The 55,807-nt window shown below is 60.3% G+C and carries 60 protein-coding genes (1 of these 60 running past the window's edge); 34 read left to right on the top strand and 26 right to left on the bottom strand.

Translation table 11 applies throughout. From position 1 onward, the window contains the following. Positions 1-39 precede the first annotated feature (39 nt). Positions 40-675, bottom strand: a complete 636-nt coding sequence (locus tag ACLB1Z_RS00590; protein WP_409561576.1) for a 2-hydroxychromene-2-carboxylate isomerase — start codon at positions 673-675, stop codon at positions 40-42. Positions 676-803: 128 nt separating this feature from the next. Here ACLB1Z_RS00590 and ACLB1Z_RS00585 point away from each other — a divergent pair, with 128 nt between their 5' ends. The 18 genes from ACLB1Z_RS00585 to leuB all read left to right on the top strand — a co-directional run bounded on the left by ACLB1Z_RS00585 (position 804) and on the right by leuB (position 16,295). Next, positions 804-2,039, top strand: coding sequence for an argininosuccinate synthase (locus ACLB1Z_RS00585; protein ID WP_409561575.1), 1,236 nt, complete (start codon positions 804-806; stop codon positions 2,037-2,039). A 29-nt stretch (positions 2,040-2,068) separates the two neighbouring features. Beyond that, on the top strand, positions 2,069-2,287 hold the full coding sequence (locus tag ACLB1Z_RS00580; RefSeq protein ID WP_409561574.1) for a hypothetical protein: 219 nt from the start codon (positions 2,069-2,071) through the stop codon (positions 2,285-2,287). Positions 2,288-2,441: 154 nt separating this feature from the next. Continuing rightward, positions 2,442-3,467, top strand: coding sequence for an agmatine deiminase family protein (locus ACLB1Z_RS00575; RefSeq protein WP_409561573.1), 1,026 nt, complete (start codon positions 2,442-2,444; stop codon positions 3,465-3,467). Continuing rightward, on the top strand, positions 3,468-4,328 hold the full coding sequence (gene aguB / locus ACLB1Z_RS00570) for an N-carbamoylputrescine amidase (RefSeq protein ID WP_409561572.1): 861 nt from the start codon (positions 3,468-3,470) through the stop codon (positions 4,326-4,328). A gap of 26 nt (positions 4,329-4,354) precedes the next feature. Then, a complete protein-coding gene (locus ACLB1Z_RS00565; RefSeq protein WP_409561571.1) occupies positions 4,355-4,561 on the top strand; it encodes a molybdopterin-binding protein in 207 nt (68 codons plus the stop codon). Position 4,562: 1 nt separating this feature from the next. Further along, on the top strand, positions 4,563-5,087 hold the full coding sequence (locus ACLB1Z_RS00560) for a hypothetical protein (protein WP_409561570.1): 525 nt from the start codon (positions 4,563-4,565) through the stop codon (positions 5,085-5,087). Between the two features lie 53 nt (positions 5,088-5,140). After that, positions 5,141-5,869: a site-2 protease family protein gene (locus ACLB1Z_RS00555; RefSeq protein ID WP_409561569.1), complete on the top strand. Its 729-nt coding sequence runs from the start codon at positions 5,141-5,143 to the stop codon at positions 5,867-5,869. Between the two features lie 74 nt (positions 5,870-5,943). Further along, on the top strand, positions 5,944-6,723 hold the full coding sequence (locus ACLB1Z_RS00550; RefSeq protein WP_409561568.1) for a hypothetical protein: 780 nt from the start codon (positions 5,944-5,946) through the stop codon (positions 6,721-6,723). Between the two features lie 198 nt (positions 6,724-6,921). Continuing rightward, positions 6,922-8,751, top strand: coding sequence for a translational GTPase TypA (gene typA, locus ACLB1Z_RS00545; RefSeq protein ID WP_409561567.1), 1,830 nt, complete (start codon positions 6,922-6,924; stop codon positions 8,749-8,751). Between the two features lie 116 nt (positions 8,752-8,867). Next, positions 8,868-9,122: a hypothetical protein gene (locus tag ACLB1Z_RS00540; protein ID WP_409561566.1), complete on the top strand. Its 255-nt coding sequence runs from the start codon at positions 8,868-8,870 to the stop codon at positions 9,120-9,122. A gap of 218 nt (positions 9,123-9,340) precedes the next feature. Next, complete coding sequence (locus tag ACLB1Z_RS00535) at positions 9,341-10,639, top strand: ATP-dependent RecD-like DNA helicase (RefSeq protein WP_013950238.1); 1,299 nt, start codon at positions 9,341-9,343, stop codon at positions 10,637-10,639. 273 nt (positions 10,640-10,912) lie between these two features. Beyond that, positions 10,913-11,389, top strand: coding sequence for a phasin family protein (locus ACLB1Z_RS00530; protein ID WP_013950237.1), 477 nt, complete (start codon positions 10,913-10,915; stop codon positions 11,387-11,389). A gap of 162 nt (positions 11,390-11,551) precedes the next feature. Continuing rightward, the gene (locus ACLB1Z_RS00525) at positions 11,552-12,058 is read left to right on the top strand and encodes an N-acetyltransferase family protein (RefSeq protein ID WP_409561565.1); all 507 of its coding nucleotides are present in this window, start codon (positions 11,552-11,554) and stop codon (positions 12,056-12,058) included. Positions 12,059-12,204: 146 nt separating this feature from the next. Continuing rightward, positions 12,205-12,738, top strand: coding sequence for an inorganic diphosphatase (ppa, locus tag ACLB1Z_RS00520; protein ID WP_409561564.1), 534 nt, complete (start codon positions 12,205-12,207; stop codon positions 12,736-12,738). 136 nt (positions 12,739-12,874) lie between these two features. After that, entirely contained in the window at positions 12,875-13,678 is an 804-nt protein-coding gene (dapB, locus tag ACLB1Z_RS00515) for a 4-hydroxy-tetrahydrodipicolinate reductase (RefSeq protein WP_409561563.1), read from the top strand. Between the two features lie 42 nt (positions 13,679-13,720). Further along, positions 13,721-14,395 (top strand): 2,3-bisphosphoglycerate-dependent phosphoglycerate mutase, encoded by a 675-nt coding sequence (locus ACLB1Z_RS00510; protein ID WP_013950233.1) that lies wholly within the window; start codon positions 13,721-13,723, stop codon positions 14,393-14,395. 30 nt (positions 14,396-14,425) lie between these two features. Then, complete coding sequence (locus ACLB1Z_RS00505) at positions 14,426-15,019, top strand: DUF4337 domain-containing protein (protein ID WP_409561562.1); 594 nt, start codon at positions 14,426-14,428, stop codon at positions 15,017-15,019. Between the two features lie 160 nt (positions 15,020-15,179). Continuing rightward, positions 15,180-16,295, top strand: a complete 1,116-nt coding sequence (leuB, locus tag ACLB1Z_RS00500) for a 3-isopropylmalate dehydrogenase (protein WP_409561561.1) — start codon at positions 15,180-15,182, stop codon at positions 16,293-16,295. A 101-nt stretch (positions 16,296-16,396) separates the two neighbouring features. Here leuB and ACLB1Z_RS00495 read toward each other — a convergent pair whose 3' ends face one another. Next, the gene (locus ACLB1Z_RS00495) at positions 16,397-16,849 is read right to left on the bottom strand and encodes a hypothetical protein (RefSeq protein ID WP_409561560.1); all 453 of its coding nucleotides are present in this window, start codon (positions 16,847-16,849) and stop codon (positions 16,397-16,399) included. Between the two features lie 123 nt (positions 16,850-16,972). On the opposite strand from ACLB1Z_RS00495, the gene ACLB1Z_RS00490 reads away from it, so the two are divergent. Then, complete coding sequence (locus tag ACLB1Z_RS00490; protein ID WP_409561559.1) at positions 16,973-17,437, top strand: DUF4174 domain-containing protein; 465 nt, start codon at positions 16,973-16,975, stop codon at positions 17,435-17,437. A gap of 138 nt (positions 17,438-17,575) precedes the next feature. Further along, positions 17,576-18,607: an aspartate-semialdehyde dehydrogenase gene (locus tag ACLB1Z_RS00485; protein WP_409563320.1), complete on the top strand. Its 1,032-nt coding sequence runs from the start codon at positions 17,576-17,578 to the stop codon at positions 18,605-18,607. 41 nt (positions 18,608-18,648) lie between these two features. On the opposite strand, the gene ACLB1Z_RS00480 is transcribed toward ACLB1Z_RS00485, so the two are convergent. The 6 genes from ACLB1Z_RS00480 to dapF all read right to left on the bottom strand — a co-directional run bounded on the left by ACLB1Z_RS00480 (position 18,649) and on the right by dapF (position 23,930). Continuing rightward, positions 18,649-19,119: a MarR family winged helix-turn-helix transcriptional regulator gene (locus ACLB1Z_RS00480; RefSeq protein ID WP_024275004.1), complete on the bottom strand. Its 471-nt coding sequence runs from the start codon at positions 19,117-19,119 to the stop codon at positions 18,649-18,651. Between the two features lie 194 nt (positions 19,120-19,313). Further along, positions 19,314-19,937, bottom strand: a complete 624-nt coding sequence (locus tag ACLB1Z_RS00475; protein ID WP_409561558.1) for a septation protein A — start codon at positions 19,935-19,937, stop codon at positions 19,314-19,316. 11 nt (positions 19,938-19,948) lie between these two features. Further along, entirely contained in the window at positions 19,949-20,611 is a 663-nt protein-coding gene (locus ACLB1Z_RS00470; protein WP_024275002.1) for an inner membrane-spanning protein YciB, read from the bottom strand. Positions 20,612-20,635: 24 nt separating this feature from the next. Then, a complete protein-coding gene (gene ftsY, locus ACLB1Z_RS00465; RefSeq protein ID WP_409561557.1) occupies positions 20,636-21,745 on the bottom strand; it encodes a signal recognition particle-docking protein FtsY in 1,110 nt (369 codons plus the stop codon). Then, positions 21,742-23,004, bottom strand: a complete 1,263-nt coding sequence (mtaB, locus tag ACLB1Z_RS00460) for a tRNA (N(6)-L-threonylcarbamoyladenosine(37)-C(2))-methylthiotransferase MtaB (protein WP_409561556.1) — start codon at positions 23,002-23,004, stop codon at positions 21,742-21,744. Before mtaB ends, ftsY begins: the two co-directional genes overlap by 4 nt. A gap of 56 nt (positions 23,005-23,060) precedes the next feature. Further along, positions 23,061-23,930, bottom strand: a complete 870-nt coding sequence (dapF, locus tag ACLB1Z_RS00455) for a diaminopimelate epimerase (protein ID WP_409561555.1) — start codon at positions 23,928-23,930, stop codon at positions 23,061-23,063. 506 nt (positions 23,931-24,436) lie between these two features. On the opposite strand from dapF, the gene ACLB1Z_RS00450 reads away from it, so the two are divergent. Beyond that, positions 24,437-25,000: an acyloxyacyl hydrolase gene (locus ACLB1Z_RS00450; RefSeq protein ID WP_013950220.1), complete on the top strand. Its 564-nt coding sequence runs from the start codon at positions 24,437-24,439 to the stop codon at positions 24,998-25,000. Positions 25,001-25,024: 24 nt separating this feature from the next. Here the strand turns inward: ACLB1Z_RS00450 and ACLB1Z_RS00445 are convergent, their stop codons facing one another. Beyond that, positions 25,025-26,308: a DUF2130 domain-containing protein gene (locus ACLB1Z_RS00445; RefSeq protein WP_013950219.1), complete on the bottom strand. Its 1,284-nt coding sequence runs from the start codon at positions 26,306-26,308 to the stop codon at positions 25,025-25,027. Positions 26,309-26,818: 510 nt separating this feature from the next. Between ACLB1Z_RS00445 and ffh the strand changes: the two genes are divergently transcribed. From ffh to rimM, 4 genes are all read left to right on the top strand, one after another. Next, positions 26,819-28,417, top strand: a complete 1,599-nt coding sequence (gene ffh / locus ACLB1Z_RS00440) for a signal recognition particle protein (RefSeq protein WP_409561554.1) — start codon at positions 26,819-26,821, stop codon at positions 28,415-28,417. A gap of 45 nt (positions 28,418-28,462) precedes the next feature. Further along, positions 28,463-28,837, top strand: coding sequence for a 30S ribosomal protein S16 (gene rpsP, locus ACLB1Z_RS00435; RefSeq protein ID WP_013950217.1), 375 nt, complete (start codon positions 28,463-28,465; stop codon positions 28,835-28,837). A gap of 130 nt (positions 28,838-28,967) precedes the next feature. Continuing rightward, entirely contained in the window at positions 28,968-29,330 is a 363-nt protein-coding gene (locus ACLB1Z_RS00430; protein ID WP_013950216.1) for a hypothetical protein, read from the top strand. Positions 29,331-29,354: 24 nt separating this feature from the next. Then, a complete protein-coding gene (gene rimM, locus ACLB1Z_RS00425; protein WP_409561553.1) occupies positions 29,355-29,945 on the top strand; it encodes a ribosome maturation factor RimM in 591 nt (196 codons plus the stop codon). Here rimM and ACLB1Z_RS00420 read toward each other — a convergent pair. Next, positions 29,942-31,174 (bottom strand): FAD-dependent monooxygenase, encoded by a 1,233-nt coding sequence (locus tag ACLB1Z_RS00420; protein ID WP_409561552.1) that lies wholly within the window; start codon positions 31,172-31,174, stop codon positions 29,942-29,944. The genes rimM and ACLB1Z_RS00420 overlap by 4 nt on opposite strands. Positions 31,175-31,288: 114 nt before the next feature. Between ACLB1Z_RS00420 and tesB the strand changes: the two genes are divergently transcribed. The 3 genes from tesB to ACLB1Z_RS00405 all read left to right on the top strand — a co-directional run bounded on the left by tesB (position 31,289) and on the right by ACLB1Z_RS00405 (position 34,267). Further along, positions 31,289-32,182 (top strand): acyl-CoA thioesterase II, encoded by an 894-nt coding sequence (tesB, locus tag ACLB1Z_RS00415; protein WP_409561551.1) that lies wholly within the window; start codon positions 31,289-31,291, stop codon positions 32,180-32,182. Positions 32,183-32,401: 219 nt separating this feature from the next. Beyond that, the gene (locus ACLB1Z_RS00410; RefSeq protein ID WP_013950212.1) at positions 32,402-32,740 is read left to right on the top strand and encodes a P-II family nitrogen regulator; all 339 of its coding nucleotides are present in this window, start codon (positions 32,402-32,404) and stop codon (positions 32,738-32,740) included. A 48-nt stretch (positions 32,741-32,788) separates the two neighbouring features. Then, positions 32,789-34,267 carry an ammonium transporter gene (locus tag ACLB1Z_RS00405; protein ID WP_409561550.1) on the top strand — a complete coding sequence of 493 codons (1,479 nt, stop codon included), beginning with the start codon at positions 32,789-32,791 and terminating at the stop codon, positions 34,265-34,267. Positions 34,268-34,385: 118 nt separating this feature from the next. Here the strand turns inward: ACLB1Z_RS00405 and ACLB1Z_RS00400 are convergent, their stop codons facing one another. Next, positions 34,386-34,925 (bottom strand): L,D-transpeptidase, encoded by a 540-nt coding sequence (locus ACLB1Z_RS00400; RefSeq protein ID WP_409561549.1) that lies wholly within the window; start codon positions 34,923-34,925, stop codon positions 34,386-34,388. A gap of 121 nt (positions 34,926-35,046) precedes the next feature. On the opposite strand from ACLB1Z_RS00400, the gene ACLB1Z_RS00395 reads away from it, so the two are divergent. Both ACLB1Z_RS00395 and ACLB1Z_RS00390 read left to right on the top strand, forming a co-directional pair. Further along, entirely contained in the window at positions 35,047-35,733 is a 687-nt protein-coding gene (locus ACLB1Z_RS00395) for a response regulator transcription factor (RefSeq protein WP_013950209.1), read from the top strand. A 238-nt stretch (positions 35,734-35,971) separates the two neighbouring features. Then, a complete protein-coding gene (locus ACLB1Z_RS00390; protein ID WP_409561548.1) occupies positions 35,972-36,496 on the top strand; it encodes a cyclic nucleotide-binding domain-containing protein in 525 nt (174 codons plus the stop codon). A 354-nt stretch (positions 36,497-36,850) separates the two neighbouring features. Here ACLB1Z_RS00390 and ACLB1Z_RS00385 read toward each other — a convergent pair whose 3' ends face one another. The 4 genes from ACLB1Z_RS00385 to ACLB1Z_RS00370 all read right to left on the bottom strand — a co-directional run bounded on the left by ACLB1Z_RS00385 (position 36,851) and on the right by ACLB1Z_RS00370 (position 42,655). After that, positions 36,851-37,594, bottom strand: a complete 744-nt coding sequence (locus ACLB1Z_RS00385; RefSeq protein WP_409561547.1) for a LolA family protein — start codon at positions 37,592-37,594, stop codon at positions 36,851-36,853. 230 nt (positions 37,595-37,824) lie between these two features. Continuing rightward, positions 37,825-40,545, bottom strand: coding sequence for a DNA translocase FtsK (locus ACLB1Z_RS00380; protein WP_409561546.1), 2,721 nt, complete (start codon positions 40,543-40,545; stop codon positions 37,825-37,827). A 17-nt stretch (positions 40,546-40,562) separates the two neighbouring features. Beyond that, positions 40,563-41,789, bottom strand: a complete 1,227-nt coding sequence (locus ACLB1Z_RS00375; RefSeq protein ID WP_409561545.1) for an aminotransferase class I/II-fold pyridoxal phosphate-dependent enzyme — start codon at positions 41,787-41,789, stop codon at positions 40,563-40,565. Positions 41,790-41,854: 65 nt separating this feature from the next. Continuing rightward, positions 41,855-42,655: a helix-turn-helix transcriptional regulator gene (locus ACLB1Z_RS00370; protein WP_409561544.1), complete on the bottom strand. Its 801-nt coding sequence runs from the start codon at positions 42,653-42,655 to the stop codon at positions 41,855-41,857. 57 nt (positions 42,656-42,712) lie between these two features. On the opposite strand from ACLB1Z_RS00370, the gene ACLB1Z_RS00365 reads away from it, so the two are divergent. Next, positions 42,713-43,729, top strand: a complete 1,017-nt coding sequence (locus ACLB1Z_RS00365; RefSeq protein WP_409561543.1) for an MBL fold metallo-hydrolase — start codon at positions 42,713-42,715, stop codon at positions 43,727-43,729. Between the two features lie 14 nt (positions 43,730-43,743). On the opposite strand, the gene ACLB1Z_RS00360 is transcribed toward ACLB1Z_RS00365, so the two are convergent. The 10 genes from ACLB1Z_RS00360 to ACLB1Z_RS00315 form a co-directional block, all read right to left on the bottom strand. Continuing rightward, the gene (locus ACLB1Z_RS00360) at positions 43,744-44,136 is read right to left on the bottom strand and encodes a VOC family protein (protein ID WP_409561542.1); all 393 of its coding nucleotides are present in this window, start codon (positions 44,134-44,136) and stop codon (positions 43,744-43,746) included. 37 nt (positions 44,137-44,173) lie between these two features. Next, positions 44,174-44,953, bottom strand: a complete 780-nt coding sequence (locus tag ACLB1Z_RS00355; protein WP_409561541.1) for a succinate dehydrogenase iron-sulfur subunit — start codon at positions 44,951-44,953, stop codon at positions 44,174-44,176. A 106-nt stretch (positions 44,954-45,059) separates the two neighbouring features. Then, positions 45,060-45,659 (bottom strand): hypothetical protein, encoded by a 600-nt coding sequence (locus ACLB1Z_RS00350; RefSeq protein WP_409561540.1) that lies wholly within the window; start codon positions 45,657-45,659, stop codon positions 45,060-45,062. Positions 45,660-45,802: 143 nt separating this feature from the next. Further along, positions 45,803-47,650, bottom strand: coding sequence for a succinate dehydrogenase flavoprotein subunit (sdhA, locus tag ACLB1Z_RS00345; protein WP_409561539.1), 1,848 nt, complete (start codon positions 47,648-47,650; stop codon positions 45,803-45,805). A 5-nt stretch (positions 47,651-47,655) separates the two neighbouring features. Continuing rightward, a complete protein-coding gene (gene sdhD / locus ACLB1Z_RS00340) occupies positions 47,656-48,039 on the bottom strand; it encodes a succinate dehydrogenase, hydrophobic membrane anchor protein (RefSeq protein ID WP_409561538.1) in 384 nt (127 codons plus the stop codon). Beyond that, entirely contained in the window at positions 48,039-48,449 is a 411-nt protein-coding gene (gene sdhC, locus ACLB1Z_RS00335) for a succinate dehydrogenase, cytochrome b556 subunit (protein ID WP_013950197.1), read from the bottom strand. The genes sdhD and sdhC overlap by 1 nt, the downstream gene beginning before the upstream one ends. 91 nt (positions 48,450-48,540) lie before the next feature. Next, the gene (locus tag ACLB1Z_RS00330; RefSeq protein ID WP_409561537.1) at positions 48,541-49,515 is read right to left on the bottom strand and encodes an NAD(P)/FAD-dependent oxidoreductase; all 975 of its coding nucleotides are present in this window, start codon (positions 49,513-49,515) and stop codon (positions 48,541-48,543) included. A 154-nt stretch (positions 49,516-49,669) separates the two neighbouring features. Continuing rightward, a complete protein-coding gene (locus tag ACLB1Z_RS00325; RefSeq protein ID WP_409561536.1) occupies positions 49,670-50,218 on the bottom strand; it encodes a superoxide dismutase family protein in 549 nt (182 codons plus the stop codon). A gap of 83 nt (positions 50,219-50,301) precedes the next feature. Beyond that, positions 50,302-51,360: a MaoC family dehydratase gene (locus ACLB1Z_RS00320; RefSeq protein ID WP_409561535.1), complete on the bottom strand. Its 1,059-nt coding sequence runs from the start codon at positions 51,358-51,360 to the stop codon at positions 50,302-50,304. A 147-nt stretch (positions 51,361-51,507) separates the two neighbouring features. Beyond that, positions 51,508-52,407, bottom strand: a complete 900-nt coding sequence (locus tag ACLB1Z_RS00315) for an HpcH/HpaI aldolase/citrate lyase family protein (RefSeq protein WP_013950193.1) — start codon at positions 52,405-52,407, stop codon at positions 51,508-51,510. A gap of 159 nt (positions 52,408-52,566) precedes the next feature. Here ACLB1Z_RS00315 and ACLB1Z_RS00310 point away from each other — a divergent pair, with 159 nt between their 5' ends. The 3 genes from ACLB1Z_RS00310 to ACLB1Z_RS00300 all read left to right on the top strand — a co-directional run bounded on the left by ACLB1Z_RS00310 (position 52,567) and on the right by ACLB1Z_RS00300 (position 55,310). Continuing rightward, positions 52,567-53,388 (top strand): PfkB family carbohydrate kinase, encoded by an 822-nt coding sequence (locus ACLB1Z_RS00310; protein ID WP_409561534.1) that lies wholly within the window; start codon positions 52,567-52,569, stop codon positions 53,386-53,388. 96 nt (positions 53,389-53,484) lie between these two features. Next, the gene (gene nhaA, locus ACLB1Z_RS00305; protein WP_409561533.1) at positions 53,485-54,672 is read left to right on the top strand and encodes a Na+/H+ antiporter NhaA; all 1,188 of its coding nucleotides are present in this window, start codon (positions 53,485-53,487) and stop codon (positions 54,670-54,672) included. Then, positions 54,672-55,310 (top strand): carbonic anhydrase, encoded by a 639-nt coding sequence (locus ACLB1Z_RS00300; RefSeq protein WP_409561532.1) that lies wholly within the window; start codon positions 54,672-54,674, stop codon positions 55,308-55,310. The genes nhaA and ACLB1Z_RS00300 overlap by 1 nt, the downstream gene beginning before the upstream one ends. 31 nt (positions 55,311-55,341) lie before the next feature. Here ACLB1Z_RS00300 and ACLB1Z_RS00295 read toward each other — a convergent pair whose 3' ends face one another. Then, positions 55,342-55,807 carry the 3' portion of a DsbE family thiol:disulfide interchange protein gene (locus ACLB1Z_RS00295; protein WP_409561531.1) on the bottom strand. The gene runs 143 nt beyond the window's last position, so the window shows 466 of its 609 coding nt (coding positions 144-609); its start codon lies off the right edge, out of view; its stop codon occupies positions 55,342-55,344.

Raw genomic sequence — 55,807 nt, 5'->3', positions numbered from 1 at the left:
AGGTCTTCATCGCGCTGCTGTAACACCGCGTAAAAAGCCTCACGTTTTTGTCCCAGTTTTCGCTTTTGCCCACGCCAGAGCCTGATCCAGCCGATCGTCCCCCCAGAACAGTTCGCCGTCGCCGGTTGTGAAACTCGGCGCCCCGAATATGCCCAGCGCCTGCGCCTCGTCCGTGTTGGCGCGCAAGGCCGCTTTGACCGCAGGGTCGGCGGCCAGCACGCGCGTCGCTTCCGGATCGAGGCCTGCGGACAAAAGGCAATCCGTCAAGACAGCGTCATCGAAGATGTCCAAACCCTTGCCGAACGATGCTGCATAGACGGCACGGGTGAAGCTGCCGATCTCCCCCTGCGCTTTAGCAGCGATGGCGAGACGGGCAGCCTTCAGGCCGTTGCCGGGGAACGTCGCAGGCATCTGGAAGGTGAGCCCGCGCGCCGCGGCCGTGCGCGCGATATCGCGCACCATGTACCGGCCCTTGGCCGGATAGAGATTGAACGGAGACGTGTTCCAGCCTTGCGATTTGAAGACCGGGCCGAGCAGAAACGGCCGCCATTCGACCTCGACCTCAGCCCGCTCAGCCGCCTCCGCGATCCGCATTGCGCTGAGATACGAATACGTCGACGCGAATTCGTACCAAAAGATAATCGTCGGCCCCACGGTGCTCTCCATCTTCGCCATACGCCGACTTTCGTTGCGACAAGTCGGTTTCCCCCGTCTACTCCACTTGCGGGTAGCGCCGCCGACCCTATAGTGCCGCGCGTTTCCCGCCCAATTCCATCTCAAGAGCCAAAAGAGCCATACCGTCCATGAGCGCCGCGACCAAATCCGTGAAAAAAGTTGTCCTCGCCTATTCGGGCGGCCTCGACACCTCCATCATCCTGAAATGGCTGCAAGAGACCTACGGCGCCGAAGTCGTGACGTTTACGGCCGATCTCGGCCAGGGCGAAGAGCTGGAGCCCGCGCGCCAGAAGGCGCTGATGCTCGGCATCAAGCCGGACAACATTTTTGTCGAAGATCTGCGCGAGGAATTCGTCCGCGACTACGTCTTCCCGATGTTCCGCGCCAACACGGTTTACGAAGGCATCTATCTGCTGGGCACCTCGATCGCGCGCCCGCTGATCGCCAAGAAGCAGATCGAAATCGCGCGCAAGGTCGGCGCTGATGCCGTCTGCCATGGCGCCACCGGCAAGGGCAACGATCAGGTCCGCTTCGAGCTTGGCTATTATTCGCTTGAGCCCGGCATCAAGATCATCGCGCCGTGGCGCGAGTGGACGTTCAAAGGCCGCGAAGAGCTTCTGAAGTTCGCGCGCGAGCATCAGATTCCGGTCGCCAAGGACAAGGAAGGGGAATCGCCGTTCTCGGTCGACGCCAATCTTCTGCACTCCTCGTCCGAAGGCAAAGTGCTCGAAGATCCCGCCAAGAAGCCGCCGGAAGTTGTCTATCAGCGCACGATCTCGCCGATGGACGCGCCCGACAAAGTCACGACCATCAAGATCGGCTTTGAGAAGGGCGACGCGGTTTCGCTCAACGGCCAGAAGCTGTCGCCCGCAACGCTGCTGAAAGCCCTGAACGATCTCGGCCGCGACAACGGTATCGGCCGCATCGACCTCGTCGAAAACCGTTTCGTCGGCATGAAGTCGCGCGGTGTTTACGAGACACCCGGCGGTACGATCTTGCTCGCCGCCCATCGCGCTATCGAAAGCCTGACGCTCGACCGCGGCGCAGCCCACCTCAAAGACGAGATCATGCCGCGCTACGCCGAGCTGATCTATAACGGCTTCTGGTTCTCGCCCGAGCGCGAGATGCTTCAGGCGCTGATCGACAAGAGCCAGGAAAACGTCGAAGGCGAAGTGACGCTCGAACTCTACAAGGGCAACGTCATCCCCGTCGGCCGCGAAAGCGCCAAGTCGCTCTATTCGCCGACGCTCGTCACCTTCGAGGACGACAAGGGCGCCTATGACCAGAAAGACGCCGAAGGCTTTATCAAGCTCAACGCGCTCCGCTTGCGCACGCTCGGAAAGCGGAACCAGGACCATAGCTGATCGGTACCACGCCTAGGTTGGAGGCACGCATGATCGTCATCACCAGAAACGGCGAAACGACCGTGCTGACCGGGTGGCGGGAGTGGCTTTTCAAGCTCGTCGTCTTCCTGGCGGCAATCTTGCTGTTCGGCGTCATCGCCTTCGTGATGTTCGGTGTGGCGGTGACCATCGGCGCCATCGCCTTGGTCGTCATTCCGGCCGCTATCATCGTCGGACTGCTCGGGATGGTCTTCAGCAGGGGCGTTTGACGCGCCAAAACATAGCCATTGGTAAACAATTCGCCGCCAAGGCCGCAATTTTGGGTCCTGCCGCATCTCCACCCTTGACGCGGCGGACCCCATCCCCGACATGGCCTGCTTCTGAGAGCATGTCGCTCTCAACGTGATTGACGAGGACCGAAATATGACAGTCGCGGCCGACGGCCTGCCGGTGGTGACACCTGCCGAATGGGCGCCCCAGAAAGCGATCTGGACTGCGTGGCCCGCCGATCCCGATGAGTGGAACGGCGATCTTGAAACGCCGCGCCGCGACGTGGCTGCCCTCGTTCGCGCCCTGAGCCTCGCCGGCAACAAGGTCCGGCTGCTCGTCAACGGCGAGGAAGCCAAGGCGTCGGCGGAAGCCGCGCTTCGTGATGCCGCCGAACTGATCCCGGCGAAGTACGGCGATATCTGGCTACGCGACACCGGCCCGATCTTCGCTCAACTCGGCAACGACCGCGTGGCGCTGCGCTTCAAGACGAACAGCTGGGGCGGCAAATACGATCTGCCCGACGATGCGACCGTCGGCGATGACGTGGCGCGCTTGTCAGACGTTCCCGTGCGACGCTTCGATTTTGTGCTCGAAGGCGGTGCTGTCGATCACGACGGCGAAGGCACGATCCTCGCCACACAGCAGACCTTGCTCAACCCCAATCGCAACGGCTGGACCAAGGAGGCCGCCGAAGCCGAACTTGCCCGCGCGTTCGGCGCGAAGAAAGTCATCTGGATCGACGAAGGCCTGAAGAACGACCACACCGACGGCCACGTCGACAACATCGCTCGCTTCGTGGCACCGGGCCGCGTCGTCTGTCAGGCGCCCGCCGGGCCTGACGATCCGAACGCTGAAATCCTGAACGCCATCGCCGCATCGCTTGAAAAGGCGACGGACGCGATGGGCCGCAAGCTCGACGTCGTCCGCATCCCCGGTGTCGGACTCTATCGCAATGCTCTTGGCGAAATCTCGCCTGCGTCCCATATGAATTTCCTCATCGCCAACGACGTTGTCGTCGTTCCGATTTATGGGACTGCTACGGAAGCCGACGCGCTTTCAGCGCTCCAAGCCGTCTTCCCAACGCGTGCAGTCGTCGGCGTATCGTCCCGAGGTCTGCTCGGCTGCGGCGAAGCCGGCGGCGGATCTTTTCACTGCATCACTCAACAGGAGCCTCTGTAGATGGCGCGACGCTCGATCACCGTCGGGAGCATTCAAACGTCCTACGGTCCGGACCTCGAAACCAACATCGCCAAGACGGAAGCGTTCGTCCGTGAGGCTGCTGGCCGCGGTGCCGAAGTGATTTTGCCGTCGGAGCTGTTCGAAGGCATCTACTTCTGCACGCGCCAGGACCCGAAGTGGTTCGAGACGGCACGGCCGCTGATGGAGCATCCGGCGGTGTTGCGGCTCCGCGAGCTTGCAAAATCGCTGAACGTCGTCATTCCGATCTCGTTCTTCGAGAAGGACGGCCCGCGCTATTACAACAGCATCGCCATTGCCGATGCCGACGGCGAGATCCTCGGCGTCTATCGCAAGAGTCACATTCCGGATGGTCCAGGCTATCAGGAAAAATATTATTTCCGCCCCGGCGATACCGGCTTCAAAGCGTGGAACACGAAGGCTGGCAAAATCGGCGTCGGCATCTGCTGGGACCAGTGGTATCCCGAAACCGCCCGCGCGATGGTGCTTCAAGGCGCGGAAATTCTGTTCTACCCGACCGCCATCGGCTCGGAACCCTATGATTCGAGCCTCGACACTCATCTCCAGTGGCAGCGCGCCATGCAGGGCCATGCCGTGTCGAATGCCGTCCCGATCATTGCCGCCAATCGCACCGGTCTCGAAGACAATGACGGGGTGAAGCAGAAATTCTACGGCCACTCATTCATCAGCGACCACCGCGGTGAGCTGGTTCAAAAGTTCGATGCCGACGATGAAGGCGTGCTCGTCCACACATTCGATCTAGATCTGATCGAGAGCTATCGCGCCGACTGGGGATTCTTTCGCGACCGGCGCACCGATCTCTATGCTAAGAGTATCATCTGATTACCCAGCGACATCAGGAGTGCCGCATGAAGATCAGTGCCAGAAACGTGCTTAAGGGAAAGATCGTCGAGGTCACCAAGGGAGTAACAACGGCGCACGTCCGCATCGACATCGGTGGCACAATCGTGACGGCGTCGATTACCAATGAGTCCGTCGACGATCTCGGTCTGGTCAAGGGCATGTCTGCATCAGCCGTCATCAAATCATCCGACGTGATGATCGCGGTCGAATGATATGAAAAAGATCCATCTTCTTTCGGCAATGGTTGGCGTCGTTGTGGTGGCGACCTCTGCTTCAGCGTTCGCAGCAGAGACAGGCGGCTGCAACAGCTTCACGTGGCCCATCACGACCGAACTCAAATGGATGAAGTCGGAAAGCCAGGATGTCACTTCAGGCGGCAAGCTGCCTTCGCCTCCGGAAAAGGCTGTGAAGCTGGCGCTCGAACCGATGAGCGCCGTCTCGTTTCCCGTCGCGCCGACGGGCCGCCTGAAACCACACGGCGAGGCTTATGGCGGCATCATCGCGTTCGACAGTCCGAGCAGCGCGCCCGGCGCCTATCAGTTTTCTTTGGACGCTCCCGCCTGGATCGACGTCATTCAGGACGGTAAGGCCCTGAAGCCGACGGCGCATAGCGGCAAGACCGACTGTGACGGCGTTCGCAAAAGCGTGCGCTTCAATCTCGATCCCGGTCCGTTCACCGTCGAGATCAGCAACGTCAAGAAAGATGCGATCAAATTCACGATCCGTCAGGCCGAATAGCGTGAAGCCGCTTGTCGGCTTCAACACCCAATTCTGCATTCCGGCGGACCATTATGAATTTTCTTAGCGACACCCCGAGACTGGAACTGTTCCGGCTCGGCGGCATCCCAATCAAGATCGACATCACCTTCATTCTGGTGCCGATCTTTTTATGGAATGTCCTTCTGAGTTCGCCCAACACCTTCGTGATCCTGACGATCGGCGTCTTTCTGTCCGTGCTGCTGCACGAGCTTGGCCACGCAACGATCGCGCGCCTCTTCCGCGTACCCGTCGGCGAAATTCTGGTTGGCGGCTTCTACGGCTACGCGCGGATGCTGCAAGCTGCACCCTCCACGCTCGCCAACATTCTGATCCTGTTCGCCGGGCCGCTGACCAATGGGCTGCTTTTCCTGCTGTGCTGGCACGTGCTCGGCCAGCCTCAAATCGGCATCACCGGTCAATTTGGTCCGATTGATCCGATGCCCTGGCTTGCGAACAATCCATGGGCCATTTATGCCGCTTTCATGCTGGCGCGCATCAATCTCGCAATGCTGGTGTTCAACCTGCTGCCTGCATTCCCGCTCGACGGCGGACGGATTTATCGCGACATCCTGGGCGCTGTCTTGTCCCGCACGTTCGCGATCCGCGCGATAGCGCTCCTTGGTGTCGCCGTCGGACTATGGAGCGCCTACACCGCTTACGCCAGCTTCAATCACAATCTGGTCCTGCTTTTGATCGGCGCACAGATCGCCATCATGAACTGGGCTATTCTGAAACGCCCCGCCGACGCCGAAGACCGCTAGCACCACGATTGCAAAAGCGTCTTATCTCCGTGCATATCTGGCGGCCACTTTAACCCCTTCGCCGGGAGCCAGTGATGACCCGCGTCTCCGTCAACCGCACACTCGCGCGGCTCTATTGGCTGCTGGGGCTCGTATTGCTTCTTTTGCTCGCCTCGAAATTCGCCAACGACATTCCCGGTATCCCACCGTTCGTCATATCCGCCGCCAACAACTTCTATGACTTCATGCGCGATATGTCGTTGCTGATCGCGACGGGCGGCGTCGCCTATATTTCGAACATCTACCAGAAGCGCTCAAACTTCGTCGAAAGCCTGGAAGAGGAATGGCGCAACATCGTGCGCACCAAATCCGTCCTACTGTCGACCTGCGAAAAGCCCTATCTCGCGACCGACGATTACCTCGCCGCCTATTACAAAGTCAGCGAGACCATCGACACCATGCGCATCGTCTATCGTAATGCCGGTGAAACGGAGGGGCTCGTTGGCCTTTATCCGTATGCGCCGCTGCACGACATGCGCCGCGCCCTGCAGACCTTGGATCCGCGCGTCGCAAACGACATCACGAAAGACAAAAAAGCCCTGGTTCGCGATGCCATCCTGCAGGCGTTCTATGCCCTGCGCGAAACCTTCCTCGAAGAGCTCGACCTGGAAGAGCCGCAGCATCCGCTGCTGGTCGCCGGCAGCCGCCGCCTTAAGACGCCCGGCGCCGCAGTCTCGGCCCGCGTCATGGAAGAGTATCAACGCAAAAAGCTCGGCCGCGAGCCCTCGCCCCGGCCCGACATTGACACCTTTTTGGCGAAGCTCCGCGACCAGGAAGAAACGGGCGGCGAAGGCCGCACCACGCCGAGCCGATGACCGGCCCGCACCCTTTCCCGTCTCGCCAAAACAAATTCCATGCCAAATCCCGCACCGGATCCCTTGTTTGACTGTTAAGCCGCACCCAACTTATTGCGTGCCGCCCTAGCCCTGCCCTGCCCCGTCATGCTAGGTGCGAGGCCAATATTGCGCCGCAGTGGCACGGCCCGCGGCGCTTCCCATAACCTCAGGTTCCAAATGGCCCTTCGCAATATCGCGATCATCGCGCACGTCGACCATGGCAAAACGACCCTCGTCGACGAGCTTCTGAAGCAGTCCGGCTCCTTCCGCGACAACCAGAAAGTCGCCGAACGCGCGATGGATTCCAACGACATCGAGCGCGAACGCGGCATCACCATTCTCGCCAAGTGCACAAGCGTCGAATGGAAAGGCACGCGCATCAATATCGTCGATACGCCAGGCCACGCCGACTTCGGCGGTGAGGTCGAGCGCATTCTGAACATGGTCGACGGCGTCGTCGTTCTGGTCGACGCCTCTGAAGGTCCGCTCCCGCAAACCAAGTTCGTCGTTTCCAAAGCCCTGAAGCGTGGCATCCGCCCGATCGTCGCGATCAACAAGATCGACCGCCCGGACGAACGCCACGTCGAGGTCTTGAATGACGTCTTCGATCTCTTTGCCAATCTCGACGCGACCGATGAGCAGCTCGATTTTCCGGTTCTCTATGGGTCCGGCCGCAACGGCTGGATGGCCCGTGATCCGTCGGGCCCGGCAGAAAATCTGGCGCCGATGTTCGACCTGATCCTGGAACACGTGCCGCCGCCGGAGGTCAATGACGGCCCCTTCTCCATGCTCGCGACGACGCTGGACGCCGATCCGTTCCTCGGCCGTATTTTGACCGGCCGCATCACGTCAGGAACCGTCAAGCCGAACCAGCAGCTCAAAGCGATGGACCGCGACGGCAAAGTCCTCGAGACGTTCCGCGTGCAAAAGGTCCTCGCCTTCCACGGCCTCGAGCGCGTGCCGGTTGAGCAGGCGAGCGCCGGTGACATCATCGCCCTCGCCGGTATGAGCGAAGCCAACGTTGCCGATACGCTTGCCGATCCTTCGGTTGAAAATCCGTTGCCGGCTCAGCCGGTCGATCCGCCGACGCTGTCAATGAACTTCCGCATCAACGACGGCCCGTTCGCAGGTCAGGAAGGCGACAAGGTCCAAAGCCGCGTTATTCGCGATCGTCTGCTGAAGGAAGCTGAGCGCAACATCGCCATCCGCGTTGTCGAAAACGAAGATCGCGATAGCTTCTCGGTCTCGGGCCGCGGCGAACTTCAGCTCGCGATCCTGATCGAGAATATGCGCCGCGAAGGCTTCGAGTTGACCGTGTCACGTCCGAAGGTCGTATTCGAGACCGACGCCGAGACCGGCCAGCGCTTGGAGCCGATCGAAGAAGTCATCATCGACGTCGACGACGACTACACCGGCGTCGTCGTGCAGAAGCTGTCGGAACGCAAGGGCGACCTTTTGGAAATGCGCCCCTCGGGCGGCGGGCGCACGCGCATGGTGTTCCACGTCCCGACGCGTGGCCTCCTTGGCTATCAGGCGGAGCTGCTCTCCGACACGCGCGGCACCGGCATTATGAACAAGCTGTTCCACTCCTATAAACCGTTCAAGGGTGAGATCGCGGGACGCCGCACAGGCGTTCTGATCTCGAACAGTCCGGGCGAAGCGGTGGCTTACGCGATCTTCAATCTTCAGGATCGCGGCCCCTTCATGATCAATCCGCAGGACCGCGTTTACGAAGGCATGATCGTCGGCGAGCATTCGCGCGACAACGATCTCGAAGTGAACGTCATCAAGGGCAAGAAGCTGACCAACGTCCGTGCGTCCGGCAAGGACGACGCCGTGCTGCTGACGCCGCCGATGCGCCTGACCCTCGAAAAGGCGATGAGCTACATCACCGACGAAGAGTTGGTTGAGGTGACGCCGAAGAACATCCGCCTGCGCAAGCGCTGGCTCGATCCCAACGAGCGCAAGCGTCAGAGCCGCAAGAGCGAAGCGGAACGCGCGGGCTGACGATAACGCGTGTTCATTTGCGTAAATTGATGCCCGGGGAAAAACTCCCGGGTTGAACGGGTCAATTTCCGCCACAAATGATCATGGTTGAGACCATGTCATAGGAGAGAGACCTGATGAAACGTTTCGCCATCGTTGCTGGTGCGGTGTTCGCGATGTCCATGCCGGCCTTCGCAGACACGCCCCTCACCGAGGAGGAAATGAAGAGCGCGACGGCCGCGGCCTCTGCTGTGGGCTGCGAAGGCGGCAAGTGGGAAAAGGAAACGGAAGGCACCGGCGTCTTCGAGCTTGATGACGCCAAGTGCAAGAACGGTGCTTACGACCTGAAGTTCGACAAGGACTTCAAGCTCCTCAACATGACCGCCGACTGATTCAAGGTCGAGATTTCGGCGCGGACGGCCGGTGGGGCCGTCTGCGTTCTATGACCAACCGATTTCCAACAGCACCCACAATTTGACTTGAGTGACCGCCTTTGATTTCTCTTCCTTTGGGTCTCAAATCTTCGTGCGCTAGGCCCGTGGCGGAACACGCTCAGAATGCTCCAATCTTCAATAACTGATAACAAGACCCCGTCGCTGCGAGGGCGGTCGTGATTGCTTGGCCTGACGGTATCACGCCGACGCCGGCGTTCGAACGCGCCGCGGCCTTCATCGCCGAAGAAAATAGCGGCAACCTCTTCGTCACCGGCCGTGCCGGAACCGGCAAGTCGACGCTGCTGAAAGCCCTGCGCGATGCCTACGAGGATCGCATGGTCGTCTTAGCGCCGACCGGCCTCGCAGCCATCAACATCGGCGGCCAGACGATCCATTCTTTTTTCGGTTTTCCGCCGAGACTCATCCAGGACAACGACATCAAGCGCAGCCGTAACGGCCGCGTCATGCGCAAGCTCGATTTCGTCGTCATCGACGAAGCCTCGATGGTGCGCTCGGACATGATGTGGGCGATCGACAAAGCGCTGCGCGTCAACCGCGGGCGCCCGCGCGAACCGTTTGGTGGCGCACGCCTGTTGTTATTTGCTGACCTGCATCAGCTGCCACCCGTCGTCCAGGAACGCGAAGTCCTCGCCCATTTGACTGAAGAACATGGCAGCCCATTCTTCTTCTCAATCCCGGCCCTTCGCGAAGGCGCGGGCACTGCGCTCCTCGAACTGGAGCAGATCTTCCGCCAGACAGATGACGCCTTGATCCACGTCCTGAATGCCGTCCGCGAGGGCAACGTCAGCGACGACGATCTCGCTTTCATCAATAAGCGCGTGAGCCCTATTCGCACCCTGTCGGAAGGCGAACCTTTCGTCATACTGACGACGACGAACGCCGCCGCAAAACGCATCAACACCGCCTATCTCGAGGCCCTTCCCGGCCGCGCCAACCGTTTCGACGCCAACATCACCGGCGAGTTCGCAGCAAACGTCCAGCCCGCCGAAACCGCCCTTGAGCTAAAGGCCGGCGCAAAGGTCATGATGTTGCGCAACGATCCGGACCGCCGCTGGGTCAACGGCACCATCGCCCGCGTCTCGCGCCTGACGGAGAAGCAGATCTTCATCGAAGTGTCCGGCAAAGAATACGAGGTCGAGCAGGTCGCCTGGGAACACCGCCGATACGCTTTCGATCAGTCGCAGGAAAAGATCGTCGAAACCATCGCCGGAACGTTTAAGCAGTTCCCGCTCCGCCTCGCCTGGGCGTTGACGATCCATAAGGCCCAAGGCCTGACCCTCGATAAGGTGTATATCGATCTGGGTTCGGGGACGTTTGCCCACGGCCAAACCTACGTCGCGCTGTCCCGCTGCCGGACGCTCGAGGGCCTCGTACTCGCCCGCCCGCTCACCCGCCGCGACATAATGTTCGATCCGAGCGCGGTCGGTTACCGCGATGTTTTTTCAAAACTTTGATCAGCCCGGGGCGCGGCGAAAAAACATCATTTCGCAAGTGCGAACAAAAGGATAGGGCTCCCCCTGCCCGGCCGGGTCAGTGTACGGACATATTTGAGGCATAAGGACGCGATTTGCGAGTCTCAAAACCCCATTTCCCAGGTGCGCGGCAAAAACTTGTTGCAACGCACAATGCATTTGCATATATATTCACCACTGGTTTTGCCGTCGGGCGCCAGACAGCAGATTTCAAATTCACGCTCAGCCGATATTGCTCTTTTTAGGAGTGACCCCATGACCGACGCTTTTACTCGTCAAGTCCAGGACTTCACCAAACAAGCCCAAGAGATGTTTACCGCCGGCAAGGACGCTAAGGTCCCCGAGAACATCTCTGCGTTCGCTGAAGACGCCATCGCGAAATCGCGTGACGCCTATCACAAGTTCACCGCCATGGCCAAAGACAACGCCAAGGTCGCTGAAGAAGTGATGCTGACGACTCAGGCCGGCGCCAAGTCGATCGGCGAAAAGATCGTCGCCAACACGCTCGCCAATACTGAAGCAGCTTTCGAAGCGGCTCAGGCGATGGCACGAGCGCGCACCTTCCCGGAGATCGCTCGCCTGCAGGCCAACTACTGGCAGCAGCAGTTTGCTGTCGCTGGCTCGCAGTCGAAAGAGCTCTTCGAGCTCTCGAGCAAGGTCACGAAGCAGGCACTCGAAACAGTCGGCGCTGCAACGACGAAGTCGTTCGAGCAGTTCAAGACCGTCGGCTAACGGTCACGCCGATGCGAATACGATGCATTGCTTAAAGCAAGCGTCGAGTGGGGCACGTAATTCATACATCAGACGCGGAGATTGCTCTCCGCGTCTTTTTTATTTTCACGATATGCATCGAGACGTGATGCCTTTTCTCCAACTTGGAGTTAGAGTGTCCGTATGCTGAACCAGAGGCTTGAGGTTTCTGTCCGCAACGCCCGGCCCGCCGATGCCGCCGCGCTCGCCACGATATTTCGTGACTCCTGGCGCCTCGCCTACACCGGCATTCTCCCTGCCCTTTATCTCGAACGTGAGATCTTGCGCCGTGACGCCATATGGTGGCGGCGCGCCATTTCCTCCGAACGCAATCTGCTTGTCATCCTGCACGGCGAAATGGTTGCTGGCTATGCCACATGCGGCCGGGCCCGCGGCGGCGGCCGCGACGTCGGCGAAATCTATGAGCTTTATCTCGCGCCGGTCTACCAGGGCCTGGGACTGGGCGAGCATTTGTTTGAAGCCTGCCGCTCCACGCTCGACTCCCTCGACCTCGAACGGCTGATCGTCTGGGCGCTGGAAGGCAACGAAAGAGCCTGCACTTTCTATCGCCGCTGCGGCGGGCGGGCGACGCGCCGTTCCTGCGTCCGGTTTGGTAAAGTATTAAGCACCCGGATCGCCTTCGAGTGGTAGCCGGCTAAATTTCCGATTTCGCTCCGACAGCGCCGCATTTTTTACTTTTTCTGCGCCGATGTGCGACCTATGAGCGGTTGTGCGGCCCAGGCTTTCCCGGCAAGTGTGGCCCCCGAACCGAATGATTTGATTTGAGGTCATCTCCCATGCGTCTCGACGCTATCAAGCCCGGTAAAAACCCGCCCGACGATATCAACGTCGTGATTGAAGTTCCCGTCGGCGGCGAGCCGATCAAATACGAAATGGATAAAGCCTCAGGCGCTCTCGTCGTCGATCGCTTCCTCTATACGGCGATGCGCTATCCCGGGAACTATGGCTTCGTTCCCCATACGCTGTCCTCTGACGGCGACCCGATCGACGTTCTCGTCTGCAACACGCGCGCGATCGTTCCCGGCGCGGTAATCAATTGCCGCCCAGTCGGCGTACTTGTGATGGAAGACGACGGCGGCGCCGATGAAAAGATCATTGCCGTACCGTCCACCAAGCTCACGAAACGCTACGACTCGGTCAAAACCTATACCGATCTGCCGAAAATCTCGGTCGAGCAGATCGAGCACTTTTTCGCTCACTACAAAGATCTGGAACCCGGCAAATGGGTCAAGATCGACCATTGGGGCCATGTTGATGAGGCACATGACCTTATCCTCAAAGCGCTTGAGCGAGCCAAGACCCCGGCCTGACTTTTGACCGAAGTCAACCAAACAGGCGTTTTAAACGGCGTGGCGGCGATTTTCGGAGCTGTCCTCTTTACGCTCGCGTAACGGCATTGCTATATCGGCCCGCCGAATGGCAATCGCCGAGCGAACCGGAGATGATATGAAGATCGCCGTCATGGGCGCGGCCGGCCGTATGGGCCGCGAACTGATACGCGCGATTGCAGCTGAACCCAGCTGCACGATCAGCGGCGCGACCGAAACGGCAGGCTCTGCAGTTCTGGGCAAGGATATCGGCACGCTCGCCGGCCTTGAGCCCATCGGCCTGGCTGTCAGCGACGATGCTGCCGCTGTCATCGCCGCTTCCGACGCCATCGTTGATTTTACGGTTCCCAAGGCAAGCGTTGAGTTTGCGCGTCTCGCTGCCAAATCAAAAACGGCCGCCATTATCGGCACCACAGGTTTCGATGCCGCCGCCGAAGCCGCGATTGCGGCCGCAGCCAAGGAAACGGCCATCGTCAAGGCTGGCAATATGAGCCTTGGCGTCAATCTGCTTATGGCCTTGACGCGTCAGGCCGCAGCCGCGCTCGGGAACGACTTCGACATCGAAATTGTTGAAATGCATCATCGCATGAAGGTCGATGCCCCTTCGGGAACGGCCTTGATGCTGGGAGAAGCCGCAGCCGCCGGCCGAGGCCTCGACCTCGGCGCGCATTCCGTTCGCGTCCGTGATGGCGTGACGGGTCCGCGCCGGAAAGACGATATCGGTTTCGCCACGTTACGCGGCGGCACCGTCGTCGGTGAGCATACGGTGATATTCGCAGGCGAGGGTGAACGCATCGAGCTAACCCACAGCGCAACCGACCGAGGAATTTTTGCCCGCGGTGCGGTCAAGGCCGCGCTTTGGACAAAAGGCCGTACACCAGGTCTTTATGGTATGACCGACGTATTAGGAATTGCGCTTTAAGCTATTGCCGTAAGCGCGGCTGGAGGCCCCTAGACCGAAGACATGACAGACGCTCTGACGGACAACATTCTGGTACTCGTACGGCACGGCGAGAGCGAGTGGAACAAACTCAATCTCTTCACCGGCTGGCGCAATCCCGACTTGACCGAAAAGGGCGTGATCGAAGCCCGCGTCGCGGGGCGTATGATCCGCGATCATCGCGTCAAGTTCGACATCGCCTTCACGAGCGCGTTGAAGCGCGCCCAGCGAACGCTCGATATCATTCTGTCCGAACTCGGCCAGCCCGACGTCCCGATCATCAAGGACGCCGCCCTCAACGAGCGCGACTATGGCGAGCTCTCAGGTCTCAACAAGGACGAGGCCCGCAAGAAATGGGGCGAAGCGCAGGTGCAGCTCTGGCGGCGCTCCTACGATATCGCTCCTCCCGGTGGCGAAAGCCTGAAGGACACGCTGGCCCGCGTGCGTCCTTATTATGACAAAGCCATTTGGCCCCAGATCACCGCCAGCAAGAACGTCATTATTGCAGCGCACGGTAATTCCCTGCGCTCTCTGGTGATGATCCTCGAAAACCTCGACAAGGATGAAATCCTTGAGCGGGAGCTTGCGACCGGCGCGCCCATTCTGTATCGGCTTGGCGCGGACGGCCGCGCCATCGATCGCAAAGACCTGTTGCCCGCACGATCCCTTGCCGCGCCACCCGAAGACCGTATCGTCTGACGACGTACTGTTTCAGTTGGGGGACTTCACATGGCGTTGGAAGAACTTGCGGTTGAGCGCGAGAACATGAAGTCGCGCGACAAGCTCATTGGCGTCTACGTCGGCATTCTCGCCGTCGTCCTTGCGATTTGCAGCCTCGGAGGCAGCAACGCCGAGCAGGACGCACTTCAGGAAAATATCGCAGCCTCCAACACCTGGGCCTTTTTCCAGGCGAAAAACGCGCGACGGCAGGCGCTCCGCCTTCACGCCGAAGAATATGAGGCGATGCTGAAAATGTCGCCGACCATGCCGGACGACGCGAAGAAATTCATCGAAATGAAAATCGCCGACTACAAGGCGCAGGACAAGCTGCTAACCACCGATCCCAAGAGCGGCGAAGGCCTCGACGAACTCTTCACAACGGGTAAGGGCCTCGAAGCGATCCGCGACGAAGCGCTGAAGAAAGATCCCTATTTCGATTTTGCCCAGGCGCTTCTGCAGATCGCGATCGTGCTGGCGTCCGTCGCTCTGATCTCGGGCGGCAACATGCTGCTCTTCGTCAGCTTCGCGATGGGCATTGTCGGTGCCGTGCTGACGTTCGGTGGCTTTACGCTCGCCTTCACGCTACCCGCGTTCATGTCCTAAGCGGCCGTGGCCCCGCCTGCCGGGGGCGCCCTATCGGTTGCATAGCACTCTCTGCGCCAAAGTGGCGTTTTTCGCCGCCGGGTGCTTGCCCGGCGACGGTGCAAACGCTAGCACTCCCCCCACCGAATTCCCTCATCCCTTGGCTAAGGACTGTTAACCGATGACGACGCACACCCTCCTGCTCCTTCCCGGCGACGGCATTGGCGTCGAAACGATTGCAGAGGTCGAGCGGCTCATCGCGTTCTTCAATGCCCGGAGCAACGCCGTCCATTTCGATATCGAACGCGATCTCGTCGGCGGCGCGGCCTACGATGCTCACGGTGTCGCCATCACCGAGGACGCGATGGCGAAGGCCAAGAAGGCCGACGCAGTGATCTTCGGCGCCGTCGGCGGCCCGAAGTGGGCGAACGTTCCCTACAAGCACCGCCCGGAAGCCGGCTTGCTCCGCCTGCGCAAGGATCTCGACCTCTTCGCCAACCTGCGCCCGGCAATCTGCTACCCCGCGCTGGCCGATGCCTCGAGCCTGAAGCGCGAGCTGGTCGAAGGCCTCGACATTATGATCGTGCGTGAGCTGACGGGCGGCGTCTACTTCGGCGAGCCGAAGGAAATCGTCACGCTTGAGAACGGCGAGAAGCGCGCTGTCGACACGCAAGTTTACACGACACACGAAATCGAACGCATCACCAAGGTCGCTTTCGACCTCGCCAAGAGGCGCCGCAACCTCGTTCACTCGGCCGAGAAGCACAACGTCATGCGCACGGGCGTGCTCTGGAAAGAGGTCACGACCGAGGTTCATAAGTCCTACGCGCCGGACGTGAAGCTTGAGCACATTCTTGCCGACAACTGTGCGATGCAGCTGATCCGCAATCCGAAGCAATTCGACGTCATCGTCACCGACAACCTGTTCGGCGACGTCCTGTCGGACGAAGCTTCGATGGCGGCAGGCTCGCTCGGCATGCTGCCGTCAGCATCGCTCGGCGCCCCCGACGCAACGACCGGACGCCGCAAAGCGCTTTACGAGCCGGTGCACGGTTCGGCTCCCGACATCGCCGGCCAAGGCCTCGCCAATCCGATCGCCACGATCGCATCGTTCGCCATGGCGCTGCGCTATTCCTTCGATCTCGGTGCCGAAGCCGACCTCGTCGAGAAAGCGATCTCGAAGGTCCTCGATAAGGGCCTGCGCACCGGCGACATCATGCAGCCCGGCATGACCAAAGTCGGCACGACGGAGATGGGCCAGGCCATCGAAACCGAACTCAAAGCTTTGGCGGCGTAACCAGACTTACGTCCGCGCTTGGCGGCCGGCTCGACGAAGGAGAGTCGCCAAGCGCCAGGAAAACTACGGCCGGCTTCGCGGAGCGAAGTCGCAATGCGCAATCAAACAGCAGGCTCGTCGCGGCAGGCGCTGGCTTGCCCTTGGATCGCCCCGCGTGCCGTCCAGCGCGGCTTGCCGTCTTCCGACCGCGGAACCGTCGCTTCCGTCCGTGAGATGAAATAGAACTCGTAGCAGTTCGTATCGACGCGCATCACGCGATAGCACCCGCCTGTCTCGTCATAATCGTAGATCGTGCAGAGCGAGCCTTGCGTGATCGACCAATGGCCGCCGAGCGTCATCCCGTGCTCGACGTAATGCAGCCGCCCGTCGCTGCCGTAATGCTCGGTGAACGGCTTGCCGTTGGCATAGCGGCCATCGATCGTCGCGTTGGAAAAGCGTTGCAGCTCGGCATCAGAAAGCCACGCGCTGATAGCGAACGCCGACGTCATGGTCATCGGCGCGCAGACGCCAAATAGTCCAAAAACCAAGGCTGCCAACGGCTTTAACGTCTTCACCGCGCTCTTCTCCGCCCCGAGAATTCAACAGAAAACAAGTTGGTCATGGAATTATGACATTCACATGCTCCGACAAATTGCCTCAGATGAATACGACGTGGGCTGATTCTCTGGGGACGGCGCATGCGAATATTCAAGAAATTTCCATTTATTCTTTTGTCTTTGTTTGGTTACGCAGTTCTTAATCCGGCCCTGGTGAACATCTTCGACGCGGCAATCGCTCAGCCCGCAAGCGCGAACGAGTCGAACACGCATCGCCACTCATTGCTGATCTTCGCTCCGGACATGCTCAGCAAGGCCTTGGCCAAGCAGCTTGCTGCTTTCGACAACAAACAAGACGACCTCGAAGTTCGCGAGATCTCTCTTGTTTATGTTGTGGGCAAAACGGCGTCGGCCCAGCTTGGGTCTTACGTCGTGGCACCTGCCGTGAGACTGCGGGCCCGCTACCAAGTCGGCGCCGATGAATTTCGAACCATCCTTGCGGACGAGCACGGCGGGATCGAATTGGTTTCCGATGTCCCGATCACCGCGGCGCAGCTCTTCGAGACGACCGACGCGGTGCCCGTCACGCACGAGGCGCAACGCTGATTTGAGGCCGCGACGCCGACGGCCTTGACAGTCCTTGAAACTCCGGCGCGGGCCGCGTATGTGAACGGCCAGCAAACGGGCGTTGCGTCGTCGCTGACGCTCAACGCAAAACACATAGATTTCAAGGACATAACCGTCATGGGCTATAAGGTCGCCATTGTCGGCGCAACCGGCAACGTAGGCCGCGAGATGCTGAATGTGCTCGCCGAGCGGAAGTTTCCGATCAGTGAGCTTTACGCCTTGGCCTCCCGCCGCTCGATCGGCACGGAGGTTTCCTTCGGCGATTCCGTCATCAAATGCCGCGACCTTGAAACGTTCGACTTCTCCGGCGTCGACTTCTGCCTGATGTCCGCGGGTTCGACCGTCTCGAAGGAATGGTCGCCGCGTATCGGCGCGCAGGGCGCGATCGTCATCGATAACTCATCGTGCTGGCGCTATGACCAGGACGTGCCGCTGATCGTGCCGGAAGTGAACGCTGACGCCATCCGTGGCTTCACGAAGAAGAACATCATCGCCAATCCAAACTGCTCTACGGCTCAGCTTGTCGTCGCGCTGAAGCCGCTGCATGACGCGGCAACGATTAAGCGCGTCATCGTCTCGACCTATCAGTCGGTCTCCGGCGCGGGCAAGGACGCCATGGACGAGCTCTGGCAGCAGACCAAGGGCAAGTACGTTCCGGGCCAGGAAGTCGACCCGAAGAAGTTTCCGAAGCAGATCGCGTTCAACTGCATTCCTCACATCGACGTCTTCATGGAAGACGGCTACACGAAAGAGGAATGGAAGATGTTGGCCGAGACCAAGAAGATCTTGGATCCCAAGATCAAGCTGACGGCGACGTGCGTGCGCGTGCCGGTGTTCGTCGGCCACTCCGAAGCCGTCAACATCGAGTTCGAAAAGCCGATCAGCCCCGAAGAAGCCCGCGATATCCTACGCGCGTCACCCGGCATCATGGTCATCGATAAGCGCGAGCCGGGCGGCTACATCACGCCCGTCGAAGCCGCCGGCGAATACGCGACCTTCGTCTCGCGTATCCGCGAGGACGCGACCGTCGAGAACGGCCTGACGATGTGGATTGTCTCGGACAACCTGCTGAAGGGCGCGGCTCTCAATGCGGTGCAGATCGCCGAGGCGATCATCAACCAGCGCCTGCTGCCGAAAAAGGCAGCATAAAACGCAACGCTTTCAGCTGATGAAATGGCAACGCCGGCAAATCACTTGCCGGCGTTTTCCTTTTCTTTGAGCTTATTGAGCGTCTGCACGATGGCGTTGAGATCCTGCAGAAAGCGGTCGCGCTGCTGCGCCGGAAGGCTCGACAGAATGCGCTCATCGACTCGGCGCGCCATCGGATCATGCGTCTTCAAGATCCGCGCGCCTTCTTCCGTCAGCTTGACGGCGTAGGCCCTGGCGTCATCCCGCGTCCGGCGCCGCTGCAGCAGGCCCTTCTTGAGCATGCGCCGAACGACATCCGCGAGCGTCGACCGGTCGATGCCCGTCAACTCCACGAGATGCGTCTGGCTCAGGCCCTCGTTCTGCGCAACGGTCAGCAGAATCGCATACTGCCGAGGGGTGAGCTCGTCATTGCCCAGTTCGGTTTGAAAGATTTCGGACGCACATTGTCCGGCTCGGTGTAGCAGATGCAAAGGCGATCGCTCGAGGCGACTGCTTGCGGAGTCTCGTCCCATTCCATGCCCCACACGTTTCACCCCACCGGTCCACGCATCAGCCCCCGACCGGCAAGCAAAACTAACTCAACTTAGTTCATAGTTCCTGACAAGAAACACAAGCCAGGGCACTCCGTCTAGCGAAAATACAATCGTCGTTCGAGAAATCGAAAAGTTTTCTGGATGGCGAAACAGCGCGCACGATGCGCGGGCAATTAAATGTCGTCGGACGAAAGTGCGCCGGTGTTTGGCGTCGTATCTTCGTATCTTTTTAAGACACCGATTTGCGCCAACGCGAACACGAACGTTAGCGGCATGATACCGAACACCTTGAACGTCACCCACGTGTCGGTCGAGAAGAGCCGCCACATCACTTCATTTAGAACCGCCAGTACTACGAAGAAAAGCGCCCAGCGGATCGTCAAAATGCGCCAGCCTTCACGCGTGAGACGCATGACGTCGCCGAATACGATTTTCAGGAACAGCCGGTCGAACAGCAACCCGCCGGCCAGAATAGCGGCGAACAAACCATTCACGATCGTCGGCTTCATTTTGATAAAATGATCATCTTGCAGATAAAGCGTCAGGCCGCCGAACACGAGCACGAAGACGCCCGTCACGAGCGGCATCGTTGCGATCCGGCCGAGAAACACCCGCGACGCCACGAGCGCAATGACGGTGGCGACCATGAAAGCCGCCGTGCCTGCGAAAATGCCATAGTGGCTGTTGACGAAGAAGAACACGAGCAGCGGACCAAGCTCGACGATGAACTTGATGAGCTGCTTGCGGTCGAGCTGCGGACCGTCGCTCGTCTCTGAAACTTTGTTCTGTTCCGACATCGTCTCAGGCCTCACTCGTGCGCAGGATCGGGCAAGCGGTACTTCTGCATCAGCCGCGTTAGGATCCATGCGTAAACGCCAGAGACCGGCAACACAATCGCGACTTTGAACAAAATCCAGACGTTCACGCCGCTCATTTCGTGACCCAGAATCTTGTAAAAGTGGTCTTCCACGTAGACCCGGCGGACATATTCGTTCGCAATTGCCGTCAAAAAGAAGAAGAGAGCGAAGCTCCACGTGAACTTGTTCCAGCCTTCGTCAGTGTAGCGGAACGTCTTCTCGAAGACGTACTGAAAGAAATTGTGCTTAACGAACAAGCCGCCGATCAGAAATACGGCGAACAACGCGTTGAAGATCGTAACTTTGATCTGAACCCACATCGGATCGCCCGTCACCAGCGTCAGCATCCCGAACGCCACCGTCACGCTCGACGCGATCAACGGAAAGATCGGCGGCCGGTGAAACATGTAGAACATCACGCCGATCGCCATCAGGGTCGTGATGATCAACGCCCAGGTGCCTGCTTCGATGCCGAGCGCCGCGTTGACAATGAACATCGTCACGAGCGGGCCGAATTCGCTCATGATGTTGATGGTCTGCTCGGCATTGAACGGAAACCAACTTTTACGCGCTGGCGGAACAGAAGCATTCCGAATGTTTACGTCTTGCGTCATCTCGTGATCCGTTCCCCCGAGGCTTCAAGTTCCGGCAATGGCGTTAGCGAAATCTTGCGCAGAAAACGGCTGCAGGTCATCGGCGCTTTCGCCAACACCGATGGCGTGGACGGGCAGGCCGAACTTCGCCGCGATTGCAACCAGGATGCCGCCGCGCGCCGTGCCGTCGAGTTTCGTCATGACCAATCCTGTCACTCCGGCGCGATCTCGAAAGACCTCGACTTGTTGCAGGGCATTCTGACCGGTCGTCGCATCGAGCACGAGCACGACGTCATGTGGCGCGCTTGGGTCGATCTTTTTCAGAACGCGTGTAACTTTTTCGAGCTCTTCCATCAACACTTGCTTGTTTTGCAGGCGACCGGCGGTATCGAGCAAAAGCACATCCGCACCTGATGCTTGCGCCTGTTTTAAGGCGTCGAACGCCAAGCCTGAGGAATCCCCGCCAACTTCGCGCGCGACAACGGGACACCCCGTACGTTCGCCCCAGACCTTCAGCTGGTCGATCGCCGCAGCGCGAAACGTATCGCCCGCTGCGAGCAGAACCGTTTTTCCCTCAGCCCTGAATTTGGTCGCGAGCTTGCCGATCGTGGTCGTCTTGCCGGTGCCGTTGACGCCCACCATCATGATCACGTGCGGCTTTCGCGACGGATCGATGACAAGCGGCTTCGCAACCGGCGCCAAAACGCGCTCGACCTCGGCCGACAGCACGCTGCGAACCTCTTCGGCTGAAATGCCTTTTTCAAACCGGCCCTTCCCGATGGCCGCCGTGATGCGGCTCGTCGTCTCCAGACCGAGATCGGATTGGATCAAAAGGTCTTCAAGATCATCCAGCGTCTCGGCATCGAGTTTGCGCTTGGAAAAGAGATCGGTGATCCCGGTCGTCAGCTTCGACGACGTCTTGCCGAGCCCCGATTTGAGCCGTTGAAACCAGCTCTGCTTGACGGGCTCTGCTTTGGGCGCAGGAGCCACGGGTACGGGAACCGTCGTAGGGACTTCGGCAATCGGCGGTTTATCGTCCGAGACGGCGATGCTCGCTTCGTCTGTTGCTTCCTTTTCCGGCGCAACAGGCGCAGCAGCGCCGCCCTTGAAGAACCGCCCGAACAGACCTTTGCCTTTTTCCTTTGGCTCGCTCACGCGCACGCCTCGCCGATCAGATGTTGCGCATCGGCGCCCTTGATTTCCGTCCGAATGATCGCCCCAGCGCCAAACGGCGCCTCTCCGTAAAGCAGCACTTCGGCGAATTGCGGCGTGCGTCCCTTGCCGTCACTTTCGACAAGCACATCGACGACACGGCCACGTTGCGATTGAAGATACGAAGCGAGCACGTTTGTTCCTTTTTCACGCAGCCTTGCCGCGCGCTCCTTGATGATGGTGCCGTTGACTTGCGGCATGCGGGCGGCCGGCGTGCCGCGCCGCGCCGAGAACGGAAAGACGTGCAGATACGTCAGGCCGCACTCATCGACGATACGATAGGAATTCTCGAACATCTGATCGGTTTCCGTCGGAAAGCCCGCAATCAGATCGGCCCCGAACACGATATCAGGACGCAGCGCGCGCGCCTTTTCGCAAAACGCAATTGCATCAGACCGCAAATGCCGCCGCTTCATGCGCTTCAACGTCAGATCATCGCCTGCCTGCAAAGACAAATGCAGATGCGGCATCAGACGTTCCTCGTCGCGCAGCGCGATCATCAGATCGTCGTCGGCTTCGACCTGATCGATAGACGACAACCGCAAGCGCGCCAACTCCGGCACATGCTTCAGCACCTGCCGAACGAGTTTGCCGAGCGTCGCAGAACCCGGCAGATCGCGGCCGTATGACGTGATGTCGACGCCGGTCAGCACGATCTCGGCGTAGCCCTTCTCGACAAGCCTGCGCACCTGCGTCACGACTTCGCCCGCCGCGACCGATCGCGACGGCCCACGGCCGAAAGGGATGATGCAGAACGTGCAGCGATGATCGCAGCCGTTCTGAATTTGCACATAGGCCCGCGTGCGCGAACCGAAACCATCGATCATGTGCAGCGCCGTATCACGCACGCTCATGATGTCGTTGACCTGCACGCGTTCGCCGTCCGCAATCGACAGCCCGGCGAACGTCTCTGCCTGCATCTTCTCGGCGTTGCCGACAACATGATCGACTTCTGGCATGTCGGCGAAACGTTCAGGCTCGATTTGCGCCGCGCATCCCGTCACGATGATCCGCGCATTGGGCTTCTCACGCCGCAGCCTGCGAACCGTTTGCGCCGCCTGACGCACCGCTTCACCCGTCACCGCGCACGTATTGACGATAATCGCGTTATCGAGACCTGCCTCGCGCGCGTGACGGCGCATCACTTCGGACTCATACGTGTTGAGCCGGCAGCCGAGCGTGATCACCTGAGGTTCGGACATGAGCGCAGTGACTTCTTTCTTAAAATCGCTCGTTAAGCGGTCTCCGGCCAGCGCGATCAGACCGACACTTTGGTCAGCTTGGAAAAGTCGATGACGCCCTCGTACTCGAATTCGACCGGGCCCGTCATGAAGATATGGTTATTCTCGGCCCATTCGATTTCGAGTGTGCCGCCCGGAAGTGTGACCGCAACCTTGCGCCCCGTGAGCTTCTTGCGCGCCGCGCAGACCGCCGACGCACACGCCGCCGACCCACACGCGAGAGTCAGGCCCGCGCCGCGTTCCCACGTCCTGAGAAGAAGCGAGGCGTCTGACGTCACCTGCGCAATCGAGATGTTCGCGCGCTCTGGAAAGATCGGATGGTTTTCGAGCAGCGGACCGAACCGGCCGAGGTCGTAGGCCTCGACATCGTCGACCCAGAAGATCGCATGCGGATTGCCGACATTGACGACGGATGGCGAATGCAGGACCGGATGGTCGATCGGCCCGACCTGAAGTTCGATGGCGCGCGTATCGCGAAACTCTTCCGCCAGTGGAATGTCCTGCCAGCCGAACTTGGGTTCCCCCATATCGACCGTGATCGACGCCTGATTTCTGACGACGGTGCCGAGCACGCCGGCGCGCGTCTCGACCAGGAACCGCTCCCGCGAACCGCCTTCCGACAAAAACCAGCCGACACAGCGCATGCCGTTACCGCAGGCGCCTGCCTCCGAGCCATCCGCGTTGTAGATCCGCACGAACGATTCCGTGCCGGTCGTCCGCGGCGCGTGCAAAACCATCATCTGGTCGAACCGGGATTTCCGGTCGGCCGCGACCGCCGCCACTTCCTCCGCGGTGAACGTCTTGGCGCTATTGCGCAAATCGACGACGACGATCTCGTTGCCGAGGCCGTTCATCTTGAGAAAGGGAAGGGTCGTTGCCGTGTTCATCGGGCCTATATGGCGAGAAGCGGGAAAAATGACAATTCCGAACCCACTCAGAACGGCCCGACGCACCCGGGCAGGGCGCAGGAATTTCCCGCATTATCCTCTGGACGGAACAATATTTCTTGAGCAACCGTTTAGGTCGCCGAAAACGCCTGACCGCACGCCGGTGGGCGGCGATTTATCCTCTCAGAGACCTTGATGTCGCATTCCGCCTACAGTTCGCTGCTTTTCCGGGTCGCTTTTGCCCGCGCCCGACCCTGCTATTGCTATGGCTGCATCTGCCTGGCCCCGGACGAGCGAGCCTATCAGCGCCGCGTCTTCCGATTGGCTCGCAACTGGACAAAGGTGCTGAAGCGCTCCAGCCGCCCCCCAAACTAGGCCGATCGGCCGATGTGACGGTCCCGCCAGCCCGGCGGGATTTCCTTGGCATTGCCTTGCCGGAGGGGGAAAATCGGCGCACACGTTGCTGTCTTGAGGAGCCAATTCGAAGGCCGGGGGCAGCTTTCCGAATGAAGAGTTTCGTGCGCACCGTGGCAGCGTCCGGCATCGCGGCTCTGCTCGGGCTTATCGCCGTCAGCGCCGGTGCCGCTGCCGACGACATGCTCTATGCCCTGAAGATCGGCGCGCTGGCCCACGACGTGCCAGACCTCTGGAGTGGCTTCCAGGTCGAAAAGAACGCGGTCGACATCAACATCGAAGCCCAGTTCAACGCCGCCTGGGCACTGCCGTGGGGCGCCATCCGCCCCGTGATCGGCGGCTCGATCAACACCCGCGGCCAGACCAGCGACGGCTACATCGACGCGCGCTGGCAGGGCGACTGCCCATCGGGACTGTTCTTCGGTCTCGGCCTTGGCGCTGCCTTTCACGATGGCGAAATCGGCGGCGCAGGCTCCGATCCGGATCGCAAATGGCTGGGCTCCCGTGTGCTGTTCCACATCCCGATGGAAGTTGGCTACCACCTCGACGAGCACAACGACATCTCAGTCTATTTTGAGCACATGTCGAACGCCTACACCGAGAAATACAACGAAGGCATGGACCGCATCGGCGTGCGCTACGGCTATCGGTTCTAGCAGCGCAGAGATGCTCGCTCCCGGCTAGGCCGCTTCTGACTCGTCGTCCTTCCCATCTTCCAGCATCGGAAGTTCGAAACCTTCGATCTCTTTCAGCGCCTTGCCCGCGATGCCTTGAAGGTCGCCGTACATGCCAGCGGTCGCCGCGAGCACCCCATCGATCTGCGCCTGCCGCTTCGCCCACAGCTTGGTCATGGCTTTGCGCTCTTTATCGAGATCGCTTTGCATTTCGTCGAATTTTTCGACGATCGCCTCAACGCGGTGACGAAACTGCGGTCCCGTTAGGTAGTCGTAGACGAGCGCCATTTTGCTTTGCTGGCCCTCTCCGACCACACGCGCCGTTGCCACGTCGATCAGCAGTTGCCGCAGCACGATCGCGATCGGAACGGCGCATTTGAAGTCGGCAACCCACACACCGTCGACGAGATCGAACGTATGCACGCCCTTCGGCAACGCGGTCGAGACGATCACAGCGAATTCCGCCTTTGCCCGCCGCTGATCCTCACGCAGCTTCGCAATCCAGCCGTCTTGCCAGTTCTTAGTCCGCTTCATCTCCCACAGCACCGAGCCACACGCCGCACCCGAGGCGCCGACGACGCGCTGCACGAGATCGCCACCAAACTCGCCCTTCGGCACGGGTTCGATCCCATCAAGCGGAAACCTCGCACGCAGCAAATTCTCAAGCTCAAGTTCGAGTACTTCGCCCTGCAATTGCTGCGAGCCCTGTTCAGCCTTGCGCTTCAGCTCTTCGATCTTGTTCTGCATCGACGCGATGATCTGATCTTTTTCCGAGACGCGGAGCTTCAGCGCCTCTTCGGCTTCGAGCTTGGCTTTCGCCCGCTCGCTCTCAAGACCGGCGCTGATGCCTTTCTGGACGTTCAAGTCCATCTCGCGCTTGGCGTCGTCCAATTCGCGCACTTTCTTCTGGAACTCTGCCTGCGCCTTCTGCGCTTCGGCGAGCTTCTGATCACGCTCCTTCAGCACGTTCTGAAGTTCGGCAAGAGCATTGGCCTTTTCTTCGAGATCGGCCGCGGCGCGCTGCTTCGCCTTCTGCGCTTCTTCGCTGACGATGCGTTGGCGCTCGACCACGAGCTTTTCAGCGACCATCGCATCGAGCGACGCGCGCGCCTTTTCGAGTTCGCCGGCCTTCTCTTGCATGGCCGCTTCGCGGGCGGCGATCTCGCGATCCTTTTTTGCCGCCGCCGCCTCGAATTGGCGGCGGGTATCGGCGATCAGCGGCGCGGCAAGCGATTCCGTCAGCGCAATCTCATGATCGCAGTTCGGGCAGGTAATGGTCAGATCGGTCAACGCGAGCTTCCTTCCCAACGAGGCGACAGCCGAGCCCCAAAGTATGCCGTTGTTCTTGTCTTGTATATGTTGTTTTCTGATATTGTTCTTTTAACGCCAGGATTTAGCGTTACTCGGCCGCTATCACCGCCATCCAACCTGACTCGCGCTTCAAAAATGAGGGGATTGGCGCGAGAAGGGCGACTTCGCTGGGGATGAGCGCCACGTTGACTTCCGCGCCCGTTTCCCGCATACCCTCGCCCATTCCGACGGCCTCTATTCAAGAAGCCGCCGCCCTGCACATGGCCTTTTTCGCGAAAGCGTCCGGGAGGCAGGGGGGTTAACATCCGGCAGCGCGTTGCGCCCCCGGGTGCGTTTGTGCTTTGCGCTGCCGATCCTATCTCTTCGTCATACCGGCGAAGACCGGGATCCAGACAAATCCAACCCGACGCAAGTTTGAATGGGCCCCGGCCTGTGCCGGGGTCACGTAACGATTAGGGCAATTTCCGGCGGCTCGGAAACGAAGGCTGAATGTTTCAATCGCTCACAGAACGCCTCTCGGGCGTCCTCGATAAGCTCACCCGCCGCGGCGCTCTGACCGAGAACGACGTCGTCGAAGCGATGCGCGAAGTTCGCCGGGCGCTGCTCGAAGCCGACGTCGCGCTCGATGTCGTCAAGGATTTCACCGAGAAGGTCAAAGCCAAGGCCGTCGGCGCCGAAGTGCTGCGCTCGGTCACGCCCGGCCAGATGGTCGTCAAGATCGTCAACGATGAGCTGGTTGCTACGCTCGGCTCGAACGCCGAACCGATCGATCTGCACGCCGCCCCGCCCATCGGCATCCTGATGGTTGGCCTCCAGGGCTCGGGCAAGACGACGACGACCGCCAAGATCGCCTATCGCCTGACCAACCGCGACCGCAAGAAAGTCCTGATGGCGTCGCTCGACACGCGCCGCCCGGCAGCCCAGGAGCAGCTTCGCGTGTTGGGCGAGCAGACGGGCGTCGCGACGCTGCCGATCATCGCCGGACAAACGCCGCTGCAGATCGCGCGCCGCGCCGAAGATGCCGCCAAGCTCGGCGGCTATGACGTCATCATCTACGATACCGCCGGCCGCGTGACTGTCGACGAAGAGCTGATGGACGAAGCCCGCGACGTCAAAGCCGCGATCCATCCGCATGAAGTTCTCCTCGTCGCCGACGCGCTGACCGGCCAGGACGCCGTCAACACAGCGAAGGCATTCGACGGTCACATCGGCATCACCGGCATCGTCCTGACGCGCGCCGACGGCGACGGCCGCGGCGGCGCTGCACTCTCCATGCGTGCCGTCACCGGCAAGCCGATCAAGCTCATCGGCGTCGGCGAAAAGTGGGACGCGCTCGAAGACTTCCACCCCGGCCGTATTGCCTCGCGCATTCTCGGCATGGGCGACGTCGTCTCGCTCGTCGAGAAGGCCGCGCAGACGATCGACGTCGAAAAGGCGACGAAGATCGCCGAAAAGATGAAGAAGGGGTCGTTCGACCTCGAAGACCTGTCCGATCAGCTCGCCCAGATGCAGAAGCTCGGCGGCATGGGCGGTGTGCTCGGCATGCTTCCCGGCGTCGCCAAGATCAAAGGCCAGATCAACGAAGCTGGCCTCGACAAAAGCCTCGTGCACCAGCGCGCCATCATCTCGTCGATGACGCCGAAGGAACGGCGCAACCCCAAAATTCTCGACGCCAAGCGCAAGCGCCGCATCGCGGCGGGTTCAGGCACGAAGCCTGAAGACATCAACAAGCTCATCAAAATGCATCGCCAGATGGCGGACATGATGAAGACCATGGGCCGCAATGGCGGCCTGATGAACAAGTTCCTCGGCCGCACCGGTGCCGGACCTTCCGAAGCCGAATTGCAGTCGATGCAGGCCGAGCTCGCAAAGCTCGATCCCAAGGCGCTGGAACAGTTGCCCGCGGAATTGAAAGAACAGATCGCCAAGGGCACGGCTCCTGCGTCGGGCTCTGGCGGTGGAATGCCGGGTCTGCCACCGGGACTTGGCCGCGGCCTTCCCGGCCTCGGCGGCGGACTTCCCAAAGGTCTTCCGGGTCTCGGCGGTGGAATGCCGAAATTCCCTGGGATTCCCGGAAAGAAAAGATAACCCCCATCCAAAAACACATTTTGATTTGATCAGGAGAAGAAGAAAATGTCGGTGAAAATTCGTTTGTCGCGCGGTGGCGCGAAGAAGCGTCCTTACTACTACGTCGTCGTCGCCCACGGCACGAGCCCGCGCGACGGCCGCTATATCGAGCAGATCGGCACGTTCGATCCGATGCTCAAGAAGGACGACCCGAACCGCGTGAAGCTCGTCGAAGAGCGCGTGAAGCATTGGCTCGGCGTCGGCGCTCAGCCGACCGACCGCGTCCTCCGCCTGCTCGACGCCAACGGCTTCGCCAAGCGTGATGCGCGCAACAACCCTGAAAAGGCCAAGCCGAAGAAGAAGGCCCAGGAGCGCGCCGCTGCTGCTGCCGAGAAAGCAGCTCAGGCCGCCGAGGCTGCTGCTCAGGGCGAGCAGGCTTAAGAGACTGCGCCCGAACAAACAAACAGGCCTCCCGAATAGGCTTCGGGGGGCCTTTTTGTTGCAGATCTGACTGGCCCGACTTTTGGACCGCCTCCGACTTTCGATCGTTAATTCGTGGGGAGGTCCGAAATTGAACCAGATAACGCGCGTCAATGGTCTGTTTGAGGTGGTCCGGACCAAACCGAGCCCGCTCTCGGCCCCGGCCAGCCGACTCATTTTGGTATGTCGCGGCGGCCGGCTGTTCGGCGCCGATTCTGAGGGTCGCGTCTGTATGGGACGTCTCCTGCCCCAGCGCGTCCATCACATGCGCCTGTCGGCCATTCGCGGCACCTACGAAATCCCCCTGCGGCGCGTCCGAACCCGCAACCCGAGCATTCGGATCCCGATCTTTGGCGATGTCGACCCGTTCGCCCGCTCCCAGAACACGACAATCAGCATCGGCGGCAAAACGATCGACATTGAGATTACCTATCTCGGCCCCTTGCCCCCGTGATCATTGCACGCCATCAAGAGCCCCATGACAGCATCAGAGACAGCATCAGAAAAACCATCGACCGACCGCCGTATCCTCGTTGGTGAGATTACCGGCGCCCACGGCATCCGCGGCGACGTGCTAGTCCGCAGCTATACCGAGACTCCGGACGCCATCGCCGCTTACGGCCCATTGACCGACGCAAGCGGCAAGAAAAGCTATTCGCTCCGCGTCGTCCGCGTCACGAGCAAGGGTATTGTCGCGCGTGTTGCGGGCGTTGAGGATCGCAACGGTGCCGAACCGCTGCGCGGCACAAAGCTCTACATCGAACGCAGTAAGCTTCCGGAAACGGGCGAAACCGAGTTCTATCACGCCGACCTCATCGGCCTGCGCGCAGTCGCAGCCGACGGCAGCGCGCTTGGAAAGATCGTCTCCGTGCAGAACTTCGGCGCCGGCGACCTTCTCGAATTGAAGCCGCTCGAAGGCGAGACGGAATTCATTCCCTTCGAAGATCGCTGGGTACCGAGCGTCGATCTCGACGCTGGCATGCTCATCATCAATCGCCCCGCCGTCACAGTCGACGACGACAGCGATGAAGACGACGGATCGTCCGCAGAGGATGAGGCCGACGCCTAGACGGCAACGCCGCGCGCGAGTTTCGGCAAGTCGCCGGTGACGCCTGCCGCCTCGGCGATTATCAACTCTTTCAGGCTGGGAATGCGGTCGAGCACGCCGAGCGCAGCACCACGGCCCGCACGCAGAACCATGCTGTCGATCGCAAAGGCCCGATTGATCCCGTCATAGAGCGTCGCCGACATCGCCGAATCGAACCGGCGCCAGCGCTGATAGCGCTCAAGATGCGTACCGCTGCCGAAGTCGAGCCCGATGCGTCCGGCATCGACAAGAATTTCAATCATCGCCGCAGCATCGCGAAGCGCGAGGTTGACGCCTTGCCCAGCAACCGGATGCACACCGTGCGCAGCGTCCCCGACCAAAGCGAAGCGTGGCGCAATCAAGCGGTGCGGCAAACGCAAATCGAGCGGCCACGATTGCCGCGGCCCGTCGAGCGAAATCGTGCCGAACCGGCCACCGATCCGACGATCGAGCTCAGCCAGAAAGCTGGCATCGTCGAGCGCGACCATGCGCGCTGCTTCGTCTTTGTCGGCGCTCCACGTGATGCACGCGCGATTTCCCAGAAGCGGCAAAATCGCAAACGGACCGCCGGGTAGAAAATGCTGGATGGCGACGCCGCCATGCGGCTCGCTGAACTTCACCCGCGCGACGATGCCCGTCTGCGCGTAAGGCCATCCGACGGTCTTGATGCCGACAGCCTCGCGAAGCTTCGACTGCCGCCCGTCGGCTGCAATCGTCAGCGCGGCGCTGACGACAGTGCCATCGCGCAAAGTGAGTTCGCTGGCCGTCTCGCCCCACTGCGCGCTTTCGATCTCGGCTGGCGCAAACCACGTCACCGCCGGATCGCCCGCAACGGATCGATAGAGCGCGGTGGCGAGCACCGATGCCGGAACGATATAGGCGGCAGGCGATCCGTCGTCCGTCCGCGCGTCATAGGTAACGAGCGCAGGCCGGAAAGCATCGTCAAGCCGCGAATCAGAAATTTCGATCGCCGTCACAGTCTCCGCGGCATCGCGAATACCGTCCCAGACCCCGAGGCTTTCCAGGACCTTCTGTGCGCCGGCCCAGATCGCAAAGCCGCGGCTATCGTCGGCGTGCTCGGTCGCCGGAACAACCCTGTCGATGATCGCCAGCCGGATATCGGGTCCAAACGCCTGCGCCAAGCCGCGCGCAACCGCCAGTCCCGCAAAACTGCCGCCGACAATCGCGACATCGAAGTTCAATTTTGGCATCTATCGACCGTCATCCGTAGCTGTAGTGATTTGCTTTGCCCGGACGCGAGGGCAGCCTAAAAGGTCCCCGTCGCCGCGCGCGCAACCCTGCCATTATAAACCCGAAAGTCCGCCATGACAGCTTCGCCCCAGGCGCATCAGGCCCTCCAAAAGCTCCTCCGAACTCTGACCCTGGAGCCATTGGAGGACAACCTGTTCCGCGGCCATCGCGCCAGCGAAGGCTGGCAACGCGTGTATGGCGGCCTTGTCCTTGGCCAGGCAGTGGTTGCTGCGGCGTTAACCGTCGACGAGAGCCGGGCGATCCATTCGCTTCACGGTTACTTTCTGTTGGCGGGCGATCCGGAACGGGAAATCGTTTACGACGTTGAGCGCGTCCGCGACGGCGGCAGCTTCACGACGCGGCGCGTCCGCGCCATTCAGCATGGACGCACCATCTTCGTGATGAGCGCTTCGTTCCACAAGCCGGAGCCGGGCTACGAGCACCAGTCCGAAATGCCGGACGTCCCGCCGCCCGAAGCGCTGCCAAGCGTCCGTGAGCTTTTTGACGCCGCCACCGACATCCCTGACGGCATGCGGGCCTACTGGCAGCGCGAACGCCCCATCGACGTCCGTATTGTTGATGCATCCCGCTACATGAGCCGCGAACCACGGGCTCCCCGGCAGTCCATCTGGCTTAAGTCCAATGGCCCGTTGGGCGACAACCCTTACATTCACCAAGCGATTCTGGCCTACGCTTCGGATTTCACGCTGCTCGATACCGCCCTCGTGGCACACGGCAAGCTGTTGTTCGATGCCGACATCCAGTTAGCGAGCCTCGACCACGCCATGTGGTTCCACAGGCCTTTCCGGGCCGACGACTGGCTACTCTATACCCAGGACAGCCCCAGCGCCTCCGCCGCCCGCGCCTATTGCCGGGGCGCCGTCTTCGATCGGAACGGCCGGTTGGTCGCATCGACCGTTCAGGAAGGCCTGATGCGCCCCAGAGAAACCGCATTTGTGCCCAAATAGCGGGCAAAAACCTCAAATTGCCCAATTTTCATGCTTATTTTGCAGGCTAGTGCCGCATAAATTTCGTTCATTCGTAAACTTTCCGTTGTCTAATCAATGCGTTGAGCACGCGTCCGTCAATTGGCACGCGTCTTGACTCCCATCACGCGAAGTCTTCGTCCCGGCGTGGGGGCGGAGGCTATTTTGTCGAGCACCGGTTCAATTAAAAAAGGGGGCCTTATGAAGCTCATAACTGCGGTCATCAAGCCTTTCAAACTCGAGGAGGTTCGCTCTGCGCTGACCGATCTCGGTCTTCAGGGCATGACTGTCACGGAAGTCAAAGGCTACGGCCGTCAGAAGGGCCATACGGAAATCTACCGCGGCGCCGAATACGCCGTGAGCTTTTTGCCCAAGATCAAGATTGAAGTCGTCGTTCCGGGAGCACAGGTCGATAAGGCGCTTGCCGCCATCCAGCGCGCGGCAAAGACGGGACAGATCGGCGACGGCAAAATCTTCGTGTCTCCGATCGAGCACACGGTTCGCATCCGCACCGGCGAATCGGACGACGACGCGCTCTAAAGCTCACAAAATTTCCGCTTTTCATAAGTCAATCAGGGAGCACTCAACATGGAGTTTAGAAAGTTAGCGCGGTACGCAGGGGTCGTGGGGGCCCTCGGCGCGATTGCGCTTATGGCCGGACCGGCCATGGCACAAACGCCGCCCGCGCCGGTACCGAACAAGGCCGACACGACATTTATGTACACTGCCTCGGTTCTCGTTCTTCTCATGACCGTTCCGGGTCTCGCACTGTTCTATGGCGGTCTCGTTCGCACGAAGAACATGCTGTCGATGTTTATGCAGGTCTTCGCGACGCTCTGCCTAGTCGGCATCATCTGGGTTCTCTACGGCTACTCGATGGCCTTCACGAACGGCGGTGCGCTGAACGACTTTGTGGGCGGCTTCTCGAAAGCATTCCTCAAAGGCGTAGATTACAACTCCGTCGCAGCGACGTTCTCCAACGGCGTCTACATTCCTGAATACGTCTACATCGTCTTCCAGATGACGTTCGCGTGCATCACGCCAGGCCTCATCCTCGGCGCCGTCGCCGAACGACTGAAGTTCTCGGCAATGTTGGTGTTCATGGCGCTCTGGGTCACGTTCATCTACTTCCCGATCGCGCATATGGTCTGGTACTGGGGTGGTCCCGACGCGTTCGGCAACGCTGCTAAGGCTCTCGCCGCGGCGACGGGCGACGGCAAGGCTGCCGCTCAGGCTGCTTATGATGCTGTCATGGCCGATGCCGGCATCTCCTTCAAATGGGGTGCACTCGACTTCGCTGGCGGCACCGTCGTTCACATCAACGCCGGTATCGCGGGCCTCGTCGGCGCGCTCATTCTGGGACCGCGTCTCGGCTACGGCAAAGAAGCGATGCCTCCGCACTCGCTGGTGAACTGCATGATCGGCGCCGCCCTTCTGTGGGTGGGCTGGTTCGGCTTCAACGTCGGTTCTGGCCTCGAAGCCAGCGCCTTCGCTGGCGTCCCCTTCATCAACACCTTCATCGCGACCTGCGCAGCAGCGCTGTCGTGGATGATCGTCGAATGGATCGTGAAGGGTAAGCCGTCGGCTCTCGGCCTCGCGTCGGGTGTCGTTGCCGGCCTCGTCGCCATCACCCCGGCTTGCGGTTTCGCCGGTGTCATGGGCTCGATCGTGCTTGGCCTCGTCGTCAGCCCGATCTGCTTCTTCTTCTGCTCGGCAATCAAGAGCGCTCTCGGCTACGACGACAGCCTTGACGTCTTTGGTGTCCACTGCGTCGGCGGCATCGTCGGTGCGCTTGGCACCGGCCTGCTGGTCAACCCGGATTGGGGTGGCGCCGGCATCGCCGACTACACGTCGAAGCCGGGTGAGATGGTTGCGGGTACCTACGACATGGCCGCTCAGATGATTGCCCAGGCGAAGGCCGTTGGCATGACGCTTCTCTGGAGCGGCATCGGCTCGGCAATTCTCTTCAAGCTGGTGGACATCGTCATCGGTCTCCGTCCGTCGGAAGAGAAAGAGCGCGAAGGCCTCGACATCACCGACCACGGCGAAAGCGCCTACCACTACTAAGACGAATTTTCCTGGCCTGCGATCGGCGGGCCAGGAGATCTCCTTTCATCTCCCGAGCACGCGTCTCCACCTAGACGTGCTCTACTTAAGCCCGACGCCTCGTGCTGTCGGGCTTTTTTTATCGCAATCCGATGACGATCACGCTCCGCCGCGGCAGCACAGCCAGAAGCCGCCGCAGATCGCGCGCACGTAGCGCGATGCAGCCTTCGGTCGGCTCGAAATTCCCGCGCGCGACGTGCATGAAAATGGCGCTGCCTCGATTGCGCACGCGCGGCACATCGTTATAACCGAGCACGACAACGACCTCGTACAGCCCGTCCGCGCGCCACAGATGTTCAGCGCTTGCGCGATAGGGCAGCCGCACCGGACGATTATAGTTGCGATCCTGCGGACTGTCGCACCAGCCGTCATTGCAGCGAATTCTGCGCAACCGGAAAGTCGACCTTGGCCGTGCAGCATCGGACCGATAAAGAACGCAGCGCACGGGTAACCGCCCTCGCGGCGTTGCACCATCTCCCTCGCGTTTGATGGCGGTGATGCCCGATTGGCCGAGCGCGCAAGCAAAACGCAATGCGCCAAACGCGACATGGCCGCGCTGCGCCGCCTGAGATAGAACCCTGACGTAGACCTGCGCCACGGGCGTCCGGGCCGGGTTCATCGACCACTTATTCAAGGAACCGCCATTCCGCTTGCCTGTTTGCCCCGAGACCCTATGTTGCCGACGCGCACGATGCTAGAGTTCCACGCCAAAAGAAGGCAAGAAACCGGAGCCCCCGTCCATGAGCACGGCCCGAAAGGTCCTCCTCGTCGACGACGATGAAGATTTGCGTACGTCGTTGAAAGATCAGCTCGTCCTCCATGATGAATTCGAAGTCTCCGAAGCAGGCACTGCTGCCAAGGGCATGGAAGCCGCAAAAACCGGCCGCTTCGACTTGGTGGTGTTCGATGTCGGCCTGCCCGATATGGACGGCCGCGAAGCGGTGAAGCTTCTGCGCAAATCGGGTTTCAAGACACCGATCGTCATGCTGACCGGCAATACGTCCGACGCCGATCAGATCCTTGGTCTCGATGCCGGGGCGAATGATTATGTTTTAAAGCCGTTCAAGTTTGCCGTTCTTCTTGCGCGCATCCGCGCGCAACTGCGGCAGCACGAGCAAAGCGAAGATGCTGTCTTCGCGATCGGCAACTACACCTTCAAGCCCGCATCGAAGCTGTTGGTCGACGAAGCCGGAAGCAAGATCCGTCTCACCGAGAAAGAGACATCGATTCTCAAGTATCTGTATCGCTCCGGCGACAAGGTCGTCTCTCGCGACGTTCTGCTGCACGAGGTCTGGGGCTACAACGCCGGTGTCACCACCCACACGCTCGAAACGCACATTTATCGTCTGCGGCAGAAAATCGAAAAAGACCCATCGAACGCCGAACTTCTCATCACGGAGAGCGGCGGCTACAAACTCGCGCCCTGAGTTGCCGGAACAATCGATTGCTGGGTCACAGCCGCTAGGCCAATCGCCAAGTTTTCACGTGAATCTTCTGACAGTGAAAGTTGTTCAACTGCGTCCACAGCAGCTTTCACGCGTGCGGGTTGGATAAGTTCCGCGACGGACATCGAGTCGGATAGTTAATCTGCGTTCGCTTCTGTTGTGATGAGATCGCAAGCGAATAAGTGCATTCGTGCGTATCGCATCAATGGAGTTCGCAACGATGGCAATCAATGCCCTCGTCCAACCTCTTCTTGCCCAGCCGCTTTTCCGCGGACTGTCGCCGTCCCAATTGACGGAAATCGTTCGTTGCGCTGAGCGCATCATCTATCGCTCGGGCGACGCGCTTATCGCCGAGCATCAGCCGAGCGATGCTTCCATCCTCGTCATTTCAGGAACGTGCCTGCGCATCGACGACAACGGCGACCCATCGCAAAAATCGCGCGGCGAGGTTGTACCCGAAGGCTCCATTATCGCTGAGCTCGCGATGCTCATCGAGATCGAGCACGTTACGACGATCATCGCACAAGGGCCTGTCAAAGCACTGCGTCTTCCGCGCCAAAAAATTCTCGCACTGATGCAAGACGACCCATCACTCGCGCAACATTTCAGCGCGTGCATCACATCGCGACTAAAACTGTTGGCGAATGATTTGAAAGCTATTGATACCAGCGCAGATGACGCTACGATCCCCCCGCTGCTTCAACCGCAGAGCGCCGATCAGGCCGCCGCGGCCCAAGCTAGCTAATTAAGCGGAGCGCCAAACCACACACGACATGTGTTGTGGTCTTCTTCGGGAATTCAGGGGGCCAGAAACGAGGGCGCCCAGTTCCGGGGGGAGGAACTGGGCGCTATGCGCTTGTCGCGCTCGGCACCGGGAGGGAAGCCGGTACCAGAGGCGGCGTCTTCGGCTAGACGGGGGGCACTACCGAATACAGGGTGACGCCACCTGCATGCATGAGAGTTAAGCGCAAGCTGGAGAAATTCAATAGTGCCCGCGCGGGCACTTCACGAAAATGTGAAAACATACCCAAACTTATCCACAGGATGGGTATTGCATCGCGTCAAAAGCGCAACACACTGATTTGCAGGCGAATTCCCCTTATGGCATCGCGCTTTTTGGCCAAAGTGATTGAATTTTAAACAAATTTCCGTCTAGGTCGTCTGTTTTGACGAGCTGCGAAAGCTGGATTCGGGTGTCCTGACCCTGGGCGTCGGTGGTCACCCACTCTTTCAGTTCCATGGCCGGTTTGGTCGCCAGAAAGAGCTTAATGCGGCCCGGAGAATTGGGGTCTTTATCTTCCAGCGTGAGCACGATCAGGTCGGCGGACTGCTGGACTTCCAGAATTTTCGCATCCCGCAGCAGATTGACGTCCTTGCGCAGAAGCAGCCGGAACGGCGTCTGATCGAGCGAAACGCGATCCTCGTTATTGAGGTCGAGGTCTTGAATGGCGAGGTTCTGGCCGTCGGAAACGATGATCTGCCGCGACGGCAAGGCGTAGTCGAAACGGAAGCGGCCGGGACGCTTGACGAAGAACTTGCCCTTCATCTTTTTGCTGTCGGCATCAGTCTGAACGAACGTGCCTTTGAGATCCTGCAAAGATTCGAAATACGCGCTGACATCGTCGACGATCTTCGTCTGGCGCGCGTCGAGCGTAATACCTTGATCGGTGTTCGGTGCGACTTCGCTGGACCAACCATTGACCGCAGGCTTGCTCGCCGGCGGATTGACGATCGTATTCGTCGGACCGTCCGGATCTTGCGCCGTGGCAACGCCAGAAAACGCGACCGTAAACGCCGTCGCGACGGCTGCTCCACGCAGAAAATGCCTCATGATTTGTCCCATTCGTGGCCCCCCACAGCCCCGATGCCCCGAGTCGGGGCCCTGTACGCAGAGTATCGTTTCAACAAAGATTGCGTCCAGAACTAGGCGAGAGGCGTTACAGCCCTATTTTGGGTAGAACCAATCGAACATCCGAGGCAAGCAAGCGCAGTAGCGCGCCCCCGAGTTATCCTCAGTTGTTAGCCTCGGTTTCGCTGTTGTTCGTGCTGGCCTGAGACCGTCGAAATACACAATCAGGCGGCGTCGGCGCTACCGCCGCGCGACATCAGAATTTCGCGCTTGCCGACCGAGTTCGCCGCTGAGATCAATCCTTCACGCTCCATGCGTTCGATGAGATCGGCGGCGCGGTTGTAGCCGATCGACAGGCGACGCTGGATATAGCTCGTAGAAGCCTTTCCATCCCGAAGCACGATAGCGACGGCGCGATCATAGAGGTCGTCGTCGCTCGCCTCGCGAATCCCAGTCGCGACGTCCGACGGCGGCGGCGTCTCCGTAATACCGTCGACATATTTCGGCGCGCCCTCCTGCCGGAGCGCATCGGCAAACGCCACAACTTCTTCATCCGACACGAACGCGCCATGCACACGCACAAGCTGGCCGGCGCCTGTCGAATAGAGCATGTCGCCCTGACCGAGCAATTGTTCGGCGCCCTGCTCATTCAGGATCGTGCGGCTGTCGATCTTCGACGTAACCTTGAACGAGATCCGGGTCGGGAAGTTCGCCTTGATCGTGCCGGTGATGATGTCGACCGACGGACGCTGCGTCGCCATGATCAGATGAATGCCGGCCGCACGCGCCATCTGCGCCAGACGTTGCACCGAAGCTTCGACCTCGCGGCCCGCAACGATCATCAGGTCCGCGAATTCATCGACGATGATCACGATACGCGGCAACGGCTCAAGATCCATCTGCTGCGTTTCAAAGCGTGCGGCGCCGGTCTTGTCGAAGCCGGTTTGCACCGTGCGCGACAGCATCTCGCCGCGCTTCTTGGCATTGCGCACGCGATTATTGAAGACGTCGATGTTGCGAACGGAAAGTGCGGCCATGCGCTTGTAGCGTTCTTCCATTTCGCGCACGGCCCAGTTGAGCGCGGAAACAGCCTTATGCGGGTCCGTAATCACGGGCGTCAAAAGATGCGGAATGTCGTTGTAGACCGACAGCTCCAGCATCTTGGGGTCGATCATCAGCATGCGGCAATCTTCTGGAGAATGCCGGTAGAGCAGCGACAGCACCATCGCGTTGATGCCGACTGACTTGCCGGAGCCCGTCGTACCGGCGACGAGCAGATGCGGCATGCGCGCCAGATCCGCGACGACCGGATCGCCGCCGATCGACTTGCCCAGACCAAGCGGTAATCCGCTCGCTTCCGATTTGAACGCGTCGGCTTCGAGAATTTCGCGCAACAGCACCGTTTCGCGCCGGGCATTCGGCAATTCGAGGCCGATGGCATTGCGCCCCGGAACGACAGCCGCACGCACGCTTGCAACGCTCATCGAGCGCGCGATGTCTTCCGCGAGCCCTATAACGCGCGAAGACTTTGTGCCGCGCGCAGGCTCCAATTCGTACAGCGTCACCACCGGACCTGGCCGGATATCCTTGACCTCGCCCTTGACGCCGAAATCGGCCAGCACGTCTTCGAGCAATCGCGCGTTGCCGCGCATGACCGTCTGCGACAGCTCGGGACGCGGCTTCTGCGCGCTCGGACGCTTGAGCATGTTGAGCGACGGCCGCTTCCAAATCGGATTGGCGCGCGTCCGCGCAATGCCCGACAACAGCGCATTGGTGACCGCGGGCTTTGAAGCCTGCGCCTTGGCTTGTGCCTTGGCCAAGACCTTCGGCAGCGGCGGAGGCGGCGGGATAGAAGGATCTAAAACCTCTTCGACCACAGATTCACCACGCGCCAATGCGGCAGTTGCCGAAGCCGGCGCAAAGCGTTGCGCGATCGCCCGACTCGAATCTTCCGTCATATCGTCGAACGCCAATCCGCGATCTGCGAATTCGCGGGCATGGGTGAACTCATCATCGAGATAGTCATTGTCATCGTGGTCATCGAAGCCTTGGACGCCACGACGATCCTCACGATCGTGCAATTCCGTTAGCAACTCCGAAGGCCGCGCGACATCTGCCGGACGCTGCCTTGCGAGACGCTCCGGATTAAGATCGAGCGTCGGCGTCGCGTCGCCCGCAAAGGCATCGAGCGAGCGATAGGAGTGCGTATCCGTTACAGCTGCAGCAGGAGCGCGCCGGAACCAACCTTTGCGCACGCGCTCCGCACCACCCGCCAGCGTCGAGCTGACAGCCGCCACATCGTCGAGCCGTTTCTTGCTCGACGCATAACGAAGGCCCGAACCGAGCGAGCGCAGGAGCGACTTGGTGACAGTCTCGACTTCGAAGCCGATAGCCTTGCCGCAGGTATGTGCAGCCGCTGCCAGCAGCACGACACCGGCAGCAACCGGCGCACGCTCTTCGTTGAGCATCGCGAACAGCTTCAACGCTAATTGATAAACGCCATCGCCCACCAGACCGCCGTAGCCGTGACGCAGCGGCCAGCCGCCCAAAACCGGCAGCGCCGAGATCGCGCCGGTCAGAGCCACGATGGACAGCGGATAAAAACCAAGCTTGACGCGTCCGTCCTTCACACGCTCGGAACGGAGCATCTCGATGCCCCAGACGACCGGCGCGATCAGCGCCAGCACCGCACCGAAGCCGAGCATCTGGAACAGAAGATCTGAAACAATTGCGCCGACGCGGCCCGCATAGTTCTGCGCAGCCGCCGTCGTTGTATGCGTCAGGCTCGGATCAAGCGCTGACCACGAAACGAGACTCGTCCAGATGAGCAGCGTCAGGCCGAGCAGGATCAACCCGCCAAAACGGCCCAGCCAACTCAACAAACGGTCCTCGACTGACTGCGGCAACAGCCGCTGAGGATCGATTCCTCGCGTATCCAGCGACATCTCGGCGAACGTACTCTTTAACGCAGCACGGAAATCGTGCGTTCGAGCGCTTCCTGGATCGTCTTGGAGTCCTGCACCATCGCGACGCGAACGTAGTCTGCGCCGGGATTGGTTCCGTCTCGTCCCGTCTGAGCCAGAAAGCTACCGGGAATAACCTTGACGCCTGCGCGTTGCCATAAGGTTACCGCCGCTTGAGCGCCGCCGCCAAACTGACTCATATCGAGCCAGAGACAGAACCCGCCAGCCGGCCGCTGGTAGCCGTATCGGCCACCTAACACATTGTCAGAAATGAGAAATTTGTCACGATACGCCTTCCGCGAACGCTCGACGTGCGCTTCGTCGCGCCAGATCGCGGCGGATGCATGTTGCAGTGGCAAGGGCACTGTCGGCGCGCACATGTTGCGCACTTCGCCGTAGGCTTCGATGAATTCCGGGTCGCCCGCACAGAACCCGGACCTCAACCCCGGCAGGTTCGAACGCTTCGACAGCGAGTTGAAAACGACGAGATTGCGGAACCGCTCCGGCGTCGCCGCCGCGACCTCCAAACCGCCGAGCGGCGCGGCCTCTGTGTAGATTTCCGAATAGCACTCGTCGAGGAACAGCATGAAGTTGTGGGCGCGCGCCAGTTCCAGCGCCTTCAGGATGTAGCTGCGATCGGCGACCGTGCCCTGCGGGTTCGACGGCGAATTGATAAAGAGCGCAACCGTCCGCTTCAACAGCGCCTCATCGCGCGCAATTGCATCGAGATCCGGCAGGAAGCCCGTCGCCTTCGTGGCGTTGAGATAGACCGGCTCCGCGCCAACCGCGATCGCCCCCGCGACGTAGGCCGAATAATACGGGTTGCACATCAGGATCGCAGGCCGACCCTGCACGTCCTTCCGGCCCACCGCCGGCAGGCACGCAAAGAATAGCCCTTCGCGCGAGCCGCTGAGCATCAACACATCGCGCTCGGGATCGACGCCGCCCGGCAGGACGTAACGTTTCGCCAGCCATTCCGAGATCGCCTTGCGCGCCTCCTCGGCGCCGCGGATCGGCGGATACTTGCCGTAGAGCGCCGTCGCCTCATCGAGCTTTGCCTGAATGAAATCCGGCATCGCCTCGCGCGGCTCCCCGATTGTCAATTCGATGGGTTTCTCATGCCCCGGCGCAATCCCCGCCAGCAGCTTGCGAAGCTGACTGAAGGGCGACGAAATCGCACCGGACGTGAGGGAGGAAAGCGGGTGACTCATCTGAAGATTGAACATCGATCTTGCGCTTGCTCGCCGCTATCGCATGTCGGCCACGATGTGGGAAGCCCAATACTGGTCTGTCAGTGTCGAACGCCCGCGAGACTCCGGCCGGCAGGTGCGCCAAAAATCCGGCGAAACTCGCGGGCGAAGTGCGGTTGATCGTAAAAACCCGACGCTTGGGCGGCGGTCGTAAAATTGCTTCCCTTGACGACTTCGGACACCGCCACGCGCATTCTCGCCCACGCCGCATAACGACGATAAGAAACGCCAGCCTCCTGTTTGAACAGGTGCTGAAATCGCGACGTCGAAAGACCGGCAGCATACGCGGCCCAATCGACCCGCGGCACCGATCCGCCCGTCACGACACCGCCCGCGTTGTCAGCAACCGCTTCAAGTGCCCGGCGCACGCGCGCGTCGATGGTTCTTCGCGCCCTAGACTTGGAAAATCCGAGAAGATCATTCATCGCTTCGTCGGTCCAAGCCAAGCTGGAAGGATCTTCGTAAAGCGACCGAACCTGCGAAAGGTCAGCGCGCATTCCGATCAGCACACCCCGTTCCTCGCGTGTCTCTCCGACGAGCGCTGCAAGACCTTCAGCGGACGCCTCGCTCGGCTCAATGTAGATCACCGCGATCGGTCGGCCTTCGGCATCGAACTCGTAAGCCGTCCCGGCGGGTATAACGGCCGCACGACACGCGAACCACGAACCGCCCGCAAGTCTCAAGCGAAAATCATCGTAAAGACCCGCGAGCATCACCGGCGCGCTGTGGCTGTGAAGTGCATTCTTATGCAGACAGCCGGCGAAAAGCATGCGGCCCGAACCGACGTGCCATAGCGGCTTCAGGGACCTGCCCTCGATGCCAGCAGATTCATACAATCGCATAGCTCCGTGCCTCGACTAACCTCGGCTTCAGATCAGATACTTGGCAAGGATATCGAAATGCGCAAAGCCCTCTCGCCCGATATCGAAGCTCTCGCCGTGGACCGCCGAAAGCTTTTGACCACAGGCATCGGCGTCGCTCTCACACCCACTCTGTCCCTGGCCTTTACATCAAACGCGACCGCGTCAGCCCAAGCCCTTGGACCTTGGCAGCCGAAATTCTACCGCTTCAAGCTCGGCTCTTTCGAGATTACCACGATCTCGGATTCAGAAGCTTTCATTGATGGTCCGTTCCCTATCGTCGGGCAAAATGCCCGCGAAGCCGATGTTCGGGCGCTGATGCGCGACAACCTTTTGCCGGAGCAGAAATACCAGCCGGGCTTCACGCCGACGATCATCAACACCGGTGATAAGCTGATCCTGCTCGACACCGGCAACGGATCGAACGGTTTCATTCCGCGTCCCAACGGTGGCTGGCTTGCGGCCCAGCTCGGCCCCGCAGGCTTCAAGCCCGAAGACATCGACATCGTCCTTTTAAGCCACGGTCATCCCGATCACGTCGGCGGCATGATCGAAAATGCAAAGCCGCTCTTTCCCAACGCACGCTACGTGATTGGCGCAATCGAGCATGACTTCTGGGCTCCGGAAGGAAAATTCACAGCCGATCTGGAAAAATGGGCGAGCATCTTCCGAACCAACACGAAACCCGTCGCCGACAAGTTTACGTTCATAAAACCAGGAGACGACGTCGTGACGGGCATCCGCGCCATCGAAGCTTACGGACATACGCCCGGGCACCTTGCCTTTATGATCGAGAGTCAGGGCAAATCGATTTTGTACTGGGGCGACTGCGCCCACCATCAGGTTGCCTCGCTCGCGCACCCTGAGTGGGATTGCCTCTTCGATTCCGACAAACAGCTTGGTGCCCGAACCCGCCGTCGCATCTATGACATGGCGGCCACAGACCGTATCCCGGTCATCGGCTACCACATGCCGTTTCCGTCAATCGGTTATGTCGAGCGCAATGGACCCGGCAGCTATCGTTGGCTGGCGCATTCCTACCAGCTCAATCTCTGACAGAAAGGCAATCGTTACTCCGGCAGATGCGTCACGGCTTCGATGTTGTGGCCGTCCGGATCGAAAACGAAACCGCCGTAGTAGTTGGCGTGATAGTGCGGCCGAAGTCCCGGCGGTCCGTTGTCTTTGCCGCCTGCAGCCAGCGCCGCCTCGTAGAAGGCTTTCACTTCATCACGGCCCTGCGCCGCAAACGCGACGTGAAGGCGACCCTTCAGCGCCGTGCCCGTTCCGATCCAGAATTGCGGACGCTCGCGACCGAACCCGGCATACCCGTCGTCGTCCTCGTCCGAGAACTTCATTTCCTTGAGCAGCTTGATGCCGAGCGGTGCCAACGCCTGGGTATAGAACTCCAGCGATCGACGGTAATCGGTGACGGGGAAGCCAATGTGATCGAGAATGTCCAGCACGGTCGCTCCTTTTTCGTGACGCGATCGAGCCGGCCGCTTACACGCGGCGCTCGACCATAAGTTTCTTGAGTTCCGCGATGGCTTTTGCCGGAGACAAACCTTTCGGACAAGCCTTGGCGCAGTTCATGATCGTGTGGCAGCGATAGAGACGGAACGGATCTTCGAGATTATCGAGACGCTCGCCGGTCGCTTCGTCACGGCTATCGATCACCCAGCGATAGGCCTGCAGCAGAATGGCAGGGCCGAGGTAGCGATCCGAGTTCCACCAGTAGCTCGGGCACGACGCGGAGCAGCATGCGCACAGAATGCACTCGTAAAGCCCGTCGAGTTTCTCACGATCCTCGCGCGACTGCTTCCACTCCTTCGGCGGCGTCGGCGTATCGGTTTTGAGCCACGGCTCTATGGAGCGATGCTGCGCGTAGAAATTCGTGAGATCCGGCACGAGGTCTTTGACGACTTCCATGTGCGGCAGCGGATAAACCTTTACCGGCCCTTTGACGTCTTCGATGCCCTTCAGGCACGCGAGCGTATTGGTGCCGTCGATATTCATCGCGCACGAGCCGCAAATGCCTTCGCGGCACGAGCGGCGGAACGTCAGCGTCGGATCGATCTCGTTTTTGATCTTGATCAGAGCGTCAAGAACCATAGGTCCGCACTGCTTCTGATCGATATGATAGGTGTCGACGCGCGGATTGCGCTCGTCATCCGGATTCCAGCGATAAATCCGGAATTCCTTCCAATCGCCCTCGCGGTCCGGCCTGTTCCAGATCTTGCCTTCAGAGATTGTCGAATTTTTCGGAAGAGTGAGCTGAACCATGAGAGTGCCGGTGTTCCCGCCAACGAAATCCTTATGAACCTGACAGAAGCTTGAACGTCGTCCCCTGTCAACGGCATGAGCCCGCGGCGGATGCGGTTCTTTGGCCTTAACCGGATTTCTGGTGTTTCTTCAGCTCCCGGACCAACCCGACAAGGCTTTCCGCGATCTGAGCCCCCGTTTCGACCGCGACGCGCAGCGGCACTCGCGACTGGATAATGTCGTTGAGCCGTTCCTGTTGCTCGCCAAAGCCGAAGAAGACCTCCTCCGGCGCCTCGACATCCCCATCTTCGATCGCGGTCATGACGTCGAACGCGTTCTGCGTGGCAAGCACCAGCATCGAGGCGATGTCATTCATCAGTTGCAGATAAAGCCGCTGAGCGTCCGCGCGAATGCGTTGTCCGTGAACCCCAAACTTCAGCGGCGCCGACGCCTGTCCGCCGCCACCTGCAAACACCCTCGGATGCTTCTGGAAACGCTTAAAGATCTCGACGAGGCCGAGACAACAGGTTTCAAGATCGCGAAGCGCGGCACCCGTCTTGCGCTTGGTGCGGGTGCGCGTTGCGACCTTTTCCTGTCCCGACCAATTAATGGCCGCGATCGACGCGATTGCGCCAAGAGCCGCCAGCGACGGCAGCACCGCCGCGAACGGATCGGGCGGCATGCGAGTGTCGGTATCGTCGCTCTCGTCCTTACTGATCTTCGTCACAATCGCGCCCGCCCCTTGAATAGCGGCCGCACCATAAGCGACTTCCCAAAGCGGCGCTATTTCTACTCATCCGGAGCGCTTCCGGAAAAGCCGGGCACCGGTTTTCCCGATGAGAAGCGCGACTAAATAAAAGCTGGACCGGCTCAATAAACGCGAGCTTTGGGCTCGATATATTTGACCTCGTTGGTCATGGTCTTCGTGTGCACCGGACGATCGTCGAGCTTGACTGTTTGCGTCGCGTAATCGGCCCATGCCAGCGTGTGTTTCATCCAATTGACATCGTCACGCTTGGGGAAATCTTCGCGCGCGTGCGCACCACGGCTTTCCTGCCGGTTTTCGGCGCCCACGACCGTAACGGCTGCTTGCGCGATCAGGTTGTCGAATTCCAGCGTTTCGACGAGATCGGAATTCCACACCAGGGACCGGTCGGTAACGGAAATATCCGCCGCATCGCGCCAGACCTGCGTGATCTTCTCGACGCCTTCTTTCAGCACCGGGCCATCGCGGAAAACCGCGCAGTTCGACTGCATGATCTTCTGCATGCGCAGGCGCAGCGCCGCCGTGGGCGTCGAGCCCTTGGCGTTACGGAAATGATCGAGGCGGGCAAGCGCCGGTTCGTGCGCGTCTTTGGGCAGGTCCGACTGCATTGCGCCTTGCTCGATCGTCTCGGCACAGCGCAAACCGGCCGCACGACCGAACACGACAAGATCGATGAGCGAGTTCGAGCCCAGACGGTTGGCGCCGTGCACCGACACGCATGCCGCTTCGCCAATCGCCATCAGGCCCGGCACGACATGATCGGGATCGCCGTTCTTCTTGGTCAGAACTTCACCGTGATAATTCGTCGGAATGCCGCCCATGTTGTAGTGGACCGTCGGCAACACCGGGATCGGCTGACGGCGAAGATCGACGCCTGCGAACACTTTCGCGTTCTCCGTGATGCCGGGCAAACGCTCGGCCAAAATCTTCGGATCGAGATGGTCGAGATGTAAATAGATATGATCGGCATCCGGGCCGACGCCGCGGCCTTCGCGAATTTCGATCGTCATCGAGCGCGAGACGACGTCGCGCGAGGCGAGGTCTTTGGCATGCGGCGCATAGCGCTCCATGAAGCGCTCGCCCTTGGAATTCGTCAGATACCCGCCTTCGCCGCGCGCGCCTTCGGTAATCAACACGCCCGCGCCGTAAATACCGGTGGGATGGAACTGTACGAATTCCATGTCCTGCAGCGGCAAACCTGCGCGCAGAACCATGGCGTTGCCGTCGCCGGTGCAGGTATGCGCTGAGGTGCACGAGAAATACGTCCGCCCGTAACCACCTGTTGCCAGGATGGTCTTCTTCGCACGGAAGCGATGCAGCGTGCCGTCATCGAGATTGAGCGCGATGATGCCCCGGCATGCACCGTCCTGATCCATGATGAGATCGAGCGCGAAATATTCGATGAAGAATTCCGCCGCGTGGCGCAGCGACTGCCCGTAAAGCGTATGCAGCATCGCGTGGCCGGTGCGGTCGGCAGCGGCACACGTGCGCTGTGCCGGCGGACCCTCGCCGTAGTCGGTCGTCATGCCGCCAAATGGGCGCTGATAGATCTTGCCGTCTTCCGTGCGCGAGAACGGCACACCGTAGTGTTCGAGCTCATAAACCGCAGCTGGAGCGTTCCGGCACAGATATTCGATGGCGTCCTGGTCGCCGAGCCAGTCGGAGCCTTTGACGGTGTCGTACATGTGCCAGCGCCAGTCGTCGCGGCCCATGTTGCCGAGCGCCGCCGCCACACCGCCCTGCGCCGCAACCGTATGCGAGCGCGTCGGGAACACCTTCGTCACGCAAGCCGTTTTAAGACCTGCTTCCGCGCAGCCAAGCGTCGCACGCAATCCTGCGCCACCCGCACCGACGACAACGACATCATAGACATGATCGTGCAGCGGATAGGCTTTGCCGATCTGCGACGGCGCGGCACCCGCGCCGTTGGCCTTGCCATTCAATTGCGACATCAGGCTCAGGCTCCAAAACTCAGTTTCAAAATCGAGAACACGCACGCGAGTGCGATGGCAATGGCGAAGAAGGTGTTGAGCATCAAGGCCACGACCTTAAGCCCTTCTTCGTGGACGTAATCTTCGATGATGACTTGCATGCCGATCCGCATATGGACGGTGCCCGAAAGTACAAGACCGAGAAGCGGAATCGCAATCAATGGGTGCGCAAGCTTCTGTTTCGCCGTCGCGTAGTCCGCGCCAAGCAGCGAAACGATCAGCCAAACGAGAAAGATCCCGAGGAACAGGTTCGCAACCGCCGTCACGCGCTGTTTCCAGAAATGGTCGGCGCCTTCTTTGGCCGAGCCGAGATAACGTACTTTTTTCAGCGGTGTCCGCATCGTGGTCATCAGACGGCCCCCATAGCAACCGCGATCCAGACAATCGCCGTCAACGCCAGCGACGCGGCAAGCGACCCCCACGACAAGAGATCGACCGTCTCAAGGTCGTAGCCGTGGCCGCTGTCCCAGATGAAGTGGCGGATGCCGCCCATCATGTGATGCATCAGAACCCACGTATAGCCAAGCAGCACCAGCTTACCGAACCACGTATCGCACCAGCTCAGAAAATAGTTGTAGGCGTCCGGTCCGCTCGCGGCTGCGATCAGCCACCAGGCGAGCAGCAGCGAACCGAAATAAAGCGCCGCCCCCGTGATGCGATGTACGATCGACATCACCATGTTGATAAGCGGCGAATAGATTTGCAGATGTGGTGAAAGCGGCCGCTTGGGGCGCACGCCGCGGCCGGATGTAACTGCCATCGGACGTCCTTCTTTTTTGTTTGATGCGCATATCTAGCGCCTCGACGCGGGCGCGGCAATTCGCCAAATGCCACATAGATTCTGTCGCGCCTCAGGTCAGCGCGCCAGCAATGGCCTGCCCGAGATGCCGGCCGCTTGTAAAGGCATGTTCGGCGAAGCTGCCGAGGCACCAGTCCCCCGCAACGCCGACCTGCGTTTCCGGACAGTAAAGATGCGTCTCGCCCAGCGCCCTGCCGACGATACCCTGGCGCCAGAGGAAGGCTGTCATCCGCGACGGTCTGACAGGGGGGAGATTTAAGAACTCCCCGACCTCGCTCCAAAGCTCTTCCGCCACATCTTCGGGGTCAGCCTGCTCCGCCGCCAGGCTCCACGCCGATGAGGCATGAATGACAAGGGCCTCGCCCCTGGGATCGCGCCCCGGCTTCGTGTTGTCGCGCGCGATCCACCGCACGACCTCTGAGACGTCGGTGAAAACGTCATGCTCCGAAGTTTTCTTTTGATCGAGGCGGACCATCAAGGACCAGCAGGGCAGCATCAACACGTTCTGCAGCGGCGACGCGAGACGGTCGATCCGTTCCGTCAGCGGCAACGCCGCTGCCGCGGGAACAGCGATGGCGACCGCTTCGAACGGCCCAGCCGATGCTTCGTCTGCGAACCAGAGGTGCCAGCCTTTCTCTCGCCGTTCGAGCGATTGCACCCGCCGGCCGACCGAGACACGCACGCCATCGGCGATCGGACGCGCGATCGACGACATGCCGGGTGTCCCGACGATCCACGGCTCCCGGACGGTTTTGCCGGGCCCTGGTTTCCACTGTCGCGGCGCCCAGGTATCCGCATAGCCGAGACCCGCAATCTCCGAGAGATAACGCCCGAATTCATCCGTTTGCGCCAAGAGATATTGCGCACCCGGATCGAACCGGTCGCTGCCGAGACAGATCGTTGCGAGGCGGCCGCCGACGTTGCGGTCTTCTTCAAAAACCTCAACGGAAATGCCCGCGCTCCGCAACGTCTGCGCACATGAAAGCCCCGCCAGACCCGCACCGATGATTGCAACTTGATTGATCACCGCATCTCGCTTCGAATGTCCGGCCGGTTAATTACGACGCATACATACGATCGAATCGCGGCCCTTTGGAGATTTACAATCTCAGGCCCGGCGTGCGCATCGGCAAAGCGGCATCACGTCGATTGATCAACGTGAATTTCGCGTCCCACCGACGCTATTGCTGTTTGATCACACCGCAAGCGATCCGCTTTTCCCCGCTACCATCCGGATCGGTCCGATAGTCATCGGCCTTGTCATAGATGACAAGCGATGATCCATCGGCATCGAAAAGCGTATCGTCAGCGACGACGTTAAAGTGGAGATACGTTGTCATCATTTCGGCGCGCGCCATACCGTCGGGTCCGGCGACGATGTTGGGAAGATCGCCCGCCATCGGACCCTCATCGTTCATGAAGCCGTGCTGAGCGCCGAGCGGATTGTAGGTCGGCCCTGCGGACGAAAAATCGCCCTCGCATTTGCCGGCTTCATGCACGCCAAAGGCGTGAGCGCCCGGCGGCAAGCCTTTGAGATCGAATGCGAGAAGCACGCCGGAGGACATGTCGGTCAGCGTTACCGTGCCGGCACTCGAACCGTCTGAGAGTTTGATCTCGGCAACGGCCTTTTCGCCGGCCGCGTCTGCCGGTCCGGCCACGGCCAGAACGAGCACGCCCAGCGCCACCCGACCGATCGTGATGCTCGCCTTGAGGTTCGCTCTGAGGTTCATGCGACGTGTTCCCCCGCTTCCTGCCCGGAAGTCGCTAGCGCCAAGGCACAGGCGTCAGCCAGCTTTGCTGCCGCTGAATGCCCTTAGCGGGGAAGCACAAGCCACGTATCGAGATCGAGAACAACCCCTTCGGCGTACTCGCCCGTCGGAGTCTTGAGCGGCAGTGACGCGCAATCCTGATTTTTGACGCCGACGAGACGAACCCGAAGCGCGCCGACGTCCTTCCGTTCGGGAATCTCGGCTTTCTCCAGGATTTCCGACCACGCGTAGATCGTATCGCCGGCGAACGTCGGCGCCACGTGCCGGCCGCCATTGATGGCCGCCAAGTGGAAGGCATTGCCGAGCCCGTTGTAGGACAGCGCCCGCACCAGTGAAATGACAACGCCGCCATAGACGATCCGCTTGCCGAACCGGCCTTTGGATTCGGTGTGCTGATTGAAATGGACCTTCGCCGTATTCTGATAAAGCCGCGTCGCGATCTGATGCTCGGCTTCTTCCAGCGTCATGCCGTCGACATGATCGATCTTCTCGCCCGGCTCATAATCACCCCAGCGATGCGGCGAACCCGACAGCGCGAAATCATATTTGCTGACGTCGAGCGCCGGGACCGCCGACGCAAGAACTTCCGGATCGACACGCTCGGGAAGCTTCGGCACCACCGCTTCCGGCGCCGGCGACCCCTTGGAGCGCTTGCGCACCATCACCCAGCGGCAATATTCGAGGACGACTTCGCCATCCTGGTTGCGCCCCGTCGAACGCACGTAAACGGTGCCCGTCTCGCCGTTCGAATTTTCCTTCAGACCAATCACTTCCGACGTCGCCGACAGCGTATCGCCCGGATAGACAGGCTTCAGGAACCGGCAATCGGCATAGCCGAGATTGGCGATGGCGTTGAGAGAGATATCCGGCGTCGTCTTGCCGAACACGACATGAAACGTGAGCATATCGTCGAGCGGCGCTTTCGGATAGCCGATGGCCTTGGCGAACGTATCAGCCGACTGCACTGCAAAGCGCGAGCCGTAAAGCGAGGTGTAAAGCGCCACGTCGCCGTCGGTGACGGTGCGGGGTGTGGCGTGCGGGATGACTTGGCCGTAAGTGAAATCTTCGAAGAAGTTTCCTGCGTTCGTCTTGGTTCCGGCCATCATCCCCGCCTTATGATTCGGGAAGCCCTTACGCACGGGCTTCGGGTTTTGGTTCTTTTCAGGATGTCGGGATCAGACCGCAACCCTTTTTTGAAAGGTCGGGGACGCGATCAAGGGCCGCACGAAGCCCGTTGGAGGCGGCATTTACTAAAACCACGGCTCCTCGACTTTCGATCGCGCGTTGATGGCATCGGCAATCGCGGCGACACGCCTCGCCATCACGAGATGCAGCCGTTCGACCATGCGTCCCTCGACCGTAATCACCCCCTTGCGCGCATTCTCGGGCTCTTCGAAGGCTTTGATGATCTTATGCGCCCAGGCGATTTCCTCGATCGTCGGTGAAAAGACTTCGTTGCAGGGCACGACCTGCGACGGATGGATGAGCGTCTTGCCGTCCATGCCCAGCGTGCGGCCATGCTCGCATTCGGCGCGAAAACCGGATTCGTCCTTAAAATCGTTGTAGACGCCATCAATGACATCGAGCCCATAAGCCCGCGCGGCCACCAGCGTCATCGCCAGCCACGGCACGACGGCGAAACGGTTGCGGCTTGCGAGCGCACGGCTCTCCTTCAGGAGATCGTTCGTGCCCAGCACGAAGCAGACGAGCCGATTGTCCTGGTCGGGCGCACAGGCGGCAATTTCCTTGGCGTTGATGATCCCCATCGGCGTCTCGATCATCGCCCAGAGCCGAATGCGCGGATCGGCATCCGATGCTTTGATGACCTTCGCCGTACCGGTGATATCGCCGGAGTTCGAAACCTTTGGAATGAGAATGGCATCCGGAACGGCTGCCATGGCCCCGTGCAGATCGGCCATCCCCCACGGCGTTTCTATCGGATTGACCCTGAGGATCACTTCCCGCGAACCAAACCCCCCTTCGTGGATCGCAGCCGTTGCCTGCGCTCGCGCCTTTTCCTTGTTGGGAGGCGCGACCGAATCCTCAAGATCGATGATGATCGAATCCGCCGGCAGCGTTTTGGCTTTTTCCAGAGCCCGCTCGTTATCGCCGGGCAAATAGAGGACGCTGCGTCTGGGTCTCATGGCCATCGCATCGACTCCCGTAGAAAAATGCGTTGATTTTGCATCGCAGCATGCACGTTTGCAACATCGACCGCGACTAAACTTTCGAATAAATCGCAATTCCGAGCGCTGGCGTTGGCTTGTCCATCGCGCGGCAAAGGTCCAATCGCGAACTCTTCGGTCCCTATGCGCCGCATTCTCATGATCTCGTCGTATGTTGCGCATGATCCCGTTGGGCTGACCGCAACAAGCCCGCCCCTACTCGCCGCCGGCATCGATGTCGTCGGACTGCCGACGGTTGTGCTGTCGAACCATCCGATCCGCGCCCACATCGCCGGCATTACGCTCGATCCGAGACTTGTCGGAGACATGGTCCGCGCCCTCGCCGACAATGGCTGGCTGGCCTCGTTCGATGCGATTTTCTCCGGCTACCTACCATCGCTCCAGCACGTCGAAATCGTCGCTGAAGCCGTAATGCGTCTGCGCTCCGCAAAGCCCGAGATCACCTATATCTGCGATCCGATCTTCGGCGACGACCCCGGCGGCCTCTATATTGACGAACGATCCGCACACGGCATCCGCGATCTGCTCATGCCAATGGCCGACATCATGACGCCGAACCGCTTCGAGTTATCGTGGCTGTCCGGCAGCAATGTCCAATCGCCGGCCGATGCCGTCACCGCAATCGCCAATCTCAGCCGCCCCATCGTCGCGGGAACGTCAATTCCGGACGGGCCAACCTCGCTCGCTACCGTGCTGACGGCTGCGGACCGCACCTTCATCGGCCGCGTCGAGAAATGGGCCGACGTGCCGCATGGCACCGGCGACATCTTCGCAGGCTGCCTCACCGCCAAACTCATGCACGGCGAACCGCCTCAGACGGCGCTGGCTTACGCTCTCGGCGGCGTTCGCCGCGCGCTCGAAATCAGCCGCGGCACCGATCGCATGCTGCCGAATTTCGTCGATTGGCGGCACATCTCTCCTGTGTCCATCAAAGCTGCAGCGTGAGTGACATTCGCGCGCCACGCCCGCTTTGGGTTGCTGCGCATGGAATGAACCGGCATATCTGCCCAGGGATCATTTTTATGGAGGGACTCCGCAGATATGAAGCCAGAATCAAGTGCGGAAGGCATTAGCAGAGAAGTTCTTGCCAGCCTTGTTTTGCTTGCCGCCGCGCTCTTGGCGCTGTTCCTTGCCAATTCGCCTCTTCACAACGCCTATGAGCACATCTTAACGACCAAAGTTCAGCTCGGCGTCGCACCCTTCGCTCTCACAAAAGAAATCCATCACTGGATCAACGATGGCCTGATGGTCATTTTTTTTCTGGTCGTCGGTCTCGAAATCAAGCGTGAGGCCATTCGCGGCGCGCTCTCGAAACCCGCCGCCGCGATGCTGCCGATCGTCGGCGCAATTGGCGGCATGGCGGTACCAGCGCTGATCTATGCTTCGGTCAATTTCAATAACGCGGAGCACCTGCGCGGCTGGGCCATTCCGGCAGCAACCGACATCGCGTTTGCCGTCGGCGTGATGGCGCTGCTGGGCAAGCGCGTCCCACCGACGCTGAAGGTCTTCCTGCTCGCCCTCGCCATCATCGACGATCTCGGCGCCATTCTGATAATCGCATTTTTCTACACATACGAACTGTCGTTCACCGCATTGGGATTGGCCGCTGCCGGCGTCGCCGTGATGGCGGTCATGAACCGGCTCAACGTCATGCGGGTCTGGCCCTATCTGCTCGTCGGAGCCTTCGTTTGGCTCTGCGTGTTGCAGTCCGGCGTTCACGCAACCATTGCGGGTGTCGTCACGGCGCTGATGATCCCGCTCTCGAGCCCGAAGAAAGGGGTCGACGGTCCGCTCCCGGCGCTCGAGCACACATTGAGCCCTTGGGTCAGCTTTGGCATCATGCCGATCTTCGCTCTCGCCAACGCCGGATTGGCGGTTGGCGACCTGTCAATGAATGACATGCTGTCGCAAATCCCCGTCGGCATCGCGTTGGGTCTTTTCCTCGGCAAGCCACTCGGCATATACGGCGCAGTGCGCGCTGTGATTGCCAGCGGCCTCGGAGAAATGCCTCACGGAGCATCTCGGATGCAGCTCTTCGGGACCGCAATTCTCGGCGGCATTGGTTTCACGATGAGCTTGTTCATTGGCCTGCTGGCGTTCCCCGACCCCACGCTGACCGCGGAAGTGCGTCTCGGCGTTATGGCAGGGTCCCTGCTGGCAGCGGTGGTCGGCTACATCGTATTGGTCACGAGCAAGGGAGCCCCGCCGATGGCGGAGGAAAAACAATAATGAGCAGCTTTCCCGAAACTTTGGCGGACCGCTATCGCCGTTTCCGTCATCGCCATTTCGTTCCGAACGCCGACCATTACGAAGAACTCGCGACACACGGGCAAAGCCCCGAGACGATGATCGTCTCGTGCTCGGACAGCCGCGTCGATCCCGAGACGATCTTCTCGGCCATGCCCGGCGAACTATTCGTCGTCCGCAATGTCGCCAATCTTGTTCCGCCCTACGAAGTCAGCGGCAAATATCACGGCGTCAGCGCCGCGATGGAGTTTGCAGTGCTGAATTTGCGCGTGAAGAACATGATCGTCATGGGCCATTCTGGCTGCGGCGGCGTGAAGGCGGCGCTGGACCAGAACGCCGCAATCCAGACGGACGCGCATTTCATCTCGAAATGGATGTCGATGCTCGACGACGCCCGTCTCAGCGTTCTAGCTGCACATCAAAGCAGCTCAGCTAGCGTCCGTCAGGAAGCGCTCGAAAAAGAAGCCATCAAGCAGTCGATCGCTAATTTGCGTACCTTCCCGTTCGTGAAAGAGCAGGAAGACAAGGGCCGGTTGTCGCTGCACGGCGCGCATTTCGACATCAAGTCGGGAACGCTGACGGTTCTGAACCACTCGCGCGGTCAGTTCTTCGCACTTTGATGGCGTGGCCGCTCGGAGCCTTCTCGGCCTATCAGGATGATGGGCCTGCCGCTCCGGCGGCAGCTTCCACTTTCGCCTTGGCAATGATCGGCAGCAACTTCGTCTTGAGCGACTCCGGCGTGATCGGCCCAACGTGCTTGTAGATCACGTGGCCCTTGCCGTTGACGACGAACGTCTCAGGCGTTCCGTAGACGCCCCAGTCGATCGCAGCGCGCCCATCGGCATCGGTCCCGACTGCCGTGAACGGATTGCCGTAACGCCCCAGGAAACGCCGCGCCGCCGCGGCCTGGTCCTTGTAGTTGACGCCATAAATGTCGACGCCGGACTCTTCCTTGAGCTGCTCCAGCATCGGATGCTCATCGACGCACGGCACGCACCACGACGCCCAATAATTGACGACCGAGATCTTGCCCTTGGCAAGATCAGCCGAGGTAAATCCTGGTTCGGCCTTGCCCGCTGTCACTTCCAGTCCTTCGACGGCCGGAAACGTCGTCTGC

The sequence above is a fragment of the Hyphomicrobium sp. MC8b genome (assembly GCF_905067615.1).
Classification (GTDB): Bacteria; Pseudomonadota; Alphaproteobacteria; order Rhizobiales; family Hyphomicrobiaceae; genus Hyphomicrobium_B.
This window is presented reverse-complemented; position numbering and strand designations above follow the sequence as displayed.

Coding starts and splice junctions, on each gene's coding strand:
- ACLB1Z_RS00590 (WP_409561576.1), bottom strand. CDS start 675: ATGGCGAAGATGGAGAGCACCGTGGGGCCGACGATTATCTTTTGGTAC.
- ACLB1Z_RS00585 (WP_409561575.1), top strand. CDS start 804: ATGAGCGCCGCGACCAAATCCGTGAAAAAAGTTGTCCTCGCCTATTCG.
- ACLB1Z_RS00580 (WP_409561574.1), top strand. CDS start 2,069: ATGATCGTCATCACCAGAAACGGCGAAACGACCGTGCTGACCGGGTGG.
- ACLB1Z_RS00575 (WP_409561573.1), top strand. CDS start 2,442: ATGACAGTCGCGGCCGACGGCCTGCCGGTGGTGACACCTGCCGAATGG.
- aguB (WP_409561572.1), top strand. CDS start 3,468: ATGGCGCGACGCTCGATCACCGTCGGGAGCATTCAAACGTCCTACGGT.
- ACLB1Z_RS00565 (WP_409561571.1), top strand. CDS start 4,355: ATGAAGATCAGTGCCAGAAACGTGCTTAAGGGAAAGATCGTCGAGGTC.
- ACLB1Z_RS00560 (WP_409561570.1), top strand. CDS start 4,563: ATGAAAAAGATCCATCTTCTTTCGGCAATGGTTGGCGTCGTTGTGGTG.
- ACLB1Z_RS00555 (WP_409561569.1), top strand. CDS start 5,141: ATGAATTTTCTTAGCGACACCCCGAGACTGGAACTGTTCCGGCTCGGC.
- ACLB1Z_RS00550 (WP_409561568.1), top strand. CDS start 5,944: ATGACCCGCGTCTCCGTCAACCGCACACTCGCGCGGCTCTATTGGCTG.
- typA (WP_409561567.1), top strand. CDS start 6,922: ATGGCCCTTCGCAATATCGCGATCATCGCGCACGTCGACCATGGCAAA.
- ACLB1Z_RS00540 (WP_409561566.1), top strand. CDS start 8,868: ATGAAACGTTTCGCCATCGTTGCTGGTGCGGTGTTCGCGATGTCCATG.
- ACLB1Z_RS00530 (WP_013950237.1), top strand. CDS start 10,913: ATGACCGACGCTTTTACTCGTCAAGTCCAGGACTTCACCAAACAAGCC.
- ACLB1Z_RS00525 (WP_409561565.1), top strand. CDS start 11,552: ATGCTGAACCAGAGGCTTGAGGTTTCTGTCCGCAACGCCCGGCCCGCC.
- ppa (WP_409561564.1), top strand. CDS start 12,205: ATGCGTCTCGACGCTATCAAGCCCGGTAAAAACCCGCCCGACGATATC.
- dapB (WP_409561563.1), top strand. CDS start 12,875: ATGAAGATCGCCGTCATGGGCGCGGCCGGCCGTATGGGCCGCGAACTG.
- ACLB1Z_RS00510 (WP_013950233.1), top strand. CDS start 13,721: ATGACAGACGCTCTGACGGACAACATTCTGGTACTCGTACGGCACGGC.
- ACLB1Z_RS00505 (WP_409561562.1), top strand. CDS start 14,426: ATGGCGTTGGAAGAACTTGCGGTTGAGCGCGAGAACATGAAGTCGCGC.
- leuB (WP_409561561.1), top strand. CDS start 15,180: ATGACGACGCACACCCTCCTGCTCCTTCCCGGCGACGGCATTGGCGTC.
- ACLB1Z_RS00490 (WP_409561559.1), top strand. CDS start 16,973: ATGCGAATATTCAAGAAATTTCCATTTATTCTTTTGTCTTTGTTTGGT.
- ACLB1Z_RS00485 (WP_409563320.1), top strand. CDS start 17,576: ATGGGCTATAAGGTCGCCATTGTCGGCGCAACCGGCAACGTAGGCCGC.
- ACLB1Z_RS00480 (WP_024275004.1), bottom strand. CDS start 19,119: ATGGGACGAGACTCCGCAAGCAGTCGCCTCGAGCGATCGCCTTTGCAT.
- ACLB1Z_RS00475 (WP_409561558.1), bottom strand. CDS start 19,937: ATGTCGGAACAGAACAAAGTTTCAGAGACGAGCGACGGTCCGCAGCTC.
- ACLB1Z_RS00470 (WP_024275002.1), bottom strand. CDS start 20,611: ATGACGCAAGACGTAAACATTCGGAATGCTTCTGTTCCGCCAGCGCGT.
- mtaB (WP_409561556.1), bottom strand. CDS start 23,004: ATGTCCGAACCTCAGGTGATCACGCTCGGCTGCCGGCTCAACACGTAT.
- dapF (WP_409561555.1), bottom strand. CDS start 23,930: ATGAACACGGCAACGACCCTTCCCTTTCTCAAGATGAACGGCCTCGGC.
- ACLB1Z_RS00450 (WP_013950220.1), top strand. CDS start 24,437: ATGAAGAGTTTCGTGCGCACCGTGGCAGCGTCCGGCATCGCGGCTCTG.
- ffh (WP_409561554.1), top strand. CDS start 26,819: ATGTTTCAATCGCTCACAGAACGCCTCTCGGGCGTCCTCGATAAGCTC.
- rpsP (WP_013950217.1), top strand. CDS start 28,463: ATGTCGGTGAAAATTCGTTTGTCGCGCGGTGGCGCGAAGAAGCGTCCT.
- rimM (WP_409561553.1), top strand. CDS start 29,355: ATGACAGCATCAGAGACAGCATCAGAAAAACCATCGACCGACCGCCGT.
- ACLB1Z_RS00420 (WP_409561552.1), bottom strand. CDS start 31,174: ATGCCAAAATTGAACTTCGATGTCGCGATTGTCGGCGGCAGTTTTGCG.
- tesB (WP_409561551.1), top strand. CDS start 31,289: ATGACAGCTTCGCCCCAGGCGCATCAGGCCCTCCAAAAGCTCCTCCGA.
- ACLB1Z_RS00410 (WP_013950212.1), top strand. CDS start 32,402: ATGAAGCTCATAACTGCGGTCATCAAGCCTTTCAAACTCGAGGAGGTT.
- ACLB1Z_RS00405 (WP_409561550.1), top strand. CDS start 32,789: ATGGAGTTTAGAAAGTTAGCGCGGTACGCAGGGGTCGTGGGGGCCCTC.
- ACLB1Z_RS00400 (WP_409561549.1), bottom strand. CDS start 34,925: ATGAACCCGGCCCGGACGCCCGTGGCGCAGGTCTACGTCAGGGTTCTA.
- ACLB1Z_RS00395 (WP_013950209.1), top strand. CDS start 35,047: ATGAGCACGGCCCGAAAGGTCCTCCTCGTCGACGACGATGAAGATTTG.
- ACLB1Z_RS00390 (WP_409561548.1), top strand. CDS start 35,972: ATGGCAATCAATGCCCTCGTCCAACCTCTTCTTGCCCAGCCGCTTTTC.
- ACLB1Z_RS00385 (WP_409561547.1), bottom strand. CDS start 37,594: ATGGGACAAATCATGAGGCATTTTCTGCGTGGAGCAGCCGTCGCGACG.
- ACLB1Z_RS00380 (WP_409561546.1), bottom strand. CDS start 40,545: ATGTCGCTGGATACGCGAGGAATCGATCCTCAGCGGCTGTTGCCGCAG.
- ACLB1Z_RS00375 (WP_409561545.1), bottom strand. CDS start 41,789: ATGTTCAATCTTCAGATGAGTCACCCGCTTTCCTCCCTCACGTCCGGT.
- ACLB1Z_RS00370 (WP_409561544.1), bottom strand. CDS start 42,655: ATGCGATTGTATGAATCTGCTGGCATCGAGGGCAGGTCCCTGAAGCCG.
- ACLB1Z_RS00365 (WP_409561543.1), top strand. CDS start 42,713: ATGCGCAAAGCCCTCTCGCCCGATATCGAAGCTCTCGCCGTGGACCGC.
- ACLB1Z_RS00355 (WP_409561541.1), bottom strand. CDS start 44,953: ATGGTTCAGCTCACTCTTCCGAAAAATTCGACAATCTCTGAAGGCAAG.
- sdhA (WP_409561539.1), bottom strand. CDS start 47,650: ATGTCGCAATTGAATGGCAAGGCCAACGGCGCGGGTGCCGCGCCGTCG.
- sdhD (WP_409561538.1), bottom strand. CDS start 48,039: ATGACCACGATGCGGACACCGCTGAAAAAAGTACGTTATCTCGGCTCG.
- sdhC (WP_013950197.1), bottom strand. CDS start 48,449: ATGGCAGTTACATCCGGCCGCGGCGTGCGCCCCAAGCGGCCGCTTTCA.
- ACLB1Z_RS00325 (WP_409561536.1), bottom strand. CDS start 50,218: ATGAACCTCAGAGCGAACCTCAAGGCGAGCATCACGATCGGTCGGGTG.
- ACLB1Z_RS00320 (WP_409561535.1), bottom strand. CDS start 51,360: ATGGCCGGAACCAAGACGAACGCAGGAAACTTCTTCGAAGATTTCACT.
- ACLB1Z_RS00315 (WP_013950193.1), bottom strand. CDS start 52,407: ATGGCCATGAGACCCAGACGCAGCGTCCTCTATTTGCCCGGCGATAAC.
- ACLB1Z_RS00310 (WP_409561534.1), top strand. CDS start 52,567: ATGCGCCGCATTCTCATGATCTCGTCGTATGTTGCGCATGATCCCGTT.
- nhaA (WP_409561533.1), top strand. CDS start 53,485: ATGAAGCCAGAATCAAGTGCGGAAGGCATTAGCAGAGAAGTTCTTGCC.
- ACLB1Z_RS00300 (WP_409561532.1), top strand. CDS start 54,672: ATGAGCAGCTTTCCCGAAACTTTGGCGGACCGCTATCGCCGTTTCCGT.